General features: G+C 48.2%; 48 protein-coding genes and 1 tRNA gene (2 of these 49 only partly in view). 39 read left to right on the forward strand and 10 right to left on the reverse strand.

Annotation, left to right across the window (positions count from 1 at the left end):
* The 6 genes from CI595_RS07070 to CI595_RS07095 form a co-directional block, all read left to right on the forward strand.
* Positions 1–1316, forward strand: the 3' end of a protein-coding gene (locus CI595_RS07070; RefSeq protein ID WP_243135141.1) for a fibronectin type III domain-containing protein. 4222 nt of this gene lie to the left of the window's left edge; 1316 of the gene's 5538 nt are visible here — the last part of the coding sequence; its start codon lies beyond the left edge, outside the window; the stop codon is at positions 1314–1316.
* Entirely contained in the window at positions 1316–2845 is a 1530-nt protein-coding gene (locus CI595_RS26400; RefSeq protein WP_187144005.1) for a hypothetical protein, read from the forward strand. Before CI595_RS07070 ends, CI595_RS26400 begins: the two co-directional genes overlap by 1 nt.
* A gap of 243 nt (positions 2846–3088) precedes the next feature.
* The gene (locus tag CI595_RS07080) at positions 3089–3463 is read left to right on the forward strand and encodes a GntR family transcriptional regulator (protein ID WP_095172588.1); all 375 of its coding nucleotides are present in this window, start codon (positions 3089–3091) and stop codon (positions 3461–3463) included.
* Positions 3464–3465: 2 nt separating this feature from the next.
* Entirely contained in the window at positions 3466–4329 is an 864-nt protein-coding gene (locus CI595_RS07085; RefSeq protein ID WP_095172589.1) for an ABC transporter ATP-binding protein, read from the forward strand.
* Positions 4326–4979 (forward strand): ABC-2 transporter permease, encoded by a 654-nt coding sequence (locus tag CI595_RS07090; RefSeq protein ID WP_095172590.1) that lies wholly within the window; start codon positions 4326–4328, stop codon positions 4977–4979. Before CI595_RS07085 ends, CI595_RS07090 begins: the two co-directional genes overlap by 4 nt.
* Positions 4980–5114: 135 nt before the next feature.
* The gene (locus tag CI595_RS07095) at positions 5115–5852 is read left to right on the forward strand and encodes an SIR2 family NAD-dependent protein deacylase (RefSeq protein WP_095172591.1); all 738 of its coding nucleotides are present in this window, start codon (positions 5115–5117) and stop codon (positions 5850–5852) included.
* Positions 5853–6822: 970 nt separating this feature from the next.
* Here the strand turns inward: CI595_RS07095 and CI595_RS07100 are convergent.
* From CI595_RS07100 to CI595_RS07110, 3 genes are all read right to left on the reverse strand, one after another.
* Positions 6823–7014: a hypothetical protein gene (locus CI595_RS07100; RefSeq protein ID WP_095172592.1), complete on the reverse strand. Its 192-nt coding sequence runs from the start codon at positions 7012–7014 to the stop codon at positions 6823–6825.
* Positions 7015–7731: 717 nt separating this feature from the next.
* Positions 7732–8742 (reverse strand): GGGtGRT protein, encoded by a 1011-nt coding sequence (locus tag CI595_RS07105; protein WP_095172593.1) that lies wholly within the window; start codon positions 8740–8742, stop codon positions 7732–7734.
* Positions 8743–8789: 47 nt separating this feature from the next.
* Positions 8790–9482 (reverse strand): iron-sulfur cluster assembly scaffold protein, encoded by a 693-nt coding sequence (locus tag CI595_RS07110; RefSeq protein WP_065541313.1) that lies wholly within the window; start codon positions 9480–9482, stop codon positions 8790–8792.
* Positions 9483–9736: 254 nt separating this feature from the next.
* Here CI595_RS07110 and CI595_RS07115 point away from each other — a divergent pair, with 254 nt between their 5' ends.
* The 6 genes from CI595_RS07115 (at position 9737) to CI595_RS07140 (ending at position 17095) form a co-directional block, all read left to right on the forward strand.
* Positions 9737–12442, forward strand: coding sequence for an efflux RND transporter periplasmic adaptor subunit (locus CI595_RS07115; RefSeq protein WP_162291823.1), 2706 nt, complete (start codon positions 9737–9739; stop codon positions 12440–12442).
* Between the two features lie 12 nt (positions 12443–12454).
* Positions 12455–13126: an ABC transporter ATP-binding protein gene (locus tag CI595_RS07120; RefSeq protein WP_095172595.1), complete on the forward strand. Its 672-nt coding sequence runs from the start codon at positions 12455–12457 to the stop codon at positions 13124–13126.
* Positions 13123–14331, forward strand: a complete 1209-nt coding sequence (locus tag CI595_RS07125) for an ABC transporter permease (protein ID WP_242987143.1) — start codon at positions 13123–13125, stop codon at positions 14329–14331. Before CI595_RS07120 ends, CI595_RS07125 begins: the two co-directional genes overlap by 4 nt.
* 105 nt (positions 14332–14436) lie before the next feature.
* Positions 14437–14874, forward strand: coding sequence for a MarR family winged helix-turn-helix transcriptional regulator (locus CI595_RS07130; RefSeq protein ID WP_065541314.1), 438 nt, complete (start codon positions 14437–14439; stop codon positions 14872–14874).
* Positions 14867–16204: an MATE family efflux transporter gene (locus CI595_RS07135; protein ID WP_187144006.1), complete on the forward strand. Its 1338-nt coding sequence runs from the start codon at positions 14867–14869 to the stop codon at positions 16202–16204. The genes CI595_RS07130 and CI595_RS07135 overlap by 8 nt, the downstream gene beginning before the upstream one ends.
* 234 nt (positions 16205–16438) lie before the next feature.
* Positions 16439–17095 carry a lysoplasmalogenase family protein gene (locus CI595_RS07140; RefSeq protein WP_095172596.1) on the forward strand — a complete coding sequence of 219 codons (657 nt, stop codon included), beginning with the start codon at positions 16439–16441 and terminating at the stop codon, positions 17093–17095.
* A gap of 36 nt (positions 17096–17131) precedes the next feature.
* Here CI595_RS07140 and CI595_RS07145 read toward each other — a convergent pair whose 3' ends face one another.
* On the reverse strand, positions 17132–18298 hold the full coding sequence (locus CI595_RS07145; RefSeq protein ID WP_095172597.1) for a cation diffusion facilitator family transporter: 1167 nt from the start codon (positions 18296–18298) through the stop codon (positions 17132–17134).
* A gap of 155 nt (positions 18299–18453) precedes the next feature.
* Between CI595_RS07145 and CI595_RS07150 the strand changes: the two genes are divergently transcribed.
* From CI595_RS07150 to CI595_RS07165, 4 genes are all read left to right on the forward strand, one after another.
* Positions 18454–19995: an extracellular solute-binding protein gene (locus CI595_RS07150; RefSeq protein ID WP_095172598.1), complete on the forward strand. Its 1542-nt coding sequence runs from the start codon at positions 18454–18456 to the stop codon at positions 19993–19995.
* Positions 19996–20008: 13 nt separating this feature from the next.
* A complete protein-coding gene (locus CI595_RS07155; RefSeq protein WP_095172599.1) occupies positions 20009–23944 on the forward strand; it encodes an ATP-binding protein in 3936 nt (1311 codons plus the stop codon).
* A 67-nt stretch (positions 23945–24011) separates the two neighbouring features.
* Positions 24012–24434, forward strand: a complete 423-nt coding sequence (locus CI595_RS07160) for a bacteriohemerythrin (protein ID WP_065541319.1) — start codon at positions 24012–24014, stop codon at positions 24432–24434.
* A gap of 68 nt (positions 24435–24502) precedes the next feature.
* A complete protein-coding gene (locus CI595_RS07165; RefSeq protein ID WP_095172600.1) occupies positions 24503–24805 on the forward strand; it encodes a cysteine-rich small domain-containing protein in 303 nt (100 codons plus the stop codon).
* Here the strand turns inward: CI595_RS07165 and CI595_RS07170 are convergent.
* A complete protein-coding gene (locus CI595_RS07170; RefSeq protein ID WP_095172601.1) occupies positions 24759–25433 on the reverse strand; it encodes an HAD family hydrolase in 675 nt (224 codons plus the stop codon). The two genes, CI595_RS07165 and CI595_RS07170, sit on opposite strands and share 47 nt — an antisense overlap.
* Positions 25434–25595: 162 nt before the next feature.
* On the opposite strand from CI595_RS07170, the gene yaaA reads away from it, so the two are divergent.
* Positions 25596–26336, forward strand: a complete 741-nt coding sequence (gene yaaA / locus CI595_RS07175) for a peroxide stress protein YaaA (protein ID WP_095172602.1) — start codon at positions 25596–25598, stop codon at positions 26334–26336.
* A 143-nt stretch (positions 26337–26479) separates the two neighbouring features.
* Here yaaA and CI595_RS07180 read toward each other — a convergent pair whose 3' ends face one another.
* A complete protein-coding gene (locus tag CI595_RS07180; RefSeq protein ID WP_095172603.1) occupies positions 26480–27838 on the reverse strand; it encodes an MATE family efflux transporter in 1359 nt (452 codons plus the stop codon).
* A 226-nt stretch (positions 27839–28064) separates the two neighbouring features.
* On the opposite strand from CI595_RS07180, the gene CI595_RS07185 reads away from it, so the two are divergent.
* Together CI595_RS07185 and CI595_RS07190 are read left to right on the forward strand one after the other, a co-directional pair.
* Complete coding sequence (locus tag CI595_RS07185) at positions 28065–28721, forward strand: HAD-IA family hydrolase (RefSeq protein ID WP_095172604.1); 657 nt, start codon at positions 28065–28067, stop codon at positions 28719–28721.
* 56 nt (positions 28722–28777) lie between these two features.
* The gene (locus CI595_RS07190; RefSeq protein WP_095172605.1) at positions 28778–29359 is read left to right on the forward strand and encodes a cyclase family protein; all 582 of its coding nucleotides are present in this window, start codon (positions 28778–28780) and stop codon (positions 29357–29359) included.
* A gap of 61 nt (positions 29360–29420) precedes the next feature.
* Here CI595_RS07190 and CI595_RS07195 read toward each other — a convergent pair whose 3' ends face one another.
* Both CI595_RS07195 and carB read right to left on the reverse strand, forming a co-directional pair.
* Positions 29421–30365, reverse strand: a complete 945-nt coding sequence (locus tag CI595_RS07195) for a DMT family transporter (protein ID WP_095172606.1) — start codon at positions 30363–30365, stop codon at positions 29421–29423.
* A gap of 66 nt (positions 30366–30431) precedes the next feature.
* Positions 30432–33653, reverse strand: coding sequence for a carbamoyl-phosphate synthase large subunit (carB, locus tag CI595_RS07200; protein WP_095172607.1), 3222 nt, complete (start codon positions 33651–33653; stop codon positions 30432–30434).
* Between the two features lie 450 nt (positions 33654–34103).
* On the opposite strand from carB, the gene CI595_RS07205 reads away from it, so the two are divergent.
* The 9 genes from CI595_RS07205 (at position 34104) to rseP (ending at position 42654) form a co-directional block, all read left to right on the forward strand.
* Positions 34104–35129 carry a nucleoid-associated protein gene (locus tag CI595_RS07205; protein WP_095172608.1) on the forward strand — a complete coding sequence of 342 codons (1026 nt, stop codon included), beginning with the start codon at positions 34104–34106 and terminating at the stop codon, positions 35127–35129.
* A 263-nt stretch (positions 35130–35392) separates the two neighbouring features.
* Complete coding sequence (locus CI595_RS07210) at positions 35393–36760, forward strand: sodium-dependent transporter (RefSeq protein WP_095172609.1); 1368 nt, start codon at positions 35393–35395, stop codon at positions 36758–36760.
* 205 nt (positions 36761–36965) lie between these two features.
* Positions 36966–37322, forward strand: coding sequence for an Hpt domain-containing protein (locus tag CI595_RS07215; protein ID WP_095172610.1), 357 nt, complete (start codon positions 36966–36968; stop codon positions 37320–37322).
* Between the two features lie 13 nt (positions 37323–37335).
* Positions 37336–38031, forward strand: coding sequence for a UMP kinase (pyrH, locus tag CI595_RS07220; RefSeq protein WP_095172611.1), 696 nt, complete (start codon positions 37336–37338; stop codon positions 38029–38031).
* Positions 38032–38048: 17 nt separating this feature from the next.
* Complete coding sequence (gene frr / locus CI595_RS07225) at positions 38049–38606, forward strand: ribosome recycling factor (RefSeq protein ID WP_095172612.1); 558 nt, start codon at positions 38049–38051, stop codon at positions 38604–38606.
* A 69-nt stretch (positions 38607–38675) separates the two neighbouring features.
* Positions 38676–39383, forward strand: coding sequence for an undecaprenyl pyrophosphate synthase (locus tag CI595_RS07230; RefSeq protein WP_095172613.1), 708 nt, complete (start codon positions 38676–38678; stop codon positions 39381–39383).
* A gap of 2 nt (positions 39384–39385) precedes the next feature.
* Complete coding sequence (locus tag CI595_RS07235; RefSeq protein WP_095172614.1) at positions 39386–40195, forward strand: phosphatidate cytidylyltransferase; 810 nt, start codon at positions 39386–39388, stop codon at positions 40193–40195.
* A gap of 16 nt (positions 40196–40211) precedes the next feature.
* Entirely contained in the window at positions 40212–41354 is a 1143-nt protein-coding gene (gene dxr, locus CI595_RS07240; RefSeq protein WP_095172615.1) for a 1-deoxy-D-xylulose-5-phosphate reductoisomerase, read from the forward strand.
* A gap of 1 nt (position 41355) precedes the next feature.
* Positions 41356–42654, forward strand: coding sequence for an RIP metalloprotease RseP (gene rseP, locus CI595_RS07245; RefSeq protein WP_095172616.1), 1299 nt, complete (start codon positions 41356–41358; stop codon positions 42652–42654).
* A 132-nt stretch (positions 42655–42786) separates the two neighbouring features.
* Here the strand turns inward: rseP and CI595_RS07250 are convergent, their stop codons facing one another.
* The gene (locus CI595_RS07250; RefSeq protein WP_095172617.1) at positions 42787–44052 is read right to left on the reverse strand and encodes a peptidoglycan-binding domain-containing protein; all 1266 of its coding nucleotides are present in this window, start codon (positions 44050–44052) and stop codon (positions 42787–42789) included.
* A 139-nt stretch (positions 44053–44191) separates the two neighbouring features.
* Between CI595_RS07250 and CI595_RS07255 the strand changes: the two genes are divergently transcribed.
* The 9 genes from CI595_RS07255 to CI595_RS07295 all read left to right on the forward strand — a co-directional run bounded on the left by CI595_RS07255 (position 44192) and on the right by CI595_RS07295 (position 53899).
* On the forward strand, positions 44192–44614 hold the full coding sequence (locus tag CI595_RS07255) for a hypothetical protein (RefSeq protein WP_095172618.1): 423 nt from the start codon (positions 44192–44194) through the stop codon (positions 44612–44614).
* A gap of 34 nt (positions 44615–44648) precedes the next feature.
* Positions 44649–46814 (forward strand): protein translocase subunit SecF, encoded by a 2166-nt coding sequence (secF, locus tag CI595_RS07260; RefSeq protein ID WP_095172619.1) that lies wholly within the window; start codon positions 44649–44651, stop codon positions 46812–46814.
* A gap of 19 nt (positions 46815–46833) precedes the next feature.
* Entirely contained in the window at positions 46834–48825 is a 1992-nt protein-coding gene (locus CI595_RS07265) for a KUP/HAK/KT family potassium transporter (protein WP_095172620.1), read from the forward strand.
* A 124-nt stretch (positions 48826–48949) separates the two neighbouring features.
* Positions 48950–49198, forward strand: coding sequence for a helix-turn-helix domain-containing protein (locus CI595_RS07270; protein ID WP_065541340.1), 249 nt, complete (start codon positions 48950–48952; stop codon positions 49196–49198).
* A gap of 94 nt (positions 49199–49292) precedes the next feature.
* Entirely contained in the window at positions 49293–49973 is a 681-nt protein-coding gene (locus tag CI595_RS07275; protein WP_095172621.1) for a D-lyxose/D-mannose family sugar isomerase, read from the forward strand.
* A gap of 148 nt (positions 49974–50121) precedes the next feature.
* Complete coding sequence (gene glpK / locus CI595_RS07280) at positions 50122–51630, forward strand: glycerol kinase GlpK (protein ID WP_095172622.1); 1509 nt, start codon at positions 50122–50124, stop codon at positions 51628–51630.
* 129 nt (positions 51631–51759) lie between these two features.
* On the forward strand, positions 51760–52752 hold the full coding sequence (locus CI595_RS07285) for an aldose 1-epimerase family protein (RefSeq protein WP_095172623.1): 993 nt from the start codon (positions 51760–51762) through the stop codon (positions 52750–52752).
* 21 nt (positions 52753–52773) lie between these two features.
* Positions 52774–53733: an amidohydrolase family protein gene (locus CI595_RS07290; protein ID WP_330397257.1), complete on the forward strand. Its 960-nt coding sequence runs from the start codon at positions 52774–52776 to the stop codon at positions 53731–53733.
* 82 nt (positions 53734–53815) lie between these two features.
* Positions 53816–53899, forward strand: a tRNA-Leu gene (locus CI595_RS07295).
* A gap of 61 nt (positions 53900–53960) precedes the next feature.
* On the opposite strand, the gene CI595_RS07300 is transcribed toward CI595_RS07295, so the two are convergent.
* On the reverse strand, positions 53961–54812 hold the full coding sequence (locus tag CI595_RS07300) for a helix-turn-helix domain-containing protein (protein ID WP_095172624.1): 852 nt from the start codon (positions 54810–54812) through the stop codon (positions 53961–53963).
* Positions 54813–55012: 200 nt separating this feature from the next.
* On the opposite strand from CI595_RS07300, the gene CI595_RS07305 reads away from it, so the two are divergent.
* Both CI595_RS07305 and CI595_RS07310 read left to right on the forward strand, forming a co-directional pair.
* The gene (locus tag CI595_RS07305; RefSeq protein WP_095172625.1) at positions 55013–56287 is read left to right on the forward strand and encodes a uroporphyrinogen decarboxylase/cobalamine-independent methonine synthase family protein; all 1275 of its coding nucleotides are present in this window, start codon (positions 55013–55015) and stop codon (positions 56285–56287) included.
* 192 nt (positions 56288–56479) lie between these two features.
* On the forward strand, positions 56480–57671 hold the 5' portion of the coding sequence (locus tag CI595_RS07310) for an ABC transporter substrate-binding protein (protein ID WP_162291824.1). It continues 143 nt past the right edge of the window; 1192 of the gene's 1335 nt are visible here — the first part of the coding sequence; its start codon is at positions 56480–56482; its stop codon lies beyond the right edge, outside the window.

Raw genomic sequence — 57671 nt, forward strand, 5'->3', positions numbered from 1 at the left:
ATTTACTGGAGTTCTTTGAACAGTGGGGCATGACACCGGATGAGGATACGATCGCTTACGCATCACAGTTTGAAGCAGAGACAAGAAGGATCAGCTATATTACAGATGAAGCGAGAGCGTACCGCATTGAGGGCGGAGAAAGTACAGCAGCTGGGACAGCGGTGAGTGCCGCCCTGGCATATGTGCCGAATTCCAATCAGGTAACCATCACCCTTTCCAATGATGCGGCTGACCAAAATTCCATGCTGGGATATGAGATATACAGAAACGGTCAGGTGATTGGATTTGCGGAGGCAAATGACGGTACTGTGACATATACAGACACCATCGCATCTATGAACAACAGGGTATTTACTTATGAAGTGGTGGGGTATGATAAACTGCTGCAGCAGACAGAGAAGGTTACGGCAGATACTGTGAAAATTTCCAATGACGGTAGTGTGGCAAAGGATGGATGGAAGATCACCACAAATATGACATCCTCCAGTGACCTGCATGAGGAAGGAAATGAAGATAACCCTGAGGGAAGCACTGTTTCGGGGATCAGCAGCATTTGCAACAATGACTACACAGATATGTATACCGGAGAGGCAAAATCTCCGGAACTTGTCATCAGCTTTGGCAGAACCCTTCAAGCTGCTGCATTCAAGATCACAGCCGCTGACACGAAAAACGCCATCAAAAATTTTGATGCCTATATCAGCCAGGACGGAAAACAGTGGACTCCTGTAAAAACAGGAAGCCTGGCCTACTCGGAAAATACGGCTGTCTCCTATTTTAACAAAGAAGGGGATTCCTGGATGTATACCTATGACGCGGCGTATTTGAAGCTGAAGATCAAGGGACAGAGCACAGTATCTTTGTCCGAGATAGATATTTTAGGACCTACGGGAGATAATGTGGAGCTGCTTGAAAATGGCATCGGCATTCTGGATGAAGATTACAGCTATGATGAAAACGGAGGCTTGATACCTGCAGGTTCCCTGATCTTTACAGGGGAATATAAAGGAAATCCTTCCTACAATGTAGTGAAACTGTATGACCAGGACGGAAATATAATGGATGGTTCCCAGTTGATCTTCGCGGAGGTTCCGGCTGAAGGAGAATTAGGAGAAGTTTCATCCGGTACATGGATTTACTATATGGAGCCGAATCAGATTCCAGCCGGCGTGACCAGTGTCAGGGCGGAATTATATCGGGTGGATGATGCCCATACAAATGAAGGGGAGCGTCTCGTCAGTGACACGCTTCCAATGGATGTACCGAATCCGCTGCCGCCGATCCATTTGACAGACAACCATGAGGAGGGGAACTGATGAAAAGAATTAAGAGTTTATGCATTGCTTTGGTTTTGGCATTGTTGGTGACTTATGTTCCCGTATCTGCCGCAGTGCAGGATGATACCATGATCAAAATGCAGCAGAAGGATACGAGCCAGGTAGAACTGGCTCTCTATCCCAATGGGGATATGATAAAGAACCACTCAACAACCTTTCGGATCCAAATGCGGATAACAGAGGCGGAAAGCGGAAGTATCGGTGAGATTCATTTTGCTTTCTCGGAAGAGATACAGAACAGATGCAAGATCCGGGAGTATTTTTATGAAAACGGTATCCTGGATATCTATTTTTCATCCGCAGGGACTGTCTTTGAACAGGCTCAGGATGTGGTGATCGGTACGATCTCAGGCACACCCAGCGGGGAAATGTTCCGGGCATCCATTGCTCCGGAAAGCATTATGTTTGTTGACCAGAGCCATCAAATGAAACAGGTGGATGAAGGGGTGCTGCAGGGAATATCTTACCAGTGGACCGTAGGGGAGAAAGTGCCGGACCCGGATAATCCAAATCCGGACAACCCGAACCCGGATAATCCAAATCCGGATAATCCAAATCCGGATAATCCAAATCCGGATAATCCAAATCCGGATAATCCGAACCCGGATAATCCAAATCCGGATAATCCAAATCCGGATAACCCGAACCCGGATAATCCAAATCCGGATAACCCGAACCCGGATAATCCAAATCCGGATAATCCGAACCCGGATAATCCAAACCCGGATAATCCAAACCCAGACAAGCCAAATCCGGACGAGAACCCAGAGTATCCGGATGGGGTATGTACAGCCTCCACTTACGAAGAACTGGAAAAGGGGTTGGCAGATTCTGGTGTGACGAGTCTGATCTACAAAAGCAAAGATGGAAATGGTTTGACAAAAGAACAGCAGAAGACATTATTTAAGAGCCTGAAAGGCACAGAAAGAACACTGACCATCATTGCGGAGGAAAAAGGACAGCTTTTGTATTCCTGGAAATTCACCGGAACAGGGATAACAAACATAGATACTTTCATAGATTTTGGATTTGCCAAGAGCAAAGAGAACAAGGATGCGGGCAGCTTGATGGCAAAGGGTGCAGAGAATTTGTATCTGGAATTTGCCCATGAAGGAGAACTTCCGGGATTGGCGGAAATTGAACTATATGCAGGGGACAGCTTTCAAGACGGGCAGAACCTTTACCTGTATTATTACAATACCAAAAAGAACGGGGTGGAACCAATCCAGAAAAGTATCAAGGTTGTGGACGGATATGTGACCATTCAGATTGAACACTGTTCCACCTATATCCTTACCACAAAGCTGGTACGCAAAGATGAACAGTTTCCTGCTGTAACGGTGAATAAAACAGACAGTACAAAAAAGACACCGGTTAAACCCACAACAAAAACAACAGCTAAGACGGCAAAAACAGGAGATAACACACCAGTAGAAGGACTGCTCCTGCTGGCAGGAATTTCTGCCGCCGCCATGATCCTGATTGGGAAAAGCAGAAAGAAAATTTAACAGAAAACAGCATTGGTGCTCATTGCCAATGCTGTTTTTTTGGGTATGACGGGCATGCTGTCAGTCTGTGGTGAAAGTCCACAAGGGGCGTAGTTGCCGACGAACCCCAAATAGTAAAGGCAAGCCCGAAAGCTCAACAATATTTCTATCTTTTATATTGACAAGTATGTATCTAATGTATATAATGAGCATATACAATAAATAATATATATACACGCGCGTACAGAAAGTTGAGAAGTGAAAATGAATATTCTAATCAGCAATACAAGCGGGAAACCTATCTATGAACAGATTACGGAGCAGATAAAACAAGCAATCATGAGAGGCCAGTTAAAACCCGGGGAGCCACTTCCTTCCATGCGTCTTCTGGCAAAAGAACTCCGCATCAGCGTCATCACCACAAAGAGAGCATATGAAGAATTGGAGAGAGATGGATTTATTTGTTCTCAGGTTGGCAAGGGCAGTTTTGTAGCAGATACAAACCATGAGCTTGTGAGAGAGGAGCAGCTAAAGGAAATAGAAGGTTTATTGGAAAAGGCTGTGGGAAAAAGCAAAATCAGCGGAGTAGAATTGGATGAATTGACAGAGATGCTTAAAATGCTCTACGAGGAGGAATAAAAATGGAAGCAGCGATCAAAATTGAGGGTCTGGTGAAAAGCTATGAAAAATTCTCATTGGACCACATTACTATGGAAGTTCCAAAAGGCAGTATCGTTGGATTAGTAGGGGCCAACGGGGCCGGAAAGACTACTTTAATCAAGTGTATTCTCGGTATTGTAAAAAAAGACGCCGGTGAGATCTATGTGGACGGTGAAAAACTGGAGGATAAAGACCCTAACTGGAAGAACCAGGTGGGCATGGTTCTGGCGGAATCCAATTTTCATGAGACCATGAACGCTTATCAGATAGGCAGGATCATGGAGAATATTTTTTGCCAATGGGACGCCGGACTCTATGAAAAGTACCTTGAAGAATTTAAACTGGAGCCTAAAAAGCTGATAAAAGATTACTCCAGGGGAATGAAAATGAAGCTGCAGATAGCAGTGGCGCTCTCCCACAAAGCGAAATTACTTATTTTTGATGAGGCGACCAGCGGACTTGATCCTCTGGTGCGTGATGATCTGCTGGATATTCTGCTGGAATATATTCAGGATGAGGAACACACCGTGCTTTTATCTTCACACATCATCAGTGATCTGGAAAAAGTCTCAGATTATATTGCATTTATCCAGAACGGAAAACTGCTTTTTGTAGAAAATAAGGACGATATTCTTTACAGATATGGTGTGGGGAAATGTTCAAAAGAAGATTACAGCACACTGGATAAGGAGGGGATCATGCGTCTGAGAAGAGGGGCTTTGGGTTACGAATTTCTGATTCGTGACAGGCAGGAATTTATGCGCAGTTACCCGGATCTGGTAGTGGATGCACCGGATATTGAAGAAGTTCTGTTGTTGTTGGAGAAAGGGGAGGTGGTATCATGAAGGGGCTGATGTTAAAGGATTTATATAGTATTAGGATCACCCAGAAGACATATATTATTATATTTTTTTTGTTTTTATGTGTGTTTGGGTATATTATGAAGAGTCCAAACTATGTAGGAACCATGTGTATTGTGGTTTTTCTAACATGTGTACTCAGCCTGTTTAATACAGATCAGTATTACAACTGGGACACCTATGCGGCAGCGCTTCCGTTGAGTAAAAAGATAGTTGTTCGGGCAAGGTATCTGCTTATCATTGTCATGACTTTGGCCCTTGCCTTGTTTACAGCCGTAATGACTGGCGCAACAGCAGCACTTTTGGGAATGCCTGTCGTAGAGCAGGTGATCAGCTCGGTTTCCACTTGTATGATAATTCCTATTTATTCAGGAATTATCATCCCGGTGATCTATAAGCTGGGAGTTGAAAGAGGAAGAATGATTTTCATGATGTTGTTTTTGATCCCATTTTTAGTGATCATGCTTTTCAAGGATTTAATTCAAGGGACTGTTGCGGAGTCGGAACTCATCTTTCTTTTACAGACACTGAACGGACAGCTGATCGCAGCGGGTGCTATATTTGTAGTAAGTATTCTGGTTTTAGCAGTATCTTACCTGATTTCTATTAAGATATACAGTAATAAGGAATTCTGATTCAGAAAAGGATTCGCTTTGCTCTGCATTGTCATACAGATGTGATAATTGTTTTCTTGACTTTAAAATTGTACAGTGATACATTATTCTTAGTTCCAATAATTGGATCATGAAGAGGACGGAGGAGTTGGGAAAATGTCACAGGAAGAGAAGCTGCTGCGGGCAAAAGCGATCATTGAAAACAGCAGGTATCTGGTGTGTCTGCTGGGAATGCGGGTGAGCAGCCAGTGCGGGTGCACCAACTGGCGATCAGACCAGGATGCATACGATATTGAAACCAGATATGGTTGTTCCCCGGAGGAAATGTTCAGCGCTGAATTCTATAATACGAGGGTAACGCAGTTTTATGACTTTTATAAAAGAGAGATATTGAGCAAGAGAGGAAGGATCAATGACGGCATGAAGTCCTTAAAGCGTCTGGAAGACAGAGGAATCCTGCAGTCCATCATCACCCGGGATATCTACTCTCTGCCGAAAAGGGCAGGATGTAAAAAGGTGTTGGAGATCCATGGGAGCATCTATCGGAATGTATGCCCAAAGTGCAGGACAAAATATCCCATGAAAGCGGTGGCTGAATCTGCGGGTACTCCCAAATGTACCAAGTGTGGCACGACGATCCGTCCGGAAGTCTGTCTGCGGGGAGAAATGGTAGATAATTCCCTTTTGACCCGTGCAGTTGACGAGGTGGGAATGGCAGACACACTGCTTATATTGGGAAGCAGGATGCATTCACAATTGGCGAAGACATACGTTAAGTATTTTGAAGGGGATAAGATCATACTGATCAATGACCAGGACCATTATGCTGACGATGCGGCAGATCTTGTGATTGACGGCAAAGCCATGGAGATTATGAGTAAATTAGAATTATAACAATAAAAGGCTTGCTTAGGCAGGCCTTTTTTGTGTGAAATTCTTTGTCATGTGTATTTTTCATGTTTACGAAGTAATATACCTGCAGTGTCATGCAGCTGGGCAGCAGTGCGGATATAGGAATAATCTCTATGCAGCACGACCTGAACGGCTACGGGCAGGGATACAAAGTAACTTCGTGTACTGCTGCTCCGCGATAATAAACAGGACAAATCATTTATCATATCATCACCCTGTTAGTATGTTGTACAACGAGTCCAATTTGTATGCGTGGGATTTATAAAAAGGAGGGCCGGGTCAGCAGGCCCGGCAAAAGAAAAAGAAAAGTTTATATGAAAAAGGTTATTACCTTTGTTGAATATTAATATACAGGGAAAATGTGTTGAAATTGTGGCGAAAAGATAAAATGATTCTAAAGGGTCTTTGAAAAAAATAGAAAAATCCCCGGAGAAAACAGTTCCTCGGGGATTTTCTGTGAATTATATTGAGGATAGGAAGAATCTATATTATGGAATATTGTTTTGATTGGATGTATAGCGTGAACGCTACGGAATATAAGAAGATATCTTTTGATCTCATGATGTTTTAATGATGAGGATGAGGGGGGACTGAATGAACGTGAAGTTTAGCCTATAAAGAAGGAGGGCCGGGTCATAAGGCCCGGCAGTATGAAAAAGAAAAGTTTATATGAAAAAGGTTGTTGTCCTTTGTTAAGTATTACTATACGCGGAAAATGTGATGAAACTGTGGTGAAAAAATAAAAGAATTGTGAATGGTTTTTGAAAGATTTATGAAAGCAGATGTGTCGTGCGGTTTCTGGTCAAGATATACTGTCAGGTTTCGTTGGACGCTTTTTCATTGCATTCCGTTAAAAACCGGTGATACGTGTACCGCTCCCCAAAGTTAGACAAAAAATCTAACAATTGGAGGTCGGTATTTTTATGGCTAAATATGACACGCATATGGCAATTTAATCTTCATCATCTTCTTCCTCAAGTAAGCCGCGTTTGTGAGCTATTTTAAGAATCCGCTCATACAATTCCCGGGATGGAACAAATTTGTCCAGCTCCGGATCTTTCTCCATATCTTTTATCATTTCCGCAGTTTCTTCCAGTACACGCCGGCTTATCCATTCTTCAAAAGCTTTGTCTTCACTATCCATTAAACTCACCCCTGCTATAATTGTAATCCTCTGTCAAGGGATATTCCACTGGTAAATATTGGAAATAAATCGTGTAAGTCTATGCTGCATGCAGAATACAAAGCTTAATTATGAAAATAATGAAATGTTTTGTGAATAAAAAACCCCGGCTTATAGGCTGGGGTAAGTGTAGGAACGCAGGTGTATAAATTTCTTAGAATTTACCTTCTTTTGCAGTTTCTTCAACAGAAACGGTGAGGAGCGGTTTTATAAGGGATTGAGAGGTGTTTGTGCGCTATGGGTGTACTACTGTGCACTACTGATAACTGCCCATTCTTACTCTTTATTTTGCAAATCGGCATGGACAATCCACCACTTAATAGCTATAATTAAATTGCTGTTGACTCTTTCCAGCAGGAAGGAGGTGTATCTTTGGAATACATAGTCGCTTTTCTTATCTCTATTGCGGCAGGTATAGTCTGCTACTATATTTGCAAATGGCTGGATAGAGATAAATGATCGACAGTCAGCCTAAGTTATTCCTCTTTAAAAGGAAAATAGAACCCCCAGAGAGCTGCAACTCTCTGGGGGTTCGTCTGTGTACCAGTGGAACACAATCGCTTTTCTTTGCTAATATTATATTACGTCAAGGAAATTAAAATGTCAATAGTATAATAAATTTATTCCAACCATCAAACATTCCCTCTATCTCAAAAAACTTATTCTATCAGCATTTTCTTAAAAATTTCCAGCTTTCGCAGCTTCCTCAACAGCCACAGCCACAGCAACGGTCATACCAACCATCGGGTTATTGCCTGCGCCGATCAAGCCCATCATCTCAACGTGAGCCGGAACGGAAGAGGAACCGGCGAACTGTGCGTCAGAGTGCATACGTCCCATAGTATCTGTCATACCGTAGGAAGCAGGACCTGCTGCCATGTTATCCGGGTGAAGGGTACGTCCTGTACCACCGCCGGAAGCAACGGAGAAGTATTTTTTACCCTGTTCGATACATTCTTTTTTGTAAGTACCTGCAACCGGATGCTGGAATCTTGTGGGGTTGGTGGAGTTTCCTGTGATGGAAACATCAACGCCTTCTTTGTGCATGATAGCAACACCTTCTGTTACATCGTTGGCACCGTAGCAGTTTACTTTGGCACGAAGTCCTTCAGAGTATGCTTTTCTGAACACTTCTTTCACTTCGCCTGTGTAATAATCCATCTCTGTTTCTACATATGTAAATCCATTGATACGGGCAATGATCTGAGCGGCATCTTTTCCAAGACCGTTTAAGATAACGCGCAGAGGCTCTTTACGGACTTTGTTTGCTTTCTCTGCAATACCGATAGCACCCTCAGCAGCAGCAAAGGACTCATGGCCTGCCAGGAATGCAAAACATTTTGTGTCTTCTTCCAGAAGCATTTTTCCTAAATTACCATGTCCAAGACCTACTTTACGCTGGTCAGCAACAGAACCCGGGATACAGAAGGACTGAAGTCCCTCACCGATTGCAGCAGCAGCGTCAGCAGCTTTTTTGCAGCCTTTTTTGATCGCAATGGCAGCACCAACGGTGTATGCCCATTTTGCGTTTTCAAAGCAGATTGGCTGAATACCTTCTACCATTTTATATACATCTAATCCTGCTGCCTTTGTCACCTCAGCAGCTTCTTCGATAGAGTTCATTCCGTACTCTTTTAAAACAGCAAGAATCTGTTTCTCTCTTCTTTCATATGATTCAAATAAAGCCATTAATTTATCCTCCTATTCTTTCTACGCCAGACTTATGTAAGAGACAATTACTCTTTTCTCGGGTCAACGATCTTCACTGCATCGTTTACGCGGCCATACTGTCCCTGAGCTTTTTCAAAAGCAGTGTTAGCGTCATCGCCGGCTTTGATGAAGTCCATCATTTTGCCGAAGCTTACGAATTTGTATCCGATGATTTCATCTTCTTCGTTTAAAGCGATTCCGGTAACATATCCGTCTGTCATTTCCAGATAACGAGGTCCTTTTGCGAGGGTTCCGTACATGGTACCAACCTGAGATCTCAGTCCTTTTCCTAAATCCTCCAGGCCTGCACCTACAGGAAGTCCGTCTTCTGAGAAAGCACTCTGTGTTCTTCCGTATACAATCTGCAGGAATAATTCTCTCATTGCAGTATTGATGGCATCACAGACAAGGTCTGTATTAAGAGCTTCCAAAATGGTTCTTCCCGGTAAAATTTCAGATGCCATAGCTGCAGAGTGGGTCATACCTGAACATCCGATCGTCTCCACCAGAGCTTCCTGAATCACACCTTCTTTAACATTTAAGGTTAATTTGCAGGTACCCTGCTGTGGTGCACACCAGCCTACACCGTGTGTTAAACCGGAGATATCCTTTATTTCTTTTGCTTTTACCCATTTTGCTTCTTCCGGAATGGGAGCAGCGCCGTGGTTAACGCCCTGAGCTACCGGACACATTGTTTCTACTTCATGTGAATAAATCATTTTAAAACTCCTTTCAAGAATGTATTGACATTAAGTGCGTTAGAAATTTAACGTCCTATTCAATGACATTTTCTCACAAAGTAACAAAAAAATCCAGAGTTATTTTTGAAAAAAGTAAAATTATAAGGGGTCTTATAGGGCAAAAGAGAAAAATATGGAGGGACACAGAAAATTCACATATGACAGGCAGGTCCTTTAAGGTTCATTTAAGGTTACTTTTTTATACTGGAACCCAAACAATACCGCAGAAAGGAATGAAAAAAACGAAAAAGCATATAAATATCAAAGGAAAATGGAAACAATTGCCGAAAAAGAAAAAAATAGCAGCAGGAGCCGTTACTGTGGTGGTGATCGCAGGTATATCCGGGTCAGTGATCGTACTGAACCAAAAGAAAGGCAGCCTGCCGGTTATGGGAAGCCAGATGATCCAGGAGGCGTCCGCGGAGAAGGGGAGCATTTCCAAAACCATTGTGGGGACCGGAAATCTGGAGGCAGATACGCCGGTCAATGTGACAGTGCCCTCCGGTGTTGTCATTGACCAGGTGAAAGTGGAGAGCGGCGACCATGTTTCGGCAGGGGATGTGCTTGCAACGGTGGACAGCGCCTCTGTACTCAGTGCCATGCAGGATGTTCAGGAGGAAATTGAGAATCTGGATGAGGAGATCAATGAGACCAAGGATGATGAGGAAGCTGAAGAGATCACGGCCAGTGTGGAAGGCAGAGTGAAACGGATTTATGTTTCAGAGGGAAGCAGTATCGCGGACAGTATGCTGGAAAACGGAGCTGTCATTCTGCTTTCTATTGACGGCAGGATGGCTGTAAAGCTGGAAGCAGTCAGTGCTGTGGCTGAGGGGGACAGTGTTGCGGTATTTCTCCCAGACGGAAGTGAGAAAACAGGAACGATAGAGAGTGTGGAGGGGAATACCTGTGTGATCACCTTTACTGACAGCGGTGTGGGCCTGGGAGAAACGGTATCTGTTACGGATTCCGAAGGAAATTCTCTTGGCAGCGGTGAGGCGTACATACATCAGCAGCTTGCCGTGACAGCTACAGGAGGCACGGTGGATGAAATTAAAGTATCGGAGGATGAATCCGTCAGTGCAGGCACTACTCTCCTTACCCTTACGGAAACCACCCAGTCTGCAAGATACAGGGAGGCTCTGGCCCAGAGAGAAGCCTACGCAGAGACCCTGCAGAAATTAATAGAGCTTTCAAAAAGCGGTTCTGTTATGGCTTTGATGGACGGCACCATTCAAAGTGTCAATGTCTCAGACAGCAGTTCCGGAAACAGTCAGAGCAGCAGCTCCTCCCAGGTGTCATCATCAGGCGGTTCCGCGGGAAAAGTGAGCAATATGGCATATGGGATGTCCGGTGCAGACAGCAGTTCCTATGATGTGGTCACCTTGGCTGACACAGAAGGGAGAATGGAGGACAGCAGCATTCTATTGGAGACGGATGCACTTTTGACTGCAGAAAACCAGGATGCAAAAATACAATTTGCAATAACCGGTGAAGGGGAGTGTACATCCGCTCTCCTGGTATTGAAAGTTCCAAAGAAAGGGGAGTCCCCCCAGACCGAGGTCCTGGCTGCGGACGGCAGCTATACAGGAACCGTGACTTATGAACCGGGGGACCGGACTTTTGCGGCGGATACCGTGTACCGGGCACAGGTGCAGCTGACTGCGGCTGAGGGCTGGTATTTCCAGGCGGACAGTATCTCCGGTATTGCAAACGGCGCAGTATCAGGTATCACAGTGTCATCCGGCAATAAGGAACTCTCCTTTACGGTCACCTATCCCGCCACAGAGAAAGACAGCAGCGGCAATACAGGCGGCAGCAATACAGACCCGGACGGTGGAGATACAGACAATAATACAGATGGAGATCATTCCTCAGGAAGCAGCGGAGGAACCGATGCGGGGAGTACAGGGACCGGCAGCAGTACAGGAAGCAGCGGAGGAGCCAATGCAGACGGTACAGGAGGTTCCGGCGGGGACGGCAGCGGAGGAGCCAATGGGGACGGCGCAGGAGGTTCCGGCGGGGACGGCAGCGGAGCCAACGTAGGCGGCGCAGGAAGTTCTGGCGGGGACGGCAGCGGAGGAGCCAATACAGCCGGTACAGGAACCAGCGGCAATACGGGAGGCAGTGGGACCACCGGAGTAGGCACAGGCTTATCAGGGCTTGAACAGACAGGAACAGGAAACTCCGCCACCGGCGGAAGCGGCTCCGGTTCGTCAGGCAATGTTGTCAGCGGAAGCGGCAGCACAGGAACCGGAAGCAGCAACACCGGCAGCAGTTCGGACACGGCCCAGGCATCCCAGTACAGTACAGATGTGGCGGCCTTTACCATGTCATCGGATGACAATATGGTGTTATCCGTCAATGTGGATGAACTGGACATCAACTCCGTATCCAACGGACAGACAGCCGCGCTGACCTTTGATGCCATTGAGGACAAGGAATTTGAAGGTGAAGTGACGAAAGTGGGCAGCAGCGCCAGTGCCAGCGGCGGTGTGGCAAAATACAGCGTGAACATTACTGTGGCCCGGGATTCCCGGATGAAGACAGGGATGAATGCGTCAGCTACTATCACGGTGGAGAGCAGGGAGGATATCATCACGATTCCGGTAGACGCCATCCAGGAGAAGGGAGACCGGACGTTTGTGTATACCGGCAAAGATGAGGACGGCAGCCTCAGCGGTGAGACAGAAGTGACAACAGGCCTCTCTGACGGCAGCACCGTGGAGATCACAGAAGGACTGGCAGAGGGGGATACGGTATATTACCGGAAAGTATCCGTTGACAATAAATCCGGCAGTCAGGACAGCAGTATGCCCGGTGATTTCGGCGGTATGGGCGGCGGAATGATGGAAGACAGGGGCAGCGGTTCCGGGGAAAGAGGCGGTATGCCTGATTTTGGCGGACAGGGTCAGATGCAGTCGCCCCCGTCCATGAATTAAGGCGGTGATCCTATGATTCAATTGAAAGATGTATCCAAAATTTACCGCATGGGAATCAGTGAGGTCCGCGCCCTTGACCACGCCAGCATGGAGATTGAAAAAGGAGAATTTGTCAGTATCGTAGGCCCTTCCGGTTCGGGAAAATCCACGGTGATGAATATTATCGGATGCCTGGATACCGCGGATGAAGGGGAATATATTCTGGACGGCATTGCCATTGAGCAGTATTCAGAGACTGAACTTGCAGGGATCAGAAACAGAAAGATAGGGTTTATTTTCCAGAACTTTAATCTTCTGCCCCGGCTCAGCGCGGAGGAAAATGTGGAGCTGCCTATGATTTACCAGAAGGTGAAAACCGCGGACAGGAAGAGGAGGGTACGGGAAGCCCTGGAGCGGGTGGAGCTGACACACAGGAGGCACCACCGCCCCGCAGAACTGTCCGGCGGGCAGCAGCAGCGGGTGGCGATCGCCAGAGCACTGGTGACAGAACCTTCTTTGTTCCTGGCAGATGAACCCACAGGCAATCTGGATTCCCACACAGGTGAAGAGATCATGGAATTATTTCACGAACTGCACCGTGCAGGAAACACCATTGTCCTCATAACCCATGACAACCAGGTGGCGGACGAGGCGGAACGGAAGATCTGTATCAGGGACGGCAAAGTGAGAGAGGTGAGGATATGATACTACAGTCATTGAAAATGGCCTGGAACGCGGTCTGCTCCAACAAGATGCGGACCTTCCTCACCATGCTTGGAATCATTATCGGTGTCATTGCCCTGGTGGTACTGGTCTCTATTGCGGACGGAGCTACATCCTCAGTTACGGACCAGATATCCAATATGGGTTCCAACTATCTGACGGTATCCATTTCAGATGACAAGGAAAATCCCCTGCGCCTTTCAGAGCTGTCCGGATTTACGGAAAACGAAAATATTGAGGCAGCAGCACCCGTTTCCAGAACCAGTGTCACAGCAAAAAGCGGCTATGTGGACGGATCTATGACGCTGATCGGGACCACAGGCAGCTATCTGGACATTCAGAATCTGGAGCTGGCCTATGGACGGAATATAAAGAACACGGATGTGGAAAATAATTCTTATGTGGTGATCCTCACAAAGGATTCTGCCGAGGAGCTTTTCGGCTATGAGGACGCCGTGGGCGAGACAGTAGCCCTGGACGGAAGAAGTTTTCTTGTTGTCGGTATCCTGGATGAGGAGGAGTCAGCATCCGCTGTGCAGATGTCGGCAGGTTCGGAAGAGGGGAGCAGTGTGATGCTGGAGGGGTATATCCCCTATTCCACCATGACCCGGATCGCAGATAATATCCTGTACGTGACCCAGTTCTATGTGTCGGCAGCCAGTGAGGACACCATGGATTTTGCAGAGCTGGCTATGGAACAGATGATGCTGGAACGGTTTGGCAACGATGAGGACGCATTCACCGTCGTCAGCCAGTCAGCGTTGATGGAAACCATGGAGAGTGTGACCAGTACCCTGTCTCTTATGCTGGGCGGTATTGCGGCTATATCCCTTCTGGTGGGGGGCATAGGCATTATGAATATTATGCTGGTGTCCGTGACAGAGAGGACCAGGGAGATCGGTATCCGTAAGGCCATCGGTGCAGGCAGAGGAAGTATCATGATGCAGTTTCTCATCGAAGCGCTGCTGGTAAGCCTCATGGGCTGCTTGATCGGCATCGGCTCTTCCTGGGGGATCTTAAAGATGATCGGAAAGGTGAGCCAGGATGCCATGAGTTTTTCCATGGCCCCGGAGGTGGTCTGGGTGGCTGTGGGATTTTCCGGCTTGATCGGAGTGCTCTTTGGCCTGTACCCGGCAAATAAGGCGGCAAAAAAGCGCCCCATTGATGCCCTGCGCTACTCTGGGTGAGAGGGAAAACGGCAAAGATTTCAGTTGACAAACATAAATCCTCCTGATAATATAGTTAAGTGAATTTAATTAAATTTACAAAACTAAATGATTGGGAGGATAAAAATGGGTATTGTAAAAGAAATCAATAATTTCTATTATCACATGGCGCTTTATGAGCTGCAGGTGATGAACGGAAATGATTATTATAACGGGCTTTCCTACAACAGCCTTTTATACATCAATGTGATCGAACAGATGAAAGAGTGCACGGTCAGCAAGATGGCCGATGTGCTGAAAATCACCAAGTCCGCCGTAACCCTGAAGATCAACGAGCTGGTAAAGCAGGGTGTGGTGGTAAAAAAGCAGAGCGAAAAAGACAAGCGGGTTTATTATCTGGAGCTGAGTCCGCATATCACTCAGGTTTTGGGGGTATACGACCAGGTGTTTTACAAAATAGAGAGGGAATTAAAGGGCAAATACTCCCAGGAGCAGCTAGAGCTGTTTGGAGATGTGCTGAAAACCATCAGCGGCTATGAATGGAGGAACATGCAGGATGATTGATCAGGGCCTGGAAAGAAAGATAACGGTTCCCTCCATTCTGAAATTCGCTCTTCCCTCTATGGTCATGATGGTTGTCATGTCCCTTTATACCGTGGTGGACGGTATGTTTGTGTCAAGGCTTGTGGGCACAGACGCTTTCTCCGCCGTTAATATTGTTTACCCGCTTCTCAGCTTTGTCATTGCGCTGGGTACCATGTTCGGAACCGGCATCACTGCCATTGTTTCAAGAAAGCTGGGAGAGGGAAAACAGCAGGAGGCTTGCGAGAACGTGACGTTTATCACATTGTTTGCTGTAGGGCTGGGCATTGTGATCACGGTCCTCTCCTTTGTCTTCCTGGAAAAGATCATTTACATGCTGGGGGCAAATGAGGATATCTACGCATATTGTTATGCCTATGCGTTCCCTCTGCTTTTCTTCCAGCCGGCCAATATACTGCAGTTGGAATTCCAGAGTCTCTTTGTGGCAAACGGAAAGCCTCACATTGGCCTAACCGTTACTGTGGCAGGCGGCCTGGCCAACGTGATACTGGATTATGTATTCATCGGCATTTTAGATATGGGAATATCCGGTGCGGCAGTGGCAACAGGGATCGGCTACTGTATTCCCGCATTTTTCAGTATCTTTTATTTTATTTTTAATCGGAAGGCGCAGCTTCATTTTGTAAAGCCTAAGATGGACTGGAAGGTGCTGCTGCATTCCATGACAAATGGTTCTTCCGAGATGGTGAGCAACTTGTCAGGAAGTATCACCACCTTTTTATTCAATATTATAATGATGCGCCTGGTGGGAAATGAAGGGGTTGCGGCAATCTCTATCCTGCTTTACCTGGATTTTGTGCTGATTGCCATAAGTCTTGGATATTCCATGGGCGTGGCACCTCTGTTCAGCTATAATTACGGAGGAGGAAACATACCAAAGCTTCGGAAACTGTATAAGATCAGTATTGGTTTTTGTATGGGCGTCGGTGTAGTGATGACGGTGGGAACCTTGCTGTTTTCCGGAAATCTGGCCTCTGTTTTCGCTGAGCGCGGGAGCCGGGTCTATGAACTTGCCACGGCAGGACTGTCGGTTTATGCTTTTGGATATGTGTTCAAAGGTTATAATATCTTCAGTTCCGCCATGTTTACCGCTTTTGGAGACGGAAAGGTTTCGGCGATCCTGTCCTTTATGCGGACGCTGGTATTTCTGGTCCTGTTTTTGATCGGATTTTCCATCCTGTTTGGTGTGAGCGGTGTCTGGAGCGCATCCGTGGCGGCGGAGCTGATGGCTTTTGCCCTGGCTGTGTTCTATACTATCAGGAAAAAAACAGCATATCATTACCTTCCCTGAGTTCCCTCAGTATGAAATATGGACGCGGACGGATGAATATAGTATACTAAAAGGTAACGATTCAGTAGGTCTGCGTATCCACTGCGCTGACCGTAAGAAAGTGTACCACGGCCTAGCAAAAATCCCATCGCCAAAGGCGATCCTGCACGGATTTTTGCCGGCAACTGTGAGGGCACTGAACAGTTACACGGAAAGTAACGATCTGTCCGCAGGTCTGGGGGAAGGGGGATATGCTTGAAAGGATGGGAAATATTTTTTCTGTCAGCAGCAGCGGTGCTGATGATTTTTCTGGGAACCACGTATGTGCGGAAAAAGCATAAAACAGGCAGAAAAGAGATCGGTTATAAAGTTTCTGCCACATGGATGGCAGTGCTGCCGGCTCTATATCTGGCACTTAGGGAGCAGAGCCGGGTATCCTGGCTTATCGCAGCGGGAACCATTTTCTGCATGACAGCGGATGCGCTGCTGGAGGTACATTTTGTGACGGGAGCCGCGGTGTTTGCCGCAGCCCATGTGTGCTTTATCGGGGGGCTGCTGTGTCTGGCTTCACCTGCCTGGTATACATTCGTTCTGCTGTGCTGTGTGTATGCAGTGCTCTTTGCCATACTCAGGCCTTATATCAGGAAATTGGGAAAGCTGGCAGTGTTAGGGGCACTCTATGTGGCCTTTCTCTGTGCCATGTGTTCCATGGCAGTGACGGTGTTTCTAAAGTCACCGGGACCGTCCGGGGCCGCGGCCGCTCTTGGAGGAGCAGCCTTTGTGGCGTCGGATACCATACTGGCTGTCAACCTGCTGGGTGAGAAAAACAGCAGGAAATTAGATAAGATACTATTGGTCCTGTACTATGGGGCAGTATACCTGCTGGCTGTGTGCAGATATCTGCCGGGATAAAAAAGAGGAAAGCTGTGTGCGCAGCTTTCCTCTTTTTTAAGCGAAACTATGGTCTACCTGGATGACTGCATAGTAACAGCCCTGCAGTGCCCGGATCTGCTCCTTGACCCGGTTTACAACATCCACCTCTGTCATGGGAAAATCGTGGGGGATGACCAGGTCAAAGATCAGATTGGAATGGGTTGGCCCCTCCACCACGCGGAAGTCATGCATGGTAAGCCTGGGTGAAATTTCGCTGATGATACGGTCTGCCTCCGCTTTCAGATGATTGATATGGACGTTGTCGGTAACAATGGGGTCCATATGTATGGTGGCGGAACAGTGCAGCTTTTCCTGCAGCTCTTTTTCGATGTTGTCTATCTCATCGTGGATCTGCAGGATATTGCCGCTTGCAGGCACCTCGGCGTGGAGGGAGATCATGAGACGGCCGGGACCGTAGTCATGGACGATCAGGTCATGAATGCCCTGGACCGTGGGGTGGGCAGTGACAAGGGACTCGATATTTTTTACAAAGTCCTCCTTGGGAGGCTGCCCAAGCAGGGGATTCATGGTTTCCCTTAAGGCCTGGATACCGGTATAAAAGATAAAGAGTCCGACCAGGATACCGCACCACCCGTCAATGAGAATGCCGGTATAGCGTCCGATCAAAGTGGCAGCCAGCACAACGGCTGTGGACACGGTATCACTGAGAGAATCAGCGGCCGTGGCGGACATAGCTGCGCTGTCCAGCTTCCGGCTGAGGGCTTTGTTATAATAAGCCATATACATTTTTACCAGGATAGAGACACACAGGATGACAAGGATCAGAGGGCTGCTGTCCACCGGAGCGGGGCGGCGCAGTTTCTCTATGGACGATTTTACCAGCTCAAATGCCATGATCAATACAGCTACTGATACAAAAAGACCGGAGATATACTCAATTCTTCCGTGGCCGAAAGGGTGTTCCGGGTCCGGCTTCTGACCGGACATCTTAAAGCCGATAAGCGTGATCACAGAGGAACCGGCATCAGACAGGTTATTGAAGGCATCCGCCGTTATGGCAATGGAACCGCTCAACATGCCCGCCGCGAATTTCCCGGCAAACAACAGGAGATTGAGAAAAATCCCTACGGCACCGCTTAAGATCCCATAGGCCTGTCGTACCTTAGGCGCAGCTGTGTTCTTATGATCCTTAATAAAAAGACGTGATAATAATTGAATCATTTATCTTCCTCCAAATACAGATTTTGTGAAATCCTCTGTTTATTTTATACGAAAGTTTGGAAAGACGCAAGAAAGCAGGAAAAAGATTTACATTCCCGTATGCGAATGATATGATTATAGGGAATGAAATATAGATAACAGAGGGGTAATTACATATGAAAAAGAGAATGAGATATATCTGCTGCCTGCTTCTGGCAGCATCATTGACTGCCGGTCTCCTTGCGGGATGCGGTAATGACAGCACCAAGACCGGAAATGAGGAACAGACGAAGCAGGAGGAAGAAGGAGAAGCGAAGGATGGGGATGACCAGGCCGCGGTGAAACTAGATCCGGACAAACCCATCTCCATCACAGTCTGGCATTACTATAACGGTGCCCAGCAGGTGGCTTTTGACGAGCTGGTCAATGAGTTCAATGAGACTGTGGGAAAAGAAAAGGGTATTTTTGTAAAAGGTTACAGCCAGGGAAATGTAAACGAGCTGGAGGATACAGTGATGGCATCCCTGAATGAGGAAGTGGGTGCCCAGGAAATGCCCAATATTTTTTCCGCTTACGCAGATGCAGCCTATACGGTGGACAGCAGAGGAAAGCTGGCAGACATTTCCGCCTATATGTCTCAGGAGGAGCTGGACGAATACGTGGATTCCTACATAGAGGAGGGAAGGATCGGTGAGGGCAATACACTCCGTATTTTCCCCACGGCAAAGTCCAGTGAGATCTTCATGATGAACAAGACAGACTGGGATAAATTCGCGGAGGCAGCCGGGGCGTCACTGGAAGACCTCTCCACCTTGGAAGGTGTAACGGAAACCGCCCAAAAGTATTACGAGTGGACAGACTCCCTGACCCCGGATGTGCCGGAGGACGGAAAAGCATTTTATGGAAGAGATTCGGTTGCGAACCTTTTTGTCATAGGCTCCAAACAGCTTGGCCAGGATATTTTCCAGGTGGAGAACGGCAAAGCTTCCGTTGCAGCGGACAAAGAGATCATGAAGAAAATATGGGATAATTTCTACGTGCCCTTTGTGAAGGGATACTTTACCGCATACGGCAAATTCCGCTCAGATGATGTAAAAATAGGAGAGATCCTGGCATTTACAGGCTCCTCCACGGCATCCATGTATTTCCCCGATGAGGTGGAACAGGAGGACAATGTTTACCCTATCGACTATGTGGTCCTCCCCGCACCTTCTTTTGCGGACGGAGGGAATTATATTGTGCAGCAGGGAGCCGGAATGGTAGTCACAGAGACAACAAAGGAGGAGGAATACGCCTCCGTGCTGTTTTTGAAATGGTTCACTGAGACGGAGAACAACATCCGCTTCAGCTGCGCGTCAGGATATCTTCCGGTAAAGAAGGAAGCAAACTCCCTGGAGGCTGTTGACAAGGTGGTTGACGGGCAGGGACTGGAGATTCCGGACAAGACTTACGATGTGTTAGACAGCCTGTTCGGTACGCTTGAGAATGCAACGCCCTATACGACCAAGGCTTTTGAGAACGGAACAGAAGCCAGGAAAGTTCTGGAATATAATCTGGCGGATAAGGCCGCGGAGGACCGGAAGGCTGTGCAGGAGCTGATCGCCCAGGGGCAGACTTTGGAGGAGGCATGCGCATCATATGTGTCTGAGGAATCCTTCCAGAGCTGGTATGATGATTTTGTTGCAGCTTTGCAGAGTATCATGAATAAAGCAGAATAAGGCGGAATATAAAATGAGGAAAAGAAAGTGGACTATATTGGCTCTGTTTTGCATCCCTCTCATTGCGGTGCTTGTGATACAAAGCCTTCTTTCATACGGAACCGTCCTGATCGGCGGCACAATGCGGCTGCTGGACTCCTATGCTGTGGGAATCATGGAACAGACAGTGGAGAACAGGAAGATCACGTTAGAAAACAATATGGTCCAGCACTGGATGGAAGTCAGTGAAAATGAGGAGAAGATCAGCAGGGAGCTGGACTCCCTTCTGTCATCTAACCGGATCACAGTAAAGGAGTTTCTGGACGACGGACAGCTCCAGAAACAGCTTTTGCAGAATACGGCACTCTCAAGCCTCTATCAGCTCAGAAAAAATGAGGTGACAGGCAGTTTCCTGGTTTTGGCCAATCAGGACGGGGAAAACGAAGAGGGCGGCCGGATATGCAGGGGATATTATTTCAGAGATGCTGACCCGTCTGCAAATTCACTGGATTACTCTGATGTGCTCATGGAGCGCGGAGGCAGGGATATTGTCCATCAGACAGGGGTTGCCCTGGACAGCTACTGGACTACGGATTTTACGTTTGAGCCTTCCGGGAAGAATTCCAGGGATAACTTCTTTTACAAACCCTATGAAGCGGCACTGGAAAACCCAAATGCCAGCTATACAAACCTTGGGTACTGGAGCAGTCCCTTTTCTCTAAACGAGGGTAAGAGCGGCGGGGAATATCCTGCGCTTACCTACTCGGTTCCCCTGATCAGCAATGGGGTGGTGTACGGGGTTATGGGCGTGGAGGTATCCAGCAGCCATATTGTGGATATGCTTCCGGCCGGCGAACTGAATAAAAATGAACAGAGCGGGTATCTGCTGGTTAAGAGCACAGAGAAGAACAAGTGGGCCCCTCTTGTGGCCTCCGGAGTCCTGGGAGAACGGCTCCGGGCGCTGGGGCCGTATCTGAATGTCCAGGAGAGTAAATTTGACCAGGTCTATACTCTGGATGAAGACGAAGATGACGGAAAGCTTTATGCATCGGCGAAAAAGCTGCATCTCTACAATACGAATACGCCTTTTGAGGATGAGGAATGGCTCCTTGTGGGAATTCAGAAGGACGATGCCATTTTCGGGATCGGACAGCAGATTTTGTGGAAGGTATTGGCAGCGATCCTGGTAGCCCTTGTATTTGGGATTATCTGCACCTACCTGGTGGCGAACCATGTGACCAACCCCATCCGGCGTCTGGCAGAATGTATACGCAGCAGTACCGGCAAGAGTCTGGAACATTTTAAAGCCTCCGGTGTATCGGAGGTGGATGAACTGTATGATGTGGTGAAAAATCTGACCAGACGGCAGGAAGTGGCTGAGAGGGGACTGACAGAGGAAAAGGAAAGGTACCGCATTGCGCTGCAGAGCAGTGATGATATTTTCTTTACATATGATCTAGGCAAAGAGGAAATTGAACTGTTCAACTACCCCCAGCGTGACGGACAGGCAGTCAGATATAAGATCACGGAGGAATTGGAGCTTTTAAGCAGCCGGACTTTTACGGAGGATATCAGTAAGTTAAAAAGAGCATTCTCCGGGGAGGAAGATGAGATCCATATAGAATTCCGCGGAAAAAGAGAGAGCGCTGAGGAATTCCGCTGGAGACTGCTAAAGGGTGAGGTGATCCGGGATGAGAACGGCGGGAAAAGCAAGATCATCGGCAGCATTCGGGATATCCATGAACAGAAGATGCAGGAACTCAGGGAGATTGAATCCGCAAAGCGGGACCCTATCACAAAACTGCATACACAGAGAGAGGGACGGCGGTATCTGACAGAGGTGCTTGCCCGTGGGGACAGTGGATGCATGGCGCTTCTGGATCTGGATGAATTCCGGATACTGAATGAAACCTATGGCCTTATCTTCGGGGATGTGATCCTGGAAGAGATTGGAAGTCTGCTCCTTACAAAAAAAGAACAGCTAAAGCGGACAGAGGCAAGAGAGATCATATTGGTGCGCCAGGGCGGAGATGAGATCCTCATCTGGCTTGCAGAGTTTACCGGGGAGGAGACAGAGCAGTTTTTAGATGAGGTGCGAAAAGAGATCGCCCAGCTTTACCAGGGGGCAGAATTCAGTATTCATCTATCCGCAGGAGCCTGTATGAGGAATAACGCTAACCTGGGATATGTCCAGCTTTTGCGCCGGGTGCGCTGTGCCCTGACTTTTGCAAAGCAGAAAAAGGACGGCAGGGTGTATTTCTACCGGGAGATCCCAAGCCAGACCAAAGAAAACATCTTGACGGAGATCAACGATATAGCCAGCATCACCAGCGGTCCCCAGCTTAATATGGTTTCCCTCACCCTGAACTTCTTTGATAAGGGCGGGGATATGGCGTCCATTCTGTCAGTGCTCTTTGTCAAGATGGGGCATTATTACGGGGCAACGGATATCCTGATGACTTCCGTGGACCGGGATTTCCATACTGCTTATATTTCCCATCAGTGGCATAAGAATCCTGCAGATCATCAGGAGAAAGATATGAAGCGTTTTACCGCGGAGGAATTCAAAGCGCTTGCAGAACAGTACAGAAGAGAGCCTTTCCTGCTTGACGGGAAACAGATGACAGAGCAGCAGCGGAAGTTTCTCATGCTGCCTGAGACAAAAAGGGGCTTCAGCGTCCCCATGACAGATGGCGGAAAATACATAGGCTCCATAACGCTGTTGGCAGAAGAAGGGGCGGTTCTGTGGGATAAAAAGGAGCAGAGCAACATCCAGGAGACTGCCAAGATCATAGAGAATAACTTAAACAAAGTCCATTATGACCAGGCCAGCAAGGCAAAAAGCGAATTTCTCTCCAGAATGTCCCATGAGATCCGGACACCTATGAATGCCATTATAGGTATGACGGAAATTGCCATGCAGGATAAAGAGGTGCCGCCAAAGGTGCAGACATATCTGGAAAAAATCAGTACCTCTTCGGACTATCTTCTTTCGCTGATTAATGATATACTGGATATGTCCAAGATTGAAAGCGGCAAGATGAAACTGGAACTGCTGGATTTTGACCTGGAGCAGTGGGTGAGGGATATTGATGATCTGATCAGGCCTCAGGCGGCCCAGAAGGGGATCATCTATACTACGGAAACACATTTTGTGCAGAAATGGGTGGTGGGAGACGCCATGCATCTGAAACAGGTGTTGATTAATCTTCTGGGAAATGCGCTGAAATTTACCGGCAAAGACGGACATATCCTGTTTGCTGTGAACCAGCGCCGAACGGCACCGGATCAGACGGAGATTTCCTTCTCTGTGGAGGACACGGGGATCGGAATCGAGGCAGAGGACCAGAAGCGGATCTTCCATTCCTTTGAACAGGCAGGCGAGAGTACGGCGCGCAGGTTTGGAGGAACAGGCCTTGGGCTTGCCATCAGCAGCCAGTTAGTGCAGATGATGGATGGGGAGATTAGCCTGGAGAGCGAGCCTGACAAGGGCAGCACCTTTTCCTTTGCCATTACCCTGAAAGACGGCACAAAGCAGGAAGAGGAAGAGAATGTTTCAAAAGAGACAGATACACTGCGGGGCAAAAGAGTCCTGGTGGTGGAGGACAACGAACTGAATGCGGAGATCGCAGGCTCGATCCTGAACCTTCATGGAATCCGGGCGGAGCGGGCTGACAACGGGCTTCAGGGCGTGAAAGCATTCTCTGAAAAAGAACCGGGATATTATGACGCTGTCCTTATGGATATCCGTATGCCGGTTATGGATGGCCTGGAGGCCACCAAGGAGATACGGAAGCTGCCCAGGGAAGACGCAAGGACCATACCGATCATTGCCATGACGGCCAATGCTTTTGACGAGGATATGAAAAAGTCTATTGAGAGCGGCATGAACGGCCACCTGGCAAAGCCCATAGACTTTAAGGAACTGCTGCAGATGCTGTTAAAGGTCACAGGCAGCAGAAAACAGTAACTGATTTTGGTAACTCTTATCTGTTCTGCAGATAATGGTTAATAGAATGTACAGGAGGTATTGATTAATGAGAGCAGAATTTGATGAATCTCTGGTAACCGGTAATGACATGATCGATTCCCAGCACAAGGAGCTGATTGGCAAGATCAACCAGCTTTTGGAGAGCTGTGAGGATGGACAGGGTAAGGTAAAGGCAGTTAAAATGCTGGATTACCTGCTTGACTACACAGAATTTCATTTCAGTGCAGAGGAAAAGCTCCAGGAGGAGATCGAATATCCGGGACTGGAAAAGCACAGGGAAAAACATAACGAATTCCGCCAGGCAGTGAAAGAGCTTCAGGAGATGCTGGAGGAAGAGGAAGGCCCCACCGAAAACTTTGTAAAACAGGTGGAAAAAAATGTTGTGGACTGGTTATATGACCATATCAAAGGATTTGACCGTTCCGTAGCTGAGTACAAATTTATGCGCTCCAATCCGGAGAGACTGTAAGATAATAAGAGGGCGGGTGCTTAGGTGCCCCGCCTCCTTTCATTCATGACAATAGAAAGGCTGATATTATGAGCAAGGAAAAATACTGGGAGGGCAAACAGTACGCCTTTTTCAGCCATAAGGACTGCGAATACTTTCCCTGTCACAAAACAAATGACCCGGAAAATTTTAACTGCCTGTTCTGCTACTGTCCTTTGTACGCCCTGGGCGACCAGTGCGGAGGGAATTTTCACTATACCAAAGAAGGCATCAAGGACTGCAGCAAATGCGGCCTTCCCCACAAAAGGGATAATTTCGGGTACATTACAGGCAAATATAACGAGATCATGGAGATTGCAAAAAAGAACCGCAGGAATCCAGATAAGGAATGACCTGGGACAAATCTTCACATATGATGTCACAGAACGGGCGGATCTCATCCACTGCAGGGGTCAGGTCAGGCACCATACAGGACCAGGCGCCTGCGGCTTTGGCAGCGCGGATGCCGTTTAGGCTGTCCTCCAATATCAGGCACTGCTTCGGCGGTGTCTGTAATTTTTCCGCGGCGGTCAGGAAGATTTCCGGGTCCGGTTTACCGTTCTTAACCTCATCCCCGCACACCGAGGCGGCGATATACGTTGTAACACCTGCCATGTCCCAGTAACGGGAAGCATCACATCTGGGGGTGGAGGTGGCAACCGCAGCCGGAATCTCATGTTCCTTTAAGTATGTAAGGAGTTCCATCAGTCCCTTCTTCACGGGTACACCGTGTTTCTCAATATATTCTTTTTGATATCGGGTCCGGATGGCACGGCCCTGATCATAGTCCACGGTTCCCCGGAACCATTCTTCAAAAAGTTTACTGCTCCGCTCCCTTGTTCCCCCGCGCATCTGGCTTAAATGATATTCTGTCAGGGTAAATCCCATCTCACGGCTGGCTTCCTCCCATCCTGCCTTCATCAGGCGCTCTGTATCAAACATCAGCCCGTCCATATCAAAAATCACTGCTTTTATATTCATATGTTTATCTCCTGTAAAATTTTCTCAGACAAAAAAGCAAATCTATTATAGCATAGAATCCGTGATTGTGCTAAACTTTTTGGAGGAAGAGAAAGGAGCAGGTAACTGTGAGCGTTAAGATCCGTAACATTGTGAAGGCGTAAGACAGTTACAGAATTACATATGAAGATCATTATTTCACCGGCGAAGAAGATGAATATAAATACAGATGAACCTTTTGAGACAACCATGCCTGTTTTTATAGAGGAGGCAAAGCTTTTGAGAGACAGACTCAAAGCGATGGAATATGGGGAGCTGAAAAAGCTTTGGCAGTGTAATGACAGGATCGCCGAAGAAAATTTTCTAAGGCTGAAGGAGCTGGAGCTGGATAAAAATATGACACCTGCGGTTCTGTCCTATGAGGGGATCCAGTACCAGTATATGGCGCCCCAGGTGTTCTCAAAGGAGCAGTGGGTGTATGTGGGGGAGCACCTGCGGATCCTGTCAGGACTTTACGGTGTGCTGAAACCTATGGACGGAGTGATCCCTTACCGCCTGGAGATGCAGGCAAAATTGGAGATGGACCGGACAAAAGACTTATATGCTTTCTGGGGGGACAGGATTTACAGAGAACTGGCAGAAGGCGAAGAGTTTATACTGAATCTGGCATCAAAAGAATACAGCAGGACAGCAGAAAAATATGCGGACCGGGAAATGCGTTTTGTTACCTGCATTTTCGGGGAGCTTTTGGATGGAAAAGTAAAGGTAAAGGGGACTATGGCGAAGATGGCAAGAGGTGAGATGGTGCGGTGGCTTTCTGAGAAGGATTTTACGGAGCCGGAAGAGATAAAAGAGTTTTCCGGCCTTGCCTATGGGTTTGACCCCAGCCGTTCTACGGAGAAGGAGCTGGTTTTTCTGAAATAGCAGTAAGAGACAGCCTTCCCGGGATATCAGCAAAGATATCCGGGAAGGCTTTGTTGTACGGGATATCATCAAAGATACCCGGGAAGGCTTTGTTGTATGGGATATCAGCAAAGATACCCGGGAAGGCTTTGTTATACGGAATGTCAGAAATCCCTGGTGATATTCTGCAGCCATTTGTAACTCTTGTAATGCCGGTAGATAAAGGGCATCTTTACAAATTCGTCCAGACAGATAAGGAAATAAACCCACATAGGCGGAAGCTTCAGCAAAAAGGCGCTGATAAAGCCCAATGGAACTGCGAACAGCCACATATCAATAAAGTCACAGAGAAATCCCCATCGGGAATCACCGCCGGAGCGGAAGATACCGCAGATGACCGTGGTATTCATGGCCTGTCCCAGTACATAGTACATATTGATATAGAGCATGGTGCTCAGATATCCCTGCGCAGTGGGAGTCAGGTCAGCCATGTTCATAAACAGGGGACGCAGAAGGAAGATAATGATTCCCCCTACGATTCCGCTGATAAACGTGATCTTGCAGAACCGTGTGGAGTCCTCCTTCACAGTATCCATAAATCCCGCGCCTATGGATTTGCCAAGCAGGATGGCACCGGCATTGGCAAGGCCAAAGCAGACCACAGTACCCAGATTTCTGGCTACAATGACCACGGCGTTGGCAGCTACCATGTCGCTGCCCAGATGTCCCATGATCACAGAGTACATGGAAAACGCCACACCCCAGGAGACCTCATTGCCAAAGGCCGGAAGGGAATAGCGGATAAAATCTTTAAAGAGCAGTTTATGGCGCTCTATGATCGTTTTGGGCCGGAAACGTATGGTTTTAAAACGGCAGGCATCTAAAAGACAGATGGCAAGCTCCACACCTCTTGCTATGGTGGTGGCCATGGCGACACCTATGATCCCCATTCTGGGAAGCCCGAACAGCCCGAAAATAAATACCGCGTTCAATATAATATTCAGCCCCAAAGCGGACGCGTTGGTGGCAGTGGCAAAGATCACCCTCTCAATGGAGCGCATGGTGCACAGGTAAACCTGCGAAATGCTCATGAACAGGTAAGAGATGCCCACGATCCTCAGATAAGGAATGCCGGCAGCGATAAGCTCCTGGTCTGAGGTGAAGATCACCATGAGCAGTCTGGGAAAGAAACAGGCCAGCACAAAAAACAGGGAGGATATGAGGATGGATAACCGCATACCGATTCCCATGATCCGCTCTATGGTTTCTGTATCCTGTTTGCCCCAATACTGTGCTGCCAGCATAATAACACCGGAAGCGATGCCGGAATACACCAGGTTCAGGATAAACATGATCTGGCTTGCCAGGGAGCCGGCTGCCAGAGCAGTCTGGCTGACCCAGCCCAGCATGATCACATCGGCAGAGCTGACCGCTGTGGTGATCAGGTTCTGGATGACAATGGGCAGTGCCAGCCGGAACATGTCTTTATAAAAGGTTGATCGTCTTGTTGCTGCTATTTCCATTATGTAAGACCTCTCCAAATTTATATTGCATTTTTTTGCATGCTAACTTTTAGTATAAAGGATTTTTATAAAAATGTCATACAATAATTGGAGAAAAATCTATAATATTTTGACTTGTTCTTGTTTTTGGGCAGGTTTTTGTCTATAATGAAAAAATGACGCGTTCCGTATACGGTGAATCGTAACTGTGAACAGCAACTTATGACTGCCAAGGGAGAGAGAAAATATGTATCAAGTATTGTTATTTGACCTGGACGGCACTTTGACTGCATCCGGGGAGGGAATCACAAGATCAGTCCAGTATGCGCTGCGTAAGCTGGGAAGAGAGGCCGAGGATCTGAAGGCTCTGGAAGTGTTTGTAGGCCCGCCTCTGCTGGAACAGTTTGTGCGCTACTGCGGTATGTCTGAGGAGGAGGCGGTTAAGGGTGTCCATTACTACAGGGAACGGTATAATGTGACAGGACTTTTTGAGAACCGCCCCTATGAAGGCATCAGGGAAATGCTGGAGACCCTGAACGGGAAGGGATATACACTGGGCGTGGCCTCCTCTAAGCCGGATGGGTTGGTGAAACGGATCCTGGAGCATTTCGGACTGACGGGATACTTTCAGGAAATCGTGGGCAGTGACCCGGATAAGATGAAAATGTCCAAGGCAGATGTCATTGAGATCATCCTTGACAGACTGGGATACCGGGACAGAAGAGAGGACGTTGTCATGATCGGGGACAGGAACCAGGATGTGAACGGTGCAAGACAGGCTGGTGTTTCCTGCATTGGAGTTACATACGGATACGGCAGTTATGAGGAGCTGTCAGAAGCCGGTGCGGACAAGATCGTGAAAAGTGTGAAAGAATTGGAAGAATATCTGCTGAAAGGCCAGTGAAAGGCAGGGAATAGCGCAGAAGCCTGAAACGGATACAGGGAAAAGAGGAATTACACATGAAAGTAAAGAAAATGTATGATATAGGAAAAGAGCTGTTTTCAACCCCGGCGTATCCGGGAGACCCGGTGCCGGGAAAAACACCTTACTATGAGATAGAAAAAGGAGATGCCTGTAATCTCACAGTGCTCACCATGGGAAGCCATAACGGTACACATTTAGACGCGCCAAAGCACTTTTGTGCAGGAAAGCACGGAGTGGACAGGATCCCCCTGGAAAAATGTATGGGAACCTGCAAAGTTGCAGACTTTACAGGTACAGTACAGGCAGAAGATATGGAGCGGATGCTTGCGGACGGCACGAAAAAGCTGCTTTTAAAAGGCCATATCCTGCTGACACCCCAAGCTGCATCTGTTTGTGCGGGGGCAGAACTGGATCTGATCGGTGTGGAGGACCAGACTGTAGGAGATCCGGATACCCAGAAGGAGATACATCGGATCCTTTTGGGGGCGGAGATCGTCATTGTAGAGGGACTTGTATTGGGAGAGGTTCCAAAAGGAGCGTATTTTCTGGCAGCTCAGCCAATGAAAATGGCAGATTTGGATGGCTCACCTGTGCGTCCGGTCCTTATAGAAATGTAAAAAAATGGTGTCGGCATACAGCCGGCACCATTTTTTTAATCTGCACCATGGTCTTATAGCTTCAGGATACCGTTTCCCCTTCCAGGGAGTTTGTGTCTACACCCTCTCTTTTGGGATTGACCTGTGCCAGGATAATGGCAGCGAACATGAGAACACAGCCGATCATCTCTTTGGCAGACAGGTGCTGGTGAAGGATAACCCATCCCGCCAAAACGGAAACGACAGATTCCAGGCTTAAGATCAGGGAAGCAATGGTAGGATCACAGCCCTTTTGACCGATGATCTGGAAGGTATAGGCTACACCGCAGGAAAGGATTCCCGCATAGAGGATGGGCAGCCATGCCTGCAGAATATTGCTCATCTTCGGCGTTTCCAGAAGAAACATGGGAATCGCCGACAGAACAGCCGTCACAAAAAACTGGATACAGGAGAGTTTGGTTCCGCTCACCTTCGCTGAATAATGATCCACCACCATAATATGGATGGAAAAACAGAAGGAGCAGATCAAAATAAGAAAGTCTCCTTTGCTCAGGGAAAGGCTTCCTGTCATACACAGAAGATACAATCCCACCAGTGCGGTCACCACGCTGATCCAGATACGCAGTCCAGGCTTCCTTTTCAGGAAAATACCGAGAATGGGCACAATGATGATATACAATGCGGTGATAAATCCCGCTTTACCCACAGTAGTATACTGAATGCCCACCTGCTGAAGAGAGGTGGATATAAATAGCATCAGACCGCACAGACCGCCGCCTATGATCAAGTCACGGGGACGGTCAAGTGCCTGGGAGGATTGGTTCTTATCAGGGTCCTTCCGGGCATTTTTTCTGCCCAGAAGGAAAATGCAGGGGATGAGGACAAGACCGCCAAGCAGAGTTCTTACCATATTGAATGTATAGGGACCTACATAGTCCATGCCCACGCTCTGCGCCACAAAGGCCACTCCCCAGATGACTGCGGCGGTGAACAGCAGCATAAAATTTTTAGATTGTTTGGCTGTCATGTATATAAACTCCTTCTTTGACTGTTTGGTACCTTCATAGCTGCAGGCAAAGCAGCAGCTGTTTTTTTACGCTTCCAGACTCTTATGGTATTCCTGCAGGGATTTCAAAGAGCCGTGTTCCTTACGGATGACCGCTGCAATGCCTTTGGCGCTTGCAAGCGCTGCGGACATGGTGGTCAGGTAAGGGATCTTCTTATTGATGGCGGTCTTTCTCAGGTATGAATCATCGTATTTGCTCTGTTTTCCGGCAGGAGAGTTTACGATCAGGTCCACTTCCCCGTTTACCATAGCGTCGTAGATATTCGGACGGCCTTCCTGCAGTTTTTTGAGAATCTTGCAGGGAACCCCGTTTTCTGTGAAATACTGGCCGCAGCCTTCTGTGGATACAATGGTGAAGCCCAGCTCGTGAAGCTGTTTCGCAACTTCCAAAGCCTGTACACGGTCGCCTTTGTTCACACTTACCAGTGCATTGCCGGACAGCGGAAGTTTGGCACCTGCTGCCTCCTGTGCCTTATAGTACGCAAGACCAAAGGATTCACTCAGTCCCAGAACCTCGCCTGTGGAGCGCATTTCCGGTCCCAGAAGGGGGTCAACTTCAGGGAACATGTTGAATGGGAACACCGCTTCCTTCACACCGTAGTACGGATGTGCTTTTTCAGAGAAAGAAGTCACGTCAGGACGCTCCCCGGTCAGCTCGTATGCCATGAGCTTTGTGGCAATATTCGCCATGTTGATATTGCAGACCTTGGATACCAGAGGTACCGTACGGGATGCACGTGGGTTGGCTTCCAGAACGTAAACCTTACCCTCACAGATTGCGTACTGCATGTTCATCAGACCGACTACACCCATCTCACAGGCAATGGCTGTGGTGTACTGGCGGATGAGCTTTTTGTTCTCCTCAGAGATTTCCACGGACGGGATCACGCAGGCAGAGTCACCGGAGTGGACACCGGCCTGTTCGATATGCTGCATCACGGTAGGAACAAATGCGTTGGAACCGTCAGAGATGGCGTCCGTCTCACACTCCAGCGCGTTCTGCAGGAATCTGTCCATAAGGATGGGGCGTTCCGGCGTCACATCAATGGCTGCTGCCATGTAGTCGCGGAGCATATTGTCATCGTATACCACTTCCATTCCCCGGCCGCCCAGTACATAGGAAGGACGAACCATCATGGGATAGCCGATGCGGTGGGCAATTTCCAGGGCCTCATCCACATTGACTGCCATTCCGGACTCCGGCATGGGGATATCCAGCTTTTTCATCATAGCGTTGAACAGGTCACGGTCCTCAGCCATATCAATGACAGCCGGGGAAGTACCCAGAATGTGAGCGCCGCGTCTCTCCAGTTCCGCCGCGATGTTGAGCGGAGTCTGGCCGCCGAACTGCACAATGACACCCAGGGGTTTTTCTTTATTGTAAATGGACATGACATCTTCCACGGTCAGCGGCTCAAAGTACAGCTTGTCTGAAGTGTCATAGTCTGTGGATACTGTCTCAGGGTTACAGTTGACCATGATGGTCTCAAAGCCCAGGTCGCGCAGTGTGAAGGCAGCGTGTACGCAGCAGTAGTCAAACTCAATACCCTGTCCGATCCTGTTTGGACCGCCGCCCAGGACCATGACCTTGCGGCCGTTTGATACAGGTGCTTTGTCCTCCCCGTTGTAGGTGGAGTAGTAGTAGGCAGCAGGTTCTTCCACACCGCTTACCGGAACCGCATCCCAGCGTTCGTTCATACCCAGGGACTCTCTTCTTCGGAACAGTTCCCATTCATCCACATCCAGAAGTTGTGCCAGGTATTTGTCTGAGAATCCGTCTTTCTTAGCCTGGATCAGCAGTTCGTCAGGCAGATTGCCGCCGCGGCAGGCAAGGATCTTTTCCTCCAGGTCAACCAGTTCTTTCATCTGCTCCAGGAACCACATTTTGATACGGGTCATCTCATGCAGTTTGGTAAGAGGCGCACCCTTTCGGATGGCTTCGTAGAGAATAAACTGTCTCTCACTGGTAGGCTCGCTCAGTTTCAGGTACAGCTCGTCCAGGGAAAGCTCATGGAAGTCTTTTGCAAATCCAAGACCATAGCGGCCTTTTTCCAGGGAGCGGATGGCTTTCTGGAGTGCTTCCTTATAATTCTTGCCGATGGACATCACCTCACCCACAGCTTTCATCTGGGTGCCCAGTTTATCCTCCGCTTTTTTGAATTTTTCAAATGCCCAGCGTGCAAATTTTACAACCACATAGTCGCCGCACGGTTTATAATCTGCCAGAGAGCCTCCCTTATAATAAGGAATCTCTGAGAGAGTAAGCCCTGCAGCCAGCAGTGCGGATACATAGGCAATGGGGAAGCCCGTAGCCTTGGAGGCCAGTGCTGAGGAGCGGGAAGTCCTGGGGTTGATCTCAATGATGATGATACGGTCAGTCTTAGGATCATGAGCAAACTGCACATTGGTTCCGCCGATGACACCGATAGATTCCACGATGGCGTGTGCCTGTTTTTCCAGACGGTCCTGTACTTCCTGGGAAATGGTCAGCATAGGAGCGGAACAGAAGGAGTCACCTGTGTGCACGCCCATGGGGTCAATATTTTCTATGAAGCAAATGGAGATTTTCTTGCCTGTTGCGTCGCGGACAACTTCCACTTCCAGCTCTTCCCATCCGATGACAGACTCCTCTATGAGGATCTGGTTTACCATAGATGCCGCAATACCGCGAGCTGCCACTTTGCGGAGTTCTTCCTCATTATACACAATGCCGCCGCCGGTGCCGCCCATGGTGTAGGCCGGACGGATGACACAGGGATATCCCAGTTCGGAAGCAATCTTCACTGCCTCCTCAACTGTATAGGCCGGTGCGCTTTTAGCCATCTCGATTCCCAGTTCATTCATAGCCTCTTTGAAAGCGATACGGTCCTCTCCGCGGTTGATGGCGTCAACCTGAACGCCGATGACTTCTACTTTATATTTTTCTAAAACGCCTGCGTTGTACAGCTCTTCACAGAGGTTCAGTCCGGACTGTCCGCCCAGGTTGGGAAGCAGGGCATCCGGTCTTTCCTTGTCAATGATCTCTGTGAGACGGTCCACGTTCAGCGGTTCGATGTAAGTAACGTCAGCTGTTGCCGGGTCTGTCATAATGGTTGCCGGGTTGGAATTGACCAGTACGATCTCATAGCCCAGGCTTTTCAATGCTTTACATGCCTGTGTTCCTGAATAGTCAAATTCGCAGGCCTGTCCGATGATGATAGGGCCGGAACCGATGATCAGAATTTTGTGAATGTCATTTCTCTTTGGCATAGCTATCCTCCATTTTTCTTTGTGCTTTATAATCCGCCATGGAAATTTGGCGGAACATGATAATAGAAGGCCTGTATTTTACCATCCACAGCCACTATCCCGCGAGGTGTTTTTATGCGCCTGCGCATGAAAATCCCGAGATAGCCAGCGCGATATGGAGCAGAATGTTCCATATCTGTGCATCGCAAAACGCGTTACTATTCACAGAACTGTGTTTTTGGCAGGGCTGTGAATAGTAACGCCTGTGTATCACGCCTTCATCAGGGACAATTATAGCATAGTCCTATATTTTGCCGCAAGTATAAATAGCCCGAAAAATGTAGATAAAATTTGCAGTTTGCTGTATACTTTACAGGAAACCTGTATCCGTTTTCCGTATACAGGTGTAAAAGATCAGAAAAGGAGTGGCAGCTATGGAGATGAAAAATAGCTGCCAGGAGTGAAACACATATGATAGCAGATAAAGAAGAAATCCATATTGGACAGGCAATCGTACATATTCTGGACTCCACAGTGGGGATGCCGGTTCTGTCTGACAAGGTACTTGACTATGGTTCCGATTTTGCGGACTTTTTAAAAGCCCATATTTTCAGGATCGATACCAGTGACGAGATACGGAGCTGCAGCTTTTCGGAGGAAGAATCCACCATATATAAATATGTGGAAGAATATGATACGGAAAATTTTGTTGAGATCTCCAAGAAAATTGCCCAGGAACTTTTTACGATCATGAACCAGAATATTGAAATCCCCCCGGCAGACCTTCTGGTGGCGGAGTACCAGGTGGACAGGCATAACTATCTGGCGCTCTTGAAGATGAATTACCGTACCTCTTATACACACCTGACCAATGCGGACCCCTGGGGCAACAACAATGACATTATCATGCAGAAAGCCATCCTTCCGGGGGAGACACAGAAGCTTTCCGAGGCCGCCCTGCTGGATCTGGGTGCGCCCCAGTATGTGCGTCTGGTGGAGAAAAAGTATGACGTGAGCGGTGTGAAGACGAACTATTTTTCAAAATTGTTTTTAAAATGCCAGGGCTCCCTGTCAGCCAAGACCCGGCTTTCTATTGTAAATAAAGCAGTGACGGATGTGCAGAAGAAATATTACAATGAGTCCGAGCAGTTTGAGGTGCAGATGGAGACCAAGAGCATTATCAACCAGGAGCTTTCCAGCGAGGGTATTCTGGATGTGCCTGTGGTGATGGACAAGATCTTTAAAGAACATCCCCAGATGCGGGAGGAAGTGCAGGAAAAGCTGGAGAAATACAATTTGGCAGAGACCCGTGTGGAACCCCAGAACCCGACTACCACCAAAAAATTCACAAAACAACACCTGCTCACAGACACGGGAATTGAGCTTAAAATTCCTATGGAGGAGTACAATAATAAGGATAAAGTGGAATTTATCACCAATCCGGATGGTACGATCTCAGTTCTCATAAAAAACATAGGAAGTATTGAGAGTCGTTAGTCAAAGACCCCGCCGCAAGCATCGGGGCATCAAATTTGCAGCACAGCGAGCTGCGGGGCCTTTGACCCTCGCGGCAGTCGCCAAATACCCATGCGAGCAACGAGCCAAATACCCATGCAAGCATGGCTACTTGGCTCGTTGCTCGCATGGGTATTTGGCTCGTTGCTCGCGGAAATAAAATTGTGGCGTTTTATCAGACATTATGATACAATATTTCAGCCGGAGAAGGAAGAATCCGGTAAAAAAATAAAGAGGTTGAGGAAATGGAAAGAGAAAAATTTTCTTCCAGGCTGGGTTTTATCCTGATATCCGCAGGATGTGCCATCGGCCTTGGAAATGTATGGCGTTTTCCCTATATAACGGGAAAGTACGGCGGTGCGGCGTTCGTGCTGATCTATTTGTTCTTTCTGATCGTTTTAGGACTGCCCATCATGGTCATGGAATTTGCCGTGGGCAGAGCCAGTCAGAAAAGTATTGCCACATCCTTCAATGTGCTTGAGAAAAAAGGCAGCAAATGGCATGTTTACCGGTATTTCGGTATGGCAGGCAACTATCTGCTGATGATGTTCTACACAACCATTGGCGGCTGGATGCTGGCCTATTTTGTAAAAATGGTGAAAGGCGACTTCGCCGGACTTGACACCGAGGGGGTCAGCGCTGCGTTCGGAAGTCTTTCTACAGATATGCCACAAATGATCTTCTGGATGATCTTGATCGTTATCATCGGTTTTGCGGTTTGTTCCATGGGCCTCCAGAAGGGTGTGGAGAAGATCACAAAAATCATGATGGTGGTGCTGTTGGCTTTGATGGTGCTGCTGGCTGTGCGTTCCTGCACACTGGAGGGCGCGTCGGAGGGACTTAGATTCTATCTGCTGCCTGATTTCGGCAAGCTGACGGAGTATAAGATTCAGGAAGTTATCTTCGCGGCCATGGGACAGGCCTTCTTTACCCTGAGTCTTGGGATCGGTGCCCTGGCAATCTTCGGAAGCTACATTGGCAAAGACCATAAGCTTACCGGTGAGGCTGTCAGCATTACGATCCTGGATACCATGGTAGCGCTTATTGCCGGTCTGATCATTTTTCCGGCGTGTTCTGCCTTCCAGGTAAATCCGGGGGAAGGTCCGGGCCTTGTGTTTGTCACTTTGCCGAATGTGTTTAATGCCATGAAAGGCGGAAGATTCTGGGGTTCCCTGTTCTTCTTATTTATGTCCTTTGCGGCGCTGTCCACCATTATTGCCGTGTTCCAGAATATCATTTCCTTTGCACAGGATCTGTGGGACTGGAGTGTAAAAAAGGCAGCTCTTATAAACGGCATTGCCATATTCCTGCTGTCCCTGCCCTGTATTTTCGGAATGACGATCTGGAGTGATCTCACTATTTTAGGCAAAGATATCATGGGATTTGAAGACTTCCTGGTCAGCAATAATCTGCTTCCCTTAGGTTCCCTGGTGTATCTTCTGTTCTGTGTGACCAGATACGGATGGGGCTGGAAAAACTTCCTGAAAGAAGCCAACACAGGAGAAGGCATAGCTTTTCCAAAGAAAATAAAAGTTTATCTTACATTTATCCTGCCGGTCATTGTGCTTTTTATCTTTATTCAGGGATATTGGAGCCTCTTTCAGAGTTTATAGAAAATTCCCTTGAAATCAGTAAATTTTACAGGTATACTAGGGATAGAATAAAAATCTGAGTTATTGTTCACACGCCACAGTCCGGCGGAGTGCTGCCGGATTTGGGGACGGACCATAACAGATCTGACAGACAGAGATATGCCACGGCTGCAGATGCTGTACCGATTAGGGATGATTTTCGGCATATAATAATAGGAGAATGTATATGGAACATATAATGTTGACAAAACTGCGTGACGCGGGATGTGACGTGAATGGCACACTGGAGCGTTTTATGAACAATGAAATGCTGTGCATGAAGTTTTTGAAAAAGTTTCCTCAGGATGAAACTTTCATGGAAATGAAGAATGCTTTCGCCCAGGGGGATGCCGAGGAATTTTTTAAAGCAGCCCATACCATGAAAGGTGTTTCCGGCAATCTGGGGCTCAGCAGCCTCTATAATGAGATGCAGCCCGCAGTGGAGAAGAGCAGAAGAGGCGAACTCCCCTCAAAAGAGGATATGGACATAATTGAAAAGCAGTATCATGAGATAATAAAGATCATCAGAGAAAATGAAGAGTGAAGAGGAATGACAGATGAAGAGAATTTTACTGAAACTCAGCGGAGAGGCACTGGCAGGCCCTAAGAAAACAGGGTTTGATGAGGCGACAGTCATGGAGGTTGCCCGCCAGGTAAAAGTTCTGGTGGATGAGGGCATCCAGGTGGGTATTGTCATCGGAGGCGGCAACTTCTGGAGAGGCCGCACCAGCGAGAACATTGACAGGACCAAAGCAGACCAGATCGGGATGCTTGCCACAGTTATGAACTGTATCTATGTGTCTGAGATCTTCCGCACGGCTGGCATGAAGACCAGCGTCCTGACCCCGTTTGAATGCGGTTCCTTTACAAAGTTATTTTCCAAGGACCGTGTCAATAAATACTTCGACCGCGGCATGGTTGTCTTTATGGCAGGCGGTACAGGCCACCCCTATTTTTCAACAGATACGGCCACGGTACTTCGCGCAGTGGAGATTGAAGCTGACATGATCTTTCTGGCAAAGGCTGTGGACGGCGTGTATGACAGTGATCCCAAGAGCAATCCGGATGCCAGGAAGTATGATGAGGTGGGCATCCAGGAAGTTATAGATAAAAAGCTGGCTGTTGTGGATATGACTGCGTCCATCCTCTGTATGGAAAACAAAATGCCCATGCTGGTGTTCGGACTGAATGAAAAAGACAGTATCGTGAATACCGCGCACGGTAAATTCACGGGAACAAAAGTATTAGTATAATCTGGGAGGAAATGAGAATGGCAACAGATGAAAGAATCGCAAAATATGAAGATAAGATGAACAAAACAATGGAGGCCCTGGTAAAAGAACTGGGAACGATCCGTGCCGGACGTGCAAATCCGCATATTCTGGATAAAATCACCGTAGACTATTATGGGGCACCTACACCTCTGCAGCAGGTGGCTAATGTAACAGTACCGGAACCCAGAATGATCCAGATCCAGCCGTGGGAGTCTTCCCTGATCAAAGTGATCGAAAAAGCGATCCTGGTTTCTGACCTGGGGATCAACCCAAACAATGACGGCAAGTCTATCCGTCTGGTGCTGCCTGAGCTTACAGAAGAGCGCAGAAAAGAGCTGGTAAAGGACGTGAAGAAAAAAGGGGAGGCTGCTAAGGTAGCTGTCCGCAATATCCGCCGCGATGCCAACGAGGCATTTAAAAAACTGGCAAAACAGGATGTATCTGAGGATGAGATCAAGGAGCTGGAGGAGGATATCCAGAAACTGACAGATAAATTCGGCAAGAACATTGATAAAACAGTGGAAGAAAAATCCAAAGAAATCTTAACAGTATAAATTAGAATCAAGAGGGGCACATACAAGAAAAAGGTATTGTGCCTCTTTTATGCGTAGGAGGAGAAAAACATGGTGATTCCAAATCATGTGGCGATCATTCTGGATGGCAATGGCCGCTGGGCCAAAGCCAAAGGAATGCCAAGAACATACGGGCATGTGAAAGGCTGCGAGAATCTGGAAAAAATATGTTCCATAGCCAAGGAACTGGGAGTGAAATATCTTACGGTCTTTGCCTTTTCCACTGAAAACTGGAAGCGTTCCAAAGATGAGGTGGACGGTCTGATGAAGCTGTTCCGCAATTATATGAAAAAATGCCTGAAAATAGCAAGGGACAACAAGATGCGGGTCCGTGTGATCGGGGAACCATCTGTTTTTGATGAAGACCTGCAGGCAAGGATCCGGGAACTGGAGGAGTATTCCAGCCAGTTTGACGAACTGCATTTCCAGATCGCGCTGAATTACGGCAGCAGGGATGAGTTAAAGAGAGCGGTGCAGGACTTAGCCAGGGATGTAAAAAAGGGTGTGCTGGACCCGGATCTGATCACAGAGGATACCATATCCGCATATCTGGATACAAAAGGCCTGCCGGACCCGGATCTGCTGATCCGCACCAGCGGGGAGGAACGCCTCTCCAATTTTCTCATGTGGCAGCTTGCTTACACGGAGTTTTATTTTACAGATGTGGCATGGCCGGATTTTAATAAGGCAGAGTTTGAAAAGGCTATACAGAAATTTAATCAGAGAGACCGCAGATACGGCGGCGTGAAGGAGGAGTGATCATGTTCAAGACAAGGCTGTTAAGCGGAATTGTGCTGGTCCTCATTGCCCTTGCCACCATTATTCCGGGAGGGATCGTGCTCTTTGCCACACTTGTTGCCATCTCCATGATCGGTATGCAGGAACTTTATAAAGCCATGAAGGTGCAGGAAAACGGAGTGGGAAGCCTGGAGCTTGTGGGGTATGCGGGGGCAGTGATCTACTATCTGACCCTTCTGTTTGAGAAGGAGGAGTTCTCCCTCATTGCTGTTTTATTTGCGCTGGTCCTCATTATGTCCGTGTATGTATTTACATACCCAAAATACCATGCGGACCAGATCATGGCTGCTATGTTTGGAGTCCTATATGTGGCAGTCATGCTTTCTTATATCTATAAGACCAGGAATCTGGAAGGCGGCGCATGGCTTGTGGGACTTATCTTTTTAAGTTCCTGGGGCAGCGACACCTGTGCTTACTGCGTGGGAATGCTGATCGGAAAGCACAAGATGGCTCCTGTGCTGAGTCCGAAAAAATCGGTGGAAGGCGGCGTGGGCGGTGTCCTGGGAGCAGCCCTGCTGGGTGCTCTTTACGCGGTGGTGATCGCAAAGTGGAATCCTGCTTCCGGCCATACAGCGCTTATGTACGCCCTGATCTGTGCTGTGGGTGCTCTGATCTCCATGGTTGGGGATTTGGCGGCATCTGCGATCAAGAGAAACAAAGAGATAAAGGATTACGGCAGACTGATCCCGGGACACGGCGGTATTCTGGACCGTTTTGACAGTGTGATATTCACGGCACCGTTCATCTATTTCCTGGCAAATGTGCTGCTGTAAATGAGGTTTTGAGGATATGATAAAAATTGCGATATTAGGTTCCACAGGCTCCATCGGCACCCAGACCTTGGATGTGGTGGAGAGAAATGAAGACCTGCAGGTGGTGGGGATCGCCGCAGGCAGTAATATTGATATGCTGGAAGAGCAGATCCGGCGTTTCCATCCCAGGCTGGCGGCTGTGGGTGATGAAAAAAAGGCCGCTGAACTGAAGACCAGGGTTGCGGATACGGACTGCAGGGTAGCCGGTGGAATGGAAGGACTTCTGATGCTGGCTGCCATGCCGGAATCGGATATCCTTGTCACAGCCATTGTGGGCATGATCGGGATCCGGCCCACCGTGGAAGGCATCCGTGCAGGAAAGGACATTGCCCTTGCCAATAAGGAGACACTGGTAACTGCAGGGCATATCATCATGCCCCTTGCAAAAGAATACGGCGTGCGGATCCTGCCGGTGGACAGTGAGCACAGTGCCATCTTCCAGGCTCTGTGCGGGGAGGAGCCCTCCAGGATCCATAAGCTGCTCATAACGGCCTCGGGCGGGCCGTTCCGTGGAAAAAAGCGGGAGGAGCTGACCCATATCAGAGTGGAGGATGCGCTGAAGCATCCAAACTGGGCTATGGGGCAGAAGATCACCATTGACTCCGCAACTTTGGTGAACAAAGGGCTTGAGGTCATGGAGGCAAAGTGGCTGTTCCATATGGATCTGGAGCAGATACAGGTAGTGGTGCAGCCTCAGAGCGTGATCCATTCCATGGTGGAATTCGTGGACGGGGGCATCATTGCCCAGCTTGGGACTCCGGATATGCGGCTTCCCATTCAGTATGCCCTGTACGGCGGCAGGAGACGTTTTCTGCCCGGCGAGCGCCTGGATTTTGCAAAACTTGGCTCCATCACATTTGAGGAGCCGGATATGGAGACCTTTAAAGGGCTGCCGCTGGCAATGGAGGCATCCGGAAGGGGCGGTTCCATGCCCACAGTATTTAATGCTGCCAATGAGAAGGCAGTAGGTATGTTTTTGAACAGAAAAATCGGTTTCCTGGATATTTATGCAATAATTGAAGAAGCTATGGAAAGACATAAAGTGATTGAGAATCCGGACGTAGATGAGATTACAGGCATCGAACAGGAGACTTACAGATGGATTGAAGGCAGGTGGTAGATTGAGTTTTTCCGGAATTATTAATATTTTGATCGCAGTCATAATCTTTTCCCTGATCGTCATTTTTCATGAGCTGGGACATTTTCTGCTGGCAAAGAGGAACGGTATTGCAGTGACAGAATTCTCTCTGGGCATGGGGCCGAGGATCATATCCACGGAGAAAGGCGGTACCAGGTATTCCCTGAAGCTGTTCCCCATCGGCGGTTCCTGCCTGATGGTGGGAGAAGATGATGATGACAACAGCGCAGGGTCATTCAACAATGCCTCTGTGTGGGCCAGGATTTCCGTGGTGGCGGCAGGTCCTGTGTTTAACTTTATTATGGCATTTGTCTGTGCTATGATCATTACCAGCGTGGTGGGATACGACCCTGCAAAGGTGACCGCGGTGCAGGAGGGGTCCGCAGCTGAAGCGGCAGGCCTTCAGGAAGGGGACCTGATCACAGAATTCAATGGAAAACATATTTCCATTGGCAGGGATCTGAGCCTTTACCAGACGCTGCACGGGTATCAGGATAAAAACATTGATATGAAAGTTAAGCGGGATGGGGAGACCATAGACATTTCCTTTACTGCTGACAGTATAGAGAAGAAAATGCTGGGATTCACTTACAGCAGCGAAGGACCTGCACAGATCATGGAAATCTATATTGACAGTCCTATGATGAAAGCCGGGCTTCAGGCCGGAGATGTGATCACAGCCATTGGTGGAACCCAGATAGCTGACGGAGAAGCGCTTCAGGCTTATATGGAGGAACATCCGCTGACCGGCGAGGAGATCACCCTGACGGTGGATCGCAACGGCAAGGAACGGGAAGTTACGGCAGAGCCTCAGATGCGTACCGTTGTCAGCAGCGGGTTTGACTATAATTTATACAGAGAAAAGACAGGATTTTTAGGAGTGCTCAGATACAGTGCCGTGGAAGTCCGCTACTGGATCTCCAGTACGGTGCAGAGCCTGGGGCTTCTCATCAAGGGTACCTTTTCCGTGAACGATCTGTCCGGTCCCGTGGGGATCGTGGATGCCATCGGAGATTCCGTCCAGGAGGCAAAATCGGAGGGATCTGTCATTGTGGGTATGCAGATGCTCTACTGGGTGATCCTTCTGTCAGCCAACTTAGGCGTTATGAACCTGCTGCCCATACCGGCGCTGGACGGAGGACGTTTGGTGTTCCTACTCATAGAGGCCATACGGGGCAAAGAGGTGAACAGGAATGTGGAAGGCATGATACATTTTGCAGGGTTTGTACTGCTGATGCTGCTCATGGTGTTTGTCCTGTTTAATGATATCAAAAGGCTGTAAAATGCCGGAATGCAGAAACTACACCGCTGGTTTCTGTCAACAAGAATAAAAAAATCCGGAAGGATGGGGTACAAAATAATGTGTACCCGGTCTTTCCGGACTTTTTTATTTTGGGGCAGATAGCCTGTAGCTTTACACCAGCTCTGCTATTCTTGTGACACCAACATAGATTTCCTGTATTTTGTACCAGGTAGGATAATCCACGATGCCGGTAACAGGCAGGTTGAAGATCCGCTGAAAATCCCTGACAGCCCGCTGTGTCCCTTCTCCGTAAATGCCGTCTACGGTTACGGCGGGGAGTGCCGGGTATCCCTGACGGATGGCATTGAGCTGCTCCTGAAGCTGTTCGACTTTGTCCCCCGAAGCACCGATATCCAGATTATACCCGGGCCAAGAGATGGGAATGCCGGAAATCTCCTCCGCGGTATTGATGTACATGTTGTCGCCGTAGAAGTTCCGCAGAATCTCGATGGCGGTGTAGCCCTGATCGCCCAGGTATTTAGAACCCCACTGTGTCATCCAGTTCGGACAGGTCACCCGCTGCCCGTCGCAGTACTGTGTCAGAATGGGCTGCCGGACCCCGGGTCTTGAGAGATAATTGGAGAACAGTTCATCCACTACCAGGGAGATGCTGTCAAAGATGTTTCTGCCGTTCATCCACTTGTGGTCAAAGGCAGTGGAGGAGGTGATGGTAAAATCATAGCCTTTGTTCCGGTACCATTCTGTATAGACACGGTTCAGAGTAAAGGACATGATCGCCAGCACATTGGCCCGGATGGTCTCTATGGGCCATGTGGCATAGATCTCACTGGATGCCACATTTTTGATGTAATCCCGGTAACGCACATAAAAGTTCTCGGCGGTGGGGTCTGTGGGGGCACCGTCATGGACCACTACAAACTCCGGCACGACCACGCGGCTCAGAACGATCTCCCCGGATTCATCCATGGGTTTGATCTCATCCTCCGGTATCTTCTCCGGGTATATGCCAAAGAGGGTATGGGCAGGAATGACAATGTTCTGGAAGGTGTTCTGCGGCGTCTGGGCCTGGAGCCTTGCAGTCTGCAGCGCAGTCACCTCCGGCAGGATTTCCGCACCGGAGATATCAAGGGGCTCAAATCCCTGGGCTTTGATGCGGAATGTATATTCTGCGTAAGGCTGATACTCGGAAGGTTCCATGCTGTATTCCAGGGGCGGGGCAGGAAGTGTGATCTCCGGTGTCTGCCCGTTGGCGTCTGTCTTCAGCTCCTCGATGACAGAGGAGGGGTCTCCCGTATAGGTAATGTCTATGGTGGCATTTTCAATGGGCGTGTTTCTGATGGAGGAGAGCACAGAAATCCGCAGGCGGCCTTCATCCGGGTGGTCCGTCTGCATGGCTTTTATGGGATCATAATTCATAGGTAAAACCTCATGGCAGTTCGTTGGTTTAGGATATGCAGGAAATAGAAAAATGTGACAGAATGATTGACAGAAGCATTCCTTTGTGCTAAGATTCCACATAACATATATGGCTTTACAGACGGGAGGACAGAGTATCATGAAAAAGATGCAGCGTATTGGTTATGGTATCGCATTCATTTTTTGTGTACTGTGTCTCTTTTTCCTTTTTTCACAGAGGCAGGAAAACGCAGGCGCGGGAAACGGATTTTCACACCTGCCCGGTCAGGCCGCTATCACACAGGCAGGCCATGCGGAACAGCTTGTGAATTTCCAGAAGGAAGAAACACGCTCACGTCTCTGTGTCAATAAGAGCAAGGAAGAAGGAAATGATTTTCTCGGGCCTCTTCCTTTTTTTGCTGTTCTTTTTTCCTGTGCCCTTGTTTTTCTGTTTTCAGGAGAGACAAAGGCCGCACTCTATGCCTTTTCCAGGCGCAGTTTCTTACTGAACGACCACCCCATAAAATTAATTTCCATTGTCCAATACAAGGACGGAAAAAAGAGATTTTCCCCTTTTATCTGATTCTATAAAACATGAAACAGAAAGCAGGGAAATCATGAAAAATAAAAAAACACATATTTGGATAGCACTGGGAACCATTGCTGTCTTTCTTTTCATTGCCTTTTTTGGCTGTGGAAGTGATATTAAGGGAATCCGGCATATGAGGTTCGGCATTGATATCAAAGGCGGTGTGGAGGCTGTGTTCGAGCCTGTGGGAATCACCAAAAAGCCTACTGCCAAAGAACTGGAATCTGCCAGAAATATTATTGAGGAGCGGCTGGATTCCAGAAATATACTTGACCGGGAGGTAACCATAGAGAAACAGGAGGGCAGGATCCTTGTCAGGTTCCCCTGGAAATCCGATGAAAAAGATTTTAACCCGGAAGAGGCCATAGCGGAGCTGGGAGAGACGGCAAAGCTGACATTTCAGGATGAAGACCACAAGGTACTGGTGGAGGGACAGGACGTTGCCAGCAGCTCTGTGGTGCAGAACAGAGATACAAGGGCGTATGAGGTAGAACTTCATTTTGATAAGAGCGGCACAGAGAAATTTGCCGGCGCCACAGAAGAGAATCTGGGAAAACATATCGGTATCTATATGGATGACACGCTGATCTCCAACCCTGTAGTCCAGCAGAAGATAGAGGGAGGGGAGGCGGTCATCAACGGTATGGCGTCCAGGGAGGAGGCCCAGGCGCTCTCCGACAAAATAAATGCCGGTTCCCTTCCTTTTTCCATGAAGACCAGCAATTACAATACCATCAGTCCATCTCTGGGAAGCCAGGCGTTAAAGTCCATGGTGGCTGCCGCAGTGACAGCCATGGTCCTGGTATGCCTGTTTATGAGCCTTTACTATAAGCTGCCAGGGGTGCTGAGCTGTATTACACTGCTGTTCCAGATGGCACTGCAGGTACTGGCAATCTCCATTCCCCAGTATACTATAACACTGCCCGGTATTGCAGGGCTGATCCTCTCCGCAGGTATGGCTGTGGACGCCAATATCATCATAAGTGAGCGTATCAGCGAGGAACTGATGCATGGTTCATCGGTAAAAGCTGCAGTCAAGGCAGGATACCAGAGAGCCTTTTCCTCTGTGCTGGACGGAAACATCACTACAGCAGCCGTGGCAGTCATCCTCATGCTGTTCGGATCGGGAACTATGCTGAGTTTTGGATATACGCTGTTTACCGGTGTGGTGATCAATCTATTTGCAGGTGTGTGGATGTCCAGGACCATGCTCACCTCTGTGGTACAGTATGAGTTTTTTAAACGCCCGTCCATGTTTCGCAGGAAAAGAGAAAAGAAAATCCTGGATTTTTCCGGAAAGCGGAGATGGATCTTTCTCTTTACAGCCTGTGTGCTCCTGTCCGGTGCCATACTGAGTGCGGCAAACGGCATGAAGCTGGATACACAGTTTACCGGAGGCGTGATCCTGAAATATACATGCACAGGAGATGCGGATACGGAAAAACTCAAGGAGAGTGTGGAAGCTGTGTTAAAACGGCCCGCCAATATCCAGATTACAGAAGACCCGGCAAGCGGGCAGCAGAAGCTGGCAGTGACCCTGGCAGGCAACAAGGGCCTTTCACCCCAGGAACAGCAGGAGGTGGCAAAGGCACTGGATGAAGAGGGAGGACAGGAATATACGCTGTCTGAGACTTACGCGGTGGAGCCTTATATCGGTGCCAAAGCTCTGAAAAATTCCGTGCTTGCCATTGTACTTTCTGCCCTGTTTATCGTCATATATATAAGGATACGGTTTTCCTCCATGTCAGGGCTTGCGGCAGGGATTTCCGCTGTGGCAGCACTGCTGCATGATATTCTGATCGTGGTGTTTGTATTCGGTGTCTGCAGGATCCCGGTCAATGATGCCTTTGTGGCGGTGACGCTTACCATTATCGGGTATTCCATTAACGATACCATTGTCCTCTATGACAGGATCAGGGAGAACCAGAAGAAAAAAGGAAAAGGAGAGACACTGGCAAAATTGGTAGACAGGAGCATCACGGAGACGCTGGGGCGTTCTGTCAATACGGCCCTTACGGTTGTGGCCTGTGTATTTATCATTTTTCTGTTTTCCGTATTTTACCACATAGAATCCATTCAGGTATTTTCCCTCCCGCTTCTGGCAGGGATGATCAGCGGATGTTACTCTTCCGTGTGTATTGCAGGCCCTCTTTGGGTGTGCTGGGAAGAGCATAAACAGAGTAAGAAGAAATAGAGGGAAAGGGTGTTTTGAGATGAAAGAAGCACTAAGAGAGACAGAGATACCCTTCAGTGCAGGCGCAGTCCTGATCTCTGTAGGCGTGGTTTACGGGGATATCGGAACCTCGCCCATGTATGTGATGAAATCTATCATAGCAGGAAACGGCGGAATTGCCCAAACGGGGGAGAATGTCATATATGGTGCGCTCTCCCTGGTCATATGGACCATTATCCTGCTGACAACAGTCAAATATGTGCTGATTGCCATGCGGGCGGACAATCACAATGAGGGCGGTATTTTTGCTCTGTTCAGCCTGGTGAAAAAATGCGGGAAATGGCTTGTGTTCCCGGCCATGATCGGAGGGGCGGCTTTGCTGGCAGACGGTATCCTGACACCTGCAGTGACCGTCACCACAGCCATTGAAGGTCTCAGAAGCATTCCGGGGGTCTATGCAGTGCTGGGTAATGATCAGGATAAGATCGTGGTCATCACTCTTGTGATCATCAGTGGGTTATTTCTGGTGCAGAAGGCAGGGACCAGTTCCATAGGAAAGGCATTTGGTCCGGTCATGACGCTGTGGTTTCTCTTTCTGGCAGCAGCCGGATGCTTTCACATTTTGGGAAATCCGGGGATCATACAGGCATTGAATCCATTGTGGGCCATCAGGATCCTGATAAGTCCTGATAACCGCATGGGGTTTATGATCCTGGGAAGTGTGTTTTTGGCAACCACAGGGGCGGAAGCCCTGTATTCAGATATGGGGCATGTGGGCAGACAGAATATTTACGCAAGCTGGCCTTTCGTGAAGATATGCCTGATCCTCAATTATCTGGGGCAGGGGGCCTGGCTGCTCTCCAACCGCAGCAGCAAAAGCCTGGCGGATATGCCGGATATGAATCCGTTTTTCGAGATGCTGCCTGAGGAAATACGGCCTGCAGGGGTGGTGCTGGGAACGATTGCAGCTATCATAGCCTCACAGGCGCTGGTGACAGGTTCTTTTACCCTTGTCTCAGAGGCCAGCAGGCTGGATTTGATGCCGCATATGCAGATCGTGTATCCATCCATGATCAAGGGGCAGATCTTTATTCCGTTGGTCAATCTGGTACTGTGGATCTCCTGTTCTCTGCTGGTGCTCTATTTCAGGACCAGTGCCCATATGGAGGCAGCATATGGTCTGGCCATAACGCTTACCATGCTGATGACCACGCTGCTTTTGTTTATCTATCTGAATAAGATCAGGAAGAAATATTGGCTTTCCTGGCTGTTTCTGGTGTTTTTCGGAGGACTGGAGGGGACCTTTTTCCTGTCCAGCCTGAGTAAATTCCAAAGGGGCGGTTATGTGGCGCTGTTTATCGCTGCTGTCCTCTTTGGAATCATGGTGGTGTGGTACCGTGGAACTGCCATAGAAAACTCGCAGGCAGTGTATCTGAAGGTGCGGGATTTTGTAGGCCAGATGGGAAGGCTGAAGGAGGATACCGGTATCCCCATTCAGACAGATAATCTTGTGTATATCACAAAAGAGACATGTGTGGAGGAGTTAGACCGGGATATCCTGTATTCCGTTTTGGACCGCCCGAAGCGGGCAAGAGCCTATTGGTTCATCAATATCCAGGTCACGGATCAGCCCTATACCAGGGAATATACTGTGGAGAATTTTGGCACGGATTATATATTCAAGATTCAGCTCCGCCTGGGATTTAAGGTGGACCAGAGGATTAATGTGTATCTGCGGCAGATTGTGGAGGAGCTTATTGACAGCAATGAACTTCCATCCCAGGAGCCGAAATATTCTATCTACGGGTCCGGGGAGGTGGGGAGCTTCCAGTTTTGCCTGATCCGGAAACTGCTCATACCGGAAAGCGATATCACCCCTGCCGGGCGGGCCGCGGTCTCGCTGAAATATGCCATACGCCGTGTGGCCGGCTCCTCCGCCAGATGGTACGGCCTGGAGAATTCCGCTCTGATACTGGAGTATGTCCCGCTCTTCATTAAGATGAAAAATCTCCGTCCTCTCAGGCGGGTTTGAACGGTAAAACGCCGTCGAAAGTGTGCAAACTGTAAAATTGTGCAGAAATGATGAAAATAGTCATAAATAAGGTATGGATAAGCACTTGATTTTTCTACAAAATAGTAGAAAAGGAGTGAATGACATGAGCGAAGATATAAATGCACAATTAATGGAACTGGGGCTTAACATAGCCTATTACAGAAAGCTAAAGGGAATCACACAGGCACAGCTTGCGCAGATGGTAGGCATAAGCAGAACGCATATCAGCAATATTGAAGCACCAAAGATGCCCACACAAATTTCTGTGGAAACACTGCTGAAAGTGGCAGAGGCACTGGAGATCAAGACGTGGAAACTGTTTGCTTTCCGCAGTGATATAAATCTGCAGTAAAGGGTACGGAAAAAATGATTATTTTCTTGTTGAAAAATACCATTAGAAGCGCTAAAATAGGAAGCAGATAAGAGACAGAAAGGACAAAGAATATATGAAACGTTCAGAAATCAATGCAGCGCTGAAAGAGATGGAGGAGATGGTCAATAAGTGCTGTTTTAAGCTTCCGCCATTCTGCCATTTTACACCGGAAGACTGGAAGGAAAAGGGTTCCGAGTACGACGAGATCCGCGACAATATGCTGGGATGGGATATTACGGATTACGGCCTGGGCAGATTTGACGAGGTGGGATTTTCCCTCATAACCCTGAGAAACGGCAACCTGAAGATGGACAAGTATACAAAGACCTATGCAGAGAAGCTGCTGTACATAAAAGAGGGACAGATGGCCCCCATGCACTTCCACTGGAACAAGATGGAGGATATTATAAACAGAGGAGGGGGCAATGTCCTGATCCGTGTATATAACTCCACTGAGGACGGTCAGTTTGCGGACACAGACGTGACGGTAAACTGTGACGGCAGGGAATTTACAGTGCCTGCAGGTACTCAGGTGAAGCTGCAGCCGGGTGAGAGCATAACGGTTTATCCGTATATGTATCATGATTTTGAGCTGGAGCCAGGCACAGGCCCTGTGCTTTTAGGTGAAGTTTCCATGTGCAATGACGATGAAAATGATAACCGTTTTTATGAGCCGATCGGAAGATTTCCGGAGATAGAGGAGGACGAGTCACCGTACCGTCTGCTCTGTACAGAATATCCGAAGGCAGAATAAAGCTCGAGGAGAATTGAGACAAAGAGCTGTCAGGCCAGAGAGAGGGATTCTTTCTGGCTGGACAGCTTTTGTTCGTGATAACCCCTGATATACAGACTGCCGGCACCCGGGGAAGTGCCGGTGAGAGAAAAATGGAGGATTTTTACATATGGCAAAATATATGATGGCACTGGATGCAGGAACCACAAGCAACCGCTGTATTCTTTTTAATGAGAAGGGCGAGATGGTCAGTGTGGCCCAGAAGGAATTCACCCAGTATTTTCCGAAACCGGGCTGGGTGGAGCACGATGCCAATGAGATCTGGTCCACCCAGCTAGGCGTGGCTGTGGAGGCTATGCAGAAGGTTGGCGTGGAGGCTAAGGACATTGCAGGCATTGGCATCACAAACCAGAGAGAGACAGCCATTGTCTGGGATAAACATACAGGTGAGCCGGTTTATCATGCCATTGTGTGGCAGTGCAGGCGTACTTCCGAGTATTGCGACTCCCTGAAGGATAAGGGGCTTACAGAGGTGTTCAGAGCCAAGACAGGACTGATCATTGACGCTTACTTTTCCGGCACCAAGGTAAAATGGATCCTGGACCATGTGGAGGGAGCAAGAGAGAGGGCAGAAAAAGGGGAACTGCTTTTTGGTACGGTGGAGACCTGGCTGATCTGGAAGATGACAAAGGGCGCGGTACATGTAACGGACTACTCCAATGCCTCCAGGACCCTCCTCTATAATATCAACAAGCTGGAGTGGGATGAGGAGATCCTGAAAGAGCTGGGGATTCCCAGGTGTATGCTGCCTGAGGTGAAGCCTTCAAGCTGTGTCTACGGCATGGCGGATGCCAGCTTTTTCGGCGGAGAGATTCCCATTGCCGGCGCGGCCGGGGACCAGCAGTCCGCACTGTTCGGACAGACCTGTTTTTCGGAGGGAGAGGCAAAGAATACATACGGGACAGGATGTTTTCTCCTTATGAATACAGGGGAGAAGCCGGTATTTTCAAAAAATGGCTTGGTGACCACCATTGCATGGGGGCTGGACGGCAAAGTGAATTATGCGCTGGAAGGCTCTGTGTTCGTAGCCGGAGCAGCTATCCAGTGGCTTCGGGATGAACTCCGTATTATTGACAGTGCGGAGGATTCCGAATACATGGCAAAAAAGGTGAAGGATACCCATGGCTGTTATGTAGTACCTGCATTTACAGGTTTGGGAGCGCCCTACTGGGACCAGTATGCGAGAGGTATCATTGTGGGTCTTACCAGGGGAGTGAACAAATATCATATTATCCGTGCAACGCTGGAGTCTCTGGCTTATCAGGTGCATGATGTGGTGCGGGCCATGGAAGCGGATTCCGGCATTCCCCTTGCTTCTTTGAAGGTGGACGGCGGGGCCAGCGCCAACAATTTCCTTATGCAGACCCAGGCCGATATGGTGCAGGTTCCGGTAAAGAGGCCTCAGTGTGTGGAAACCACTGCCATGGGCGCGGCATATCTGGCAGGACTGGCGGTTGGGTACTGGAAGGATAAAAATGAGATCGTGAAAAACTGGGAGATTGAGAGGACCTTTCATCCGGTTATCTCCATGGAAGAGCGGAATAAGAAAATGAAGGGCTGGGAGAGAGCCGTGAAGTGTTCTTACGGATGGGCAAAAGAAGATGGTATAACAGATTGAAAAACAGGCAGAAGTCCCCGGGTGACGGGGATTTTTGCTGTAATATAAGAAGACCGTAACGGTGAGAGGAATACAGCGCTGCGGCGTACTGATATCATGAAAGTTAGAGAAAGTGAAGGAAAATGCAGGATGAAAAGAGAGATCATGAAGAAAACGGGCAGTATACAGCAGATAGCCTATGTGAGAAAGGTGACTTTTGAGGAAGGGGCAGCAGCAGGCCTCAGGGCTTATGAGGTGAAGACCGGGGAACTGGCCTTTACTGTGGCGATTGACAAATGTCTGGATATTGTGGAGATGACGTATAAAGGGGTTAACCTGAATTTTCTCAGTAAACCGGGTCTCATGAACCGCCAGAGGTTTGACAGCAGCGGGTTTGAGGCACAGAAGAGTATAATGGGCGGCATGTTTTTTACCTGCGGTACCAGCAATGTGGGAAAACCGGACCTGACGCCGGATGCACCGCTTCCCATGCACGGCTATCTGCGCTCAACACCGGCAGAGCATGTGTGTGCGGACGCTTTTTGGGATGGGGATGTATACCGCATCGTGATCTCCGGGGAAATGCGCCAGGCGGCCCTGTTTGGGGAGAATATTGTACTGAGAAGGACGATTTCAGCGGAGCTTGGAAGCAGTGAGATCAAGATACATGATGAATATGTGAATGAAGGATTCGGGGATGAGCCGTTTATGCTTCTGTACCATTGCAATGTGGGGTATCCTCTGCTGGATGAGGGGAGTGTGATTGAAGTACCCGCATTGGAAACCGTGCTGAAAGGGGAGACGGAAAAGACAGAACTTCCATGGAACCGTGTGGGAGCGCCGGTGAATCTGCTTCCGGAACAGGTGTTTTACCATAAGATCCGGTTTGATGAAAATGGCAGGGCATGTGTAAAGGTGAAGAATCCCAAATTGGGAATGGGAATCTGCGTGGAATTTCCGGAGAAGGAACTGCCGAATTTTACCCAGTGGAAGTCCATGGCATCAGGAGACTTCGTTGTGGGGCTGGAACCTTGTAACTGCCATGTGGACGGCCAGAAATGGGAAGAGGAGAATGGTACGCTTCGCAGGATTGGAGCGGGGGAGAGGAGATGTGTAGATTTGGTACTTCGTGTGGAGGGCTGATGTAATAGGGGATGCGCAGACGTGGAGAAAGATGAAGGGAAAGAAGGGACTATTATAATGCGGGAAGATGCCGGGAATGGATGTTATGATGGAGGGAGGAGCAGGGAGGACATGTTCGGAGAATGTCATGCGCATATCTTCATGGACGGGGTGAACTATAGAGAAGCTGTGCAGAGGCATCTGCACGGCGTGGATGATCGTGTGATCCGGCGTCATTTTAAAATGTACCGGGAGAAAGGGATCACATTTGTAAGGGACGGAGGAGATGACCTGGGAGTCTCAGAGAGGGCCAGGGAGATTGCCGGGGAGTATGGGATTGATTACCGGACGCCGATTTTTGCAATTCACAGAAAAGGCTGTTACGGCGGGATCGTGGGTAAGGCGTACGAGAATATGAAAGAGTATGCAGAGCTTATAAGAGAAGTTAAGGCCCATAAAGGGGATTTTATTAAGATCATGACAACGGGCATCATGGATTTTGATACAGACGGTGGAATCACAGGGGAAGCGCTGCCGTATGCGGAAGTAAAGGAGATGGTGCATATTGCCCATGAAGAGGGGTTTGCAGTCATGTGCCATACGAACGGTGCCGGTCCTGTGGCTGATTTGGTAAGGGCAGGTGCGGACAGCGTTGAGCATGGGAATTATGTCTCAGAGGAGACACTTTTGATGATGGCCGAGTCGGATATTGTCTGGGTACCTACGATTACTGTGGTGGCAAATATGTTTGGGTGCGGCAGATTTTCGGATGAACTGCTGCATGAGATTTACGAGTTGGGAAAGAAAAACATCAGGAGGGCATTAGAGCTCGGAGTTCACATGGCTTTGGGCAGTGATGCGGGAGCTTATCTGGTCCCCCATGGACAGGGACTGCTGGATGAATGGAGATGTTTTCAGGAGTGCGCGGAGGATGAAGATGTCTTAAAAGCACGTATTTTTGAGGGAGAGGAAAAAATTAGAAAAAAATTCAGATTTTTTTAGGAAAAGGTATTGACGAATACAAAATTTGGTGATATACTTTCACTTGTCGTTCGGAAGTGATAACAAAGAGCGACAGAGAAAAGCGGGAGTGCTGGAATTGGCAGACAGGCTAGACTAAGGATCTAGTGGTCGCAAGATCGTGTGGGTTCAAGTCCCATCTCCCGCATTTTAGATGCCCTGTATCTGAGAAGATACAGGTTTTTTTTCTGTACAGAAATAAAATGCTGTTAATGTGGAAGGCACCGGTACTCCGAAGGGGTATACCCCGTATGTTTCTTGAAGGTAATGCAGAAGCTGTTCTCACTTTGGAATCCGCAGGCATACCCCACGTCTTTAACAGTCCTGTCTGTAGTCTTCAGGTAATAGACTGCCTGCTGAAGGCGTATGGAGGTCAGGTAGCTGTGGGGCGTCATGCCGGTCTCCTTTTTGAAGCATCGGATAAAGTAAGATAAGTTCAGGGAAACGTGGCCGGCAAGCTCCTCCATAGACAGGTTGGAGGAAAACTTTTGCTGCATATAGGAGATGGCACGTTCGCTCACCGTATTGCCGGCGGAGGCTAACAGTGTGTAATCGGGCATATCCAGAAGGAAAGAGAGCATATCCGTAATGTATTTGGAGAGCCAGATTTCATTATAAGGAACATGCATAGCAAAAATATCCAGCATATGCTGCAGAGGCCTCAAAACCTGCAGGGCCTGGCTTTTGGGCAGAGAGAAGACAAACCCGTTCTGTTTTATGACCCATTGATAATAGCTTTTTGCGGAGATGCCGTCAAAATGGATCCACTGGATTTCCCAGGTGGAATTTGTCCCATAGATATGGGGCTGATAACAGTCAATACAGCAGAAATCACCTTCTTTCAGGCGGAATTGTTTTCCGGAGTATGTGAGATAACCGGAACCGGTCCTGACATAGAGCAGAAGAAAGCTGTCGTAGCTTGAACGCTCCACATGGTAAGTGGAATCACAGAAAAAATGCCCCAGACAGATGGGATATAAAAATTCCCGGCGGATCAAAGCGGTGGGTGTACAGAAATAAATCCTGGATTCGGGAAGAGGTGTTGGATTTGATGTTTCCATAAGGTTTGCCTCCTGAGGTTTTCTTTTACTATAAAGATATAGAATTCATACGCGGTAGTCAATGAGAAAGGATATAATTTAGTCAATTTTTTTATATATAATGTCAATTCACTGTAATGAAAAACCCTTCTGTATCGGTTATGATATAGAAAACGGATTAACACTTAGAAGTCAATAACAGAGAGTAAAGGAGAATATTTATGGAATACGGGATCAGCAATGAGGATAAGCGGATATTACGTGAAGTGGCAGAAAAACATAAAGAATTTGCATCACAGGAGAGAAATACGGTCCTGAAAGAAAAATGGTACAAGCACAATGCACTTCAGGGGGAGATACCCATGGTGGTACTGGAGTCATGGGGATTTAACAATGAGGTGATCGTCCCAAGACTGAAATGTACCGGGGATTTTGCAAGAAAAGTTGAGTTTGATCTGTATCAGGACTTTGTGGGTCAGGAACTGTTTGAGGATGACAGAGTGACACCGGATTGTTTTGAAATGAATTATGACACGGAGTTCAAGCTGTATGGGCTGGATATGAAGAAAGAGTTTGCCACGGGAAAAGAGGAGGAGGACTGCGCAGGGATCAGTGTGCGCTTTCTGCCGGTGATCGAGGATTTGGAAGATGATCTTGGAAAAATAGGGCCAAGTGTGTTTTCCGTGGACCTGGAAAGCAGCAGAAAGAAACTGGAGGCTGTAACAGAGGCAATCGGTGATATCCTGCCGGTGAGAAGGAAAATGGACTGTCTCTACAGCGTACCTACCCAGATGCTCATCCATCTGATGGGTATGGAAAATATGATGCTGAATATTGCCCAGTACCCGGAGCTTTTCAAAAAAATCATGGACCAGGCGGCTGATGATACCCTGGCCTATTATGATCTGTTGGAGGAAAAGGGGGTAATCCTTCCCACCACGGAATATGAAAGTGTTGGTCAGGGAACCTTTGCTTTCAACAGGGAACTGCCCGGTCAGGAAACCCTGAAGGAAAGAAAGCTGACCCGCAGGGATGTTTGGGGATACATGGACTCCCAGGAAACACTTAGCATTTCTCCGAAGATGTTTGAAGAGATCATTTTCCCCTGCTATGAGAAGATCGGTTCCCAGTTCGGCCTGCTCTCCTATGGATGCTGTGAGCCGGTTGACAAGGTGTGGGACAGCTGCATCAGCAAGTTTAAAAATCTGAGGAAGGTTTCAATCTCTCCCTGGTGTGACGAAGAGTTCATGGGAGAACGGCTGAGGGGCAGTAATGTGATCTACCATAGAAAACCGGCTGCCACTTTCCTGGGTATCAGCGGCAAAGAGCTGGATGATGAGGCATTTAGGGCTTATATCAGGAAAAGCCTCCATTCTGCAAGAGGATGTAAGATGGAGATCACCCAGAGGGATATCTATACCATTGACAGAAATATAGAGAAAGCCCGCCGCTACATACAGATCATCAGGGAAGAGATTGAGGATCACTGGAAATAAAAAAGTATCACTGGAATACGTGGAAGAAGCGTCTGTGCAGTTAAAATGCATGGGCGCTTTTCTTTTTATATCTCCTGCAGGATTATGGAAATGAGCGGATATTATACAAATGAGCCGGATATTGAATAGGAGGAGAAGATGTTTTTTGTTATGATAGTCCTATCAAAGAAAGGACAAAGGAGGAACGTGGAAATGAAAAATTTAAAAAAGATTCTGAGTTTGGTTTTGGCAGGGACTATGGCGTTGACAGTGCTGGCTGGTTGCGGAAACGACGCAGATGACAGCGGCGGCAAGAAGGAAGAACAGGGCGCCGCTGAGAGCAGCAAAGGTGGTGATAAAGTTGTATTGTCCTATTGGGGTTGGGATTCCAACTTTTATAAGCCCATGATGGAGGCCTTTCAGAAAAAATATCCAGAAGTGGAATTTGAGATCACAGAAGTGGCATCCGCAGATTATGTGACAAAGGTACAGCAGTGTATTGCATCTGGGATGGAACTGCCGGATATATTAGTGTCTGAGGCAAATTACAGGGGGCAGATGCTGAGTATTGATATGTGGGAGGATTTGACGAAAGAACCTTATAATTTGAAAGATGATATGTTTTTTGACAGCTATTTGAATCAGATGAAAAATGCAGACGGTAAGATCATGTGCGTGGATCAGACAGTATGTCCGTCAGCATTTGCTTATAAAAGGGATTTGGCAAAACAATATCTTGGTACGGACGATCCGGATGAACTGGCTGCTATGCTGCCGGATATAAAGGCTTTCTGTGATGCTGCCGAAAAAGTACAGACAGAGTCAGGCGGCTCAGTAAAATTATTTTCTACGATCGGAGCAGTGGCGGAATGGCTGCGTGGCAAGGAGGCAGCATCATTGGTGAATGACAATGGTGATGTGGACTTTACTGGAAAATACAAGCAGACCATAGAGGATGCCTGCCAGCTCCGGGATGCGGGGGCCATTGATGTGATCGAACAGTGGTCTGCCCAGGACAATGCCGCTTATGCACAGTCAAATCATATCTTCTTTCCGGCAGCCAACTGGTCCCTGGAATTTTCTATAAAACCGAATGACCCGGACGGAAGCGGAAACTGGGGTATGTTTATACCTGAGGGGAACAGCTTTTCCTGGGGAGGCACTGCAATGGGCATATCCAAAGAGAGCAAAAACAAAGAGATGGCGTGGAACTTTATAAGATTCTGCACAATGGAGGATGAAGGGATTCAGGTAATGAAAGAAAAGGTGGATTACTATACTCCCTACAAAGCCCCCTATGACAATCCGGAGTATACATCTAAAGTAGATGCGTATTTTGCAGATCAGGATGTGGGAAAACTCCTTTATCAGGATATCATGCCTAAGATGAAAATTGCGCAGAGAA

The organism is Blautia hominis (assembly GCA_002270465.1).
In the GTDB taxonomy this organism is placed as follows: domain Bacteria; phylum Bacillota; class Clostridia; order Lachnospirales; family Lachnospiraceae; genus Blautia; species Blautia hominis.

Bases quoted from the DNA above. Each gene is read 5' to 3' on its own strand.
- CI595_RS07120 (WP_095172595.1), top strand. From the start codon at position 12,455: ATGATTCAATTGAAAGATGTATCCAAAATTTACCGCATGGGAATCAGT.
- CI595_RS07300 (WP_095172624.1), bottom strand. From the start codon at position 54,812: ATGGAAACATCAAATCCAACACCTCTTCCCGAATCCAGGATTTATTTC.
- pyrH (WP_095172611.1), top strand. From the start codon at position 37,336: ATGAAGAGAATTTTACTGAAACTCAGCGGAGAGGCACTGGCAGGCCCT.
- CI595_RS07150 (WP_095172598.1), top strand. From the start codon at position 18,454: ATGAAAAAGAGAATGAGATATATCTGCTGCCTGCTTCTGGCAGCATCA.
- frr (WP_095172612.1), top strand. From the start codon at position 38,049: ATGGCAACAGATGAAAGAATCGCAAAATATGAAGATAAGATGAACAAA.
- CI595_RS07285 (WP_095172623.1), top strand. From the start codon at position 51,760: ATGAAAAGAGAGATCATGAAGAAAACGGGCAGTATACAGCAGATAGCC.
- CI595_RS07145 (WP_095172597.1), bottom strand. From the start codon at position 18,298: ATGATTCAATTATTATCACGTCTTTTTATTAAGGATCATAAGAACACA.
- CI595_RS07230 (WP_095172613.1), top strand. From the start codon at position 38,676: ATGGTGATTCCAAATCATGTGGCGATCATTCTGGATGGCAATGGCCGC.
- CI595_RS07135 (WP_187144006.1), top strand. From the start codon at position 14,867: ATGATTGATCAGGGCCTGGAAAGAAAGATAACGGTTCCCTCCATTCTG.
- CI595_RS07270 (WP_065541340.1), top strand. From the start codon at position 48,950: ATGAGCGAAGATATAAATGCACAATTAATGGAACTGGGGCTTAACATA.
- CI595_RS07095 (WP_095172591.1), top strand. From the start codon at position 5,115: ATGTCACAGGAAGAGAAGCTGCTGCGGGCAAAAGCGATCATTGAAAAC.
- CI595_RS07250 (WP_095172617.1), bottom strand. From the start codon at position 44,052: ATGAATTATGATCCCATAAAAGCCATGCAGACGGACCACCCGGATGAA.
- CI595_RS07130 (WP_065541314.1), top strand. From the start codon at position 14,437: ATGGGTATTGTAAAAGAAATCAATAATTTCTATTATCACATGGCGCTT.
- CI595_RS07125 (WP_242987143.1), top strand. From the start codon at position 13,123: ATGATACTACAGTCATTGAAAATGGCCTGGAACGCGGTCTGCTCCAAC.
- CI595_RS07190 (WP_095172605.1), top strand. From the start codon at position 28,778: ATGAAAGTAAAGAAAATGTATGATATAGGAAAAGAGCTGTTTTCAACC.
- CI595_RS07185 (WP_095172604.1), top strand. From the start codon at position 28,065: ATGTATCAAGTATTGTTATTTGACCTGGACGGCACTTTGACTGCATCC.
- CI595_RS07265 (WP_095172620.1), top strand. From the start codon at position 46,834: ATGAAAGAAGCACTAAGAGAGACAGAGATACCCTTCAGTGCAGGCGCA.
- CI595_RS07205 (WP_095172608.1), top strand. From the start codon at position 34,104: ATGATAGCAGATAAAGAAGAAATCCATATTGGACAGGCAATCGTACAT.
- CI595_RS07255 (WP_095172618.1), top strand. From the start codon at position 44,192: ATGAAAAAGATGCAGCGTATTGGTTATGGTATCGCATTCATTTTTTGT.
- CI595_RS07165 (WP_095172600.1), top strand. From the start codon at position 24,503: ATGAGCAAGGAAAAATACTGGGAGGGCAAACAGTACGCCTTTTTCAGC.
- CI595_RS07155 (WP_095172599.1), top strand. From the start codon at position 20,009: ATGAGGAAAAGAAAGTGGACTATATTGGCTCTGTTTTGCATCCCTCTC.
- CI595_RS07090 (WP_095172590.1), top strand. From the start codon at position 4,326: ATGAAGGGGCTGATGTTAAAGGATTTATATAGTATTAGGATCACCCAG.
- CI595_RS07180 (WP_095172603.1), bottom strand. From the start codon at position 27,838: ATGGAAATAGCAGCAACAAGACGATCAACCTTTTATAAAGACATGTTC.
- CI595_RS07160 (WP_065541319.1), top strand. From the start codon at position 24,012: ATGAGAGCAGAATTTGATGAATCTCTGGTAACCGGTAATGACATGATC.
- CI595_RS07115 (WP_162291823.1), top strand. From the start codon at position 9,737: ATGAAAAAAACGAAAAAGCATATAAATATCAAAGGAAAATGGAAACAA.
- carB (WP_095172607.1), bottom strand. From the start codon at position 33,653: ATGCCAAAGAGAAATGACATTCACAAAATTCTGATCATCGGTTCCGGC.
- dxr (WP_095172615.1), top strand. From the start codon at position 40,212: ATGATAAAAATTGCGATATTAGGTTCCACAGGCTCCATCGGCACCCAG.
- yaaA (WP_095172602.1), top strand. From the start codon at position 25,596: ATGAAGATCATTATTTCACCGGCGAAGAAGATGAATATAAATACAGAT.
- CI595_RS07215 (WP_095172610.1), top strand. From the start codon at position 36,966: ATGGAACATATAATGTTGACAAAACTGCGTGACGCGGGATGTGACGTG.
- CI595_RS26400 (WP_187144005.1), top strand. From the start codon at position 1,316: ATGAAAAGAATTAAGAGTTTATGCATTGCTTTGGTTTTGGCATTGTTG.
- CI595_RS07235 (WP_095172614.1), top strand. From the start codon at position 39,386: ATGTTCAAGACAAGGCTGTTAAGCGGAATTGTGCTGGTCCTCATTGCC.
- CI595_RS07275 (WP_095172621.1), top strand. From the start codon at position 49,293: ATGAAACGTTCAGAAATCAATGCAGCGCTGAAAGAGATGGAGGAGATG.
- CI595_RS07305 (WP_095172625.1), top strand. From the start codon at position 55,013: ATGGAATACGGGATCAGCAATGAGGATAAGCGGATATTACGTGAAGTG.
- CI595_RS07105 (WP_095172593.1), bottom strand. From the start codon at position 8,742: ATGGCTTTATTTGAATCATATGAAAGAAGAGAGAAACAGATTCTTGCT.
- CI595_RS07085 (WP_095172589.1), top strand. From the start codon at position 3,466: ATGGAAGCAGCGATCAAAATTGAGGGTCTGGTGAAAAGCTATGAAAAA.
- CI595_RS07210 (WP_095172609.1), top strand. From the start codon at position 35,393: ATGGAAAGAGAAAAATTTTCTTCCAGGCTGGGTTTTATCCTGATATCC.
- CI595_RS07110 (WP_065541313.1), bottom strand. From the start codon at position 9,482: ATGATTTATTCACATGAAGTAGAAACAATGTGTCCGGTAGCTCAGGGC.
- CI595_RS07080 (WP_095172588.1), top strand. From the start codon at position 3,089: ATGAATATTCTAATCAGCAATACAAGCGGGAAACCTATCTATGAACAG.
- secF (WP_095172619.1), top strand. From the start codon at position 44,649: ATGAAAAATAAAAAAACACATATTTGGATAGCACTGGGAACCATTGCT.
- CI595_RS07195 (WP_095172606.1), bottom strand. From the start codon at position 30,365: ATGACAGCCAAACAATCTAAAAATTTTATGCTGCTGTTCACCGCCGCA.
- glpK (WP_095172622.1), top strand. From the start codon at position 50,122: ATGGCAAAATATATGATGGCACTGGATGCAGGAACCACAAGCAACCGC.
- CI595_RS07170 (WP_095172601.1), bottom strand. From the start codon at position 25,433: ATGAATATAAAAGCAGTGATTTTTGATATGGACGGGCTGATGTTTGAT.
- CI595_RS07100 (WP_095172592.1), bottom strand. From the start codon at position 7,014: ATGGATAGTGAAGACAAAGCTTTTGAAGAATGGATAAGCCGGCGTGTA.